This window comes from Xanthomonas sacchari, assembly GCF_040529065.1.
Classification (GTDB): domain Bacteria; phylum Pseudomonadota; class Gammaproteobacteria; order Xanthomonadales; family Xanthomonadaceae; genus Xanthomonas_A; species Xanthomonas_A sacchari.
Genome location: NZ_CP132343.1, coordinates 1,022,910 through 1,078,702, shown reverse-complemented (window position 1 = coordinate 1,078,702; position 55,793 = coordinate 1,022,910). Strand labels below are relative to the sequence as shown.

The window sequence follows — 55,793 nt, the reverse complement described above, 5'->3', positions numbered from 1 at the left end:
CTGCAACAGATGCTGCAGATGGAGCGCAACCGGCTGGAGGTCGCTCCGGCCCAGGTGAAGGACTCGATCCAGGTCCATCTGGCCGATCTGCAACACCACATCGCCCAGATCGAGCAGGCCATCGATGACCATATCGACCAGGATCCGACCTTGCGTGGGCAGCGCGAGCTGCTGGTGAGCATCCAGGGCATTGCCGACACCAGCGCGGCCTTGATGCTGGCCGAGCTTGGCGATGTGAGGCGCTTCGCCGATGCCTCGGCGGTTACCGCCTTCGCGGGCCTGAATCCGTGCCTGCAGGAGTCGGGCGAGCGCAAAGGCCACGTCTGCATCTCGCGCACCGGCTCGCCCCGCCTGCGCGCGGGCCTGTTCATGCCGGCCCTGGTGGCCATGACCCACAACCCGATCATCCGGACGCTGAAACAGCGGCTGAGCGAACGCGGCAAAGCCGGCAAGCAGATCGTGTGCGCCGCTATGCGCAAGCTCCTGCACCTGGCCTACGGGGTTCTCAAATCGGGCACCGCGTTCGATCCGAAAAGGGGCCTTGCCTGCTAGGGGGTAAGACGGTATCTACGACGACAGCGCACCATCGGGCTGTTGCGAATCCCCAATCCCCGCCCTTCCACCGCCACCGCCAGCGCGCTAGCGTAACGGGCATGTCCCCCGCCCCTTCCCTGAGCCTGCGCAGCTACGGCCGCGACGGCGCCGCCCATCAGCACGACCACGTGCAGTTGGTGCTGCCGTTGCACGGCTCGATGGAACTGGAGGTGGACGGCCGCGGCGGCTATCTGGACCGTTTCCGCGCCGCGGTGGTCGCGCCGCAGACCCGGCATGCGCAGTGCGCGCTGGACGCCAACCGCTTCCTGGTCGTCGATTGCACAACCGATACCTTTGGCGACTATGCGCTGGAGCGCCTGCGGCGACAGCCATTCCTCGACCTGCCCCCTCCCCTGCAGGATCTGCTCGCCGCCCAGGCGCCGCATCCTCACCTCGCCATCGCCCATGCCGATGCCGGCGCCGCCGTGCTGGCCTGGCTGCAGGCGGGCACCGCGCCGCGCGGCTGGCAGCGGCTGCAGGCACTGTGCCGGCGCATCGAGGCCGCGCCCGGCCAGGACTGGCCGGTGCGGCGCATGGCGCAGCTGGCGCACCTGAGCCCGAGCCGCCTGCACGCCTTGTTTCGCGCTGCATTCGGGCGCACGCCGCAGGACTGGGTGGCGGCACGGCGGCTGGACTGGGTGCGCCGACAGCTGGCACATGGCAACCGGCCGATCGCCGACCTGGCCCAGGACAGCGGCTATGCCGACCAGAGCGCGCTGACCCGCGCGCTCAAGCGCAGCACCGGGCAGACCCCGGCCGCCTACCGCCGCCGTCATCGCCCCGCGTCAGGACAGGAGTCTGGGACAAGCCGGCCGCTGCCGGCGCCGGCATGCTGAGCCGTCACGGCTGACACGGCCGATACGGAAACGAACCGCATGCGCGAACGTCTATGGGCAGGGGTCGGCAGCGGCATGGTCGCGGGCGCGCTGTGGGGCCTGGTGTTCCTGGCGCCGCAACTGCTGAGCGCCTTCTCGCCGCTGCAATTGGCCATCTCGCGCTACCTGGCCTATGGCGCCATCGCCGCCGTGGTGCTGCTGCCGCGCTGGCGCGCCGCCACCGCGCCGCTGGGCGCGGCCGAATGGTGGGCGCTGCTGCGCCTGAGCCTGCTCGGCAACATCGTCTACTATGTGCTGCTGGGCAGCGCGGTGCAGTGGGCCGGCGGCGCCGCCACCGCGCTGATCATCGGCCTGTTGCCGGCGGCGGTCACCGTCATCGGCTCGCGCGCGGCCGGCGCGGTCCGTCTGCGCCGGCTCGCCGCGCCCTGCGCGCTGTGCGTGCTCGGGGTGGCGCTGGTCGCGGTGCAGACCCTGGCCGTCGCGCGGCCGCACATTCCGGCCAGCCGCGGCCTGCGTGCGGCGGGACTGGCCTGCGCGGTCGGCGCGCTGGCGTGCTGGACCGCCTATTCGATCAAGAACGCGCGCTGGCTGCGGCGGCGCCAGGACCTGTCCGGCCGCGACTGGTCGCTGCTGACCGGCGTGGTCACCGGCGCGCTGGCCCTGGGCCTGGCGCTGCCGGCGTTCGCGCTGGCCGGCACGTCGCACGCCGGCCCCGAGTGGATGCGCTTCTGGGGCATGGCGCTGGTGCTGGCGCTGTTCGCCTCGGTGATCGGCAACGCCTGCTGGAACCACGCCAGCCGGCTGCTGCCGCTGACCCTGGTCGGGCAGATGATCGTGTTCGAGACCGTGTTCGCGCTGCTGTACGGCTTCCTGTGGGAGCAGCGCTGGCCGACCGCGCTGGAACTGCTGGCGATCGCCTGCCTGCTCGGCGGCGTGCTGTGGTGCACCCTGGTGCATGCGCGGCCGCAACCCGCCGTGCGCGAAGCCAAGCCCGGTTAAGCGGCGCTGCCTAGACTTGCGCAGGTCCTCCCACGGGAATCGCGCCATGCACACCGTCCTGCGCCGTTGCTGCCCCGCTTTCGTCCTGGCCGCCGCACTGGCTGGCTGCCACGCCTCCAACGCGCCATCCGGCGCGGCGCCGAGCCCGGCCGCCAACGCCAGCGCACCGGCGGCAACCGGCAAGTGCGACGCCGTCCCCGACCACGCCTACGACCTGCCGGCCGGGCGCTTCGATGAGGTCGCGCAGCAACTGGCCCACGCCACCGGCTGCATGGTCGTGTACCGCGATCCCGGCCTCGCATCGTTGCCGGTCAACGCGGTGAAGGGACAGATCAGCATCCGCCAGGCGCTGCACCAGGCACTGGACGGCACAGCGTTGCGGATCGCGCAGGAGAACGCGGACACGATGACGGTCGTGCGCCGCTGAGCCGGCGGCGGCGCAGGGGTTGCTACCATGGCCGCACTCCACCGCACGGAAGGTCGCCATGTCCCGCCATTTCGCGTCGATGCTGTGTTCCCTGTGCCTGCTCGCCGGCATGCTGCTGTCCAGCGCCTGCGCGCGCAGCGAAACCGCCAAGCCGGCGGTGCCGGCGCCGGCGCAAGCGGCATCCGCACCGGGCCTGCCGATCAAGGTCGACACCAGCTGCCGCACCGATGCCGACTGCACGATCAAGAACGTCGGCAACTGCTGCGGCGCGATGCCGGCCTGCGTCAACCGCGACAGCCCTACCGATCCGCAGGGCGTGATGGCGCAGTGCCAGGCCAGCGGGCGCATGAGCGTGTGCGGCTCGCCCGCGATCGCCGGCTGCTCGTGCGTGGCCGGGCAATGCAGCGCGCGCCCCGCGCAAGCCGATACACTGCGCGCCCCCCAGCCTGCCGAACCCGTCCGCTGATGCTCTACGCGCAAGTCCACCTCACCCTGCCCGCCTGGATCCACGACGCGGTCGATCCGCAGGCCGTCTACGCCAGCGACGCCGACAAGGTCGCGCTGGCGGTGGAACTGTCGCGGCTGAACGTGGACGCCGGCAGCGGCGGCCCATTCGGCGCGGCGGTGTTCGGCCCGGACCACCGCATCATCGCCGTCGGCGTGAACCGTGTGGTGCCGCAGACCACATCGCTGGCGCATGCCGAGAACATGGCCTACATGCTGGCCCAGCAGCGCCTGCAGACCCCACGGCTGAACGCGGTGCTGTCGCCGGTGACCCTCGCGACTTCCTCGCAGCCATGCTGCCAGTGCTACGGCGCCACCATCTGGGCCGGCATCGACCGCCTGCTGATCGGCGCCAGCGCCGAGGACGTGATGGCGCTGACCCCGTTCGACGAAGGCCCGCTGCCGGCGGACTGGGTGGGCGAACTGCAGCGCCGCGGCATCGAGGTGGTGCGCGGCCTGCACCGCGACGCCGCCTGCGCGGTGCTGCGCCGCTACGGCGAACTCGACAGCCCCCGCTACTGACGCCGCCGGCGAAGGCTTGCCCATGTCCTCCGAGAACGGCCCGCTGGTCCATGGCCTGCTGTGCTACTGCCGGCCCGGCTTCGAACCCGAACTGGCCGCCGAGCTCAACGCCCGCGCCGGCGAGGCCGGGCTGGCCGCCTACGCCCGCACCGAGCGCAACAGCGGCTATGCGCTGCTGCTCAGCGACACCGCGGTGCCGGCGCAGGCGCTGCCCTGGCGCGGGCTGATCTTCGCCCGGCAGAAGCTGCAGTTGCTGGCCGACCTGCGCGAGTTGCCGGCCAGCGACCGCATCGCGCCGATCCTGCAGGCGCTGGCCGGACAGCCCCGCTTCGGCGACCTGTGGGTCGAACATCCGGACTCGGACGCCGGCAAGCCGCTGTCGGGCCTGGCGCGCAGTTTCGGCAACGCGCTGCGCCCGGCGCTGCGCAAGGCCGGCCTGCTGAGCGACAAGCCGCAGCCGCGGCTGCCGCGCCTGCACGTGTGCTTCGTGACCGGCACGCACGCCCTGCTGGCGGTGGCCGACAGCGAGGACAGCGCGCCGTGGCCGCTGGGCATCCCGCGCCTCAAGCTGCTGCCGGAGGCGCCTTCGCGCTCGGCGCTGAAACTGGAGGAAGCGCTGCTGGCGCTGCTGACCCCGCACGAGCGCGAGACGCTGCTGCGCCCGGGCATGCGCGCGGCCGACCTCGGCGCCGCTCCAGGCGGCTGGACCTGGGTGCTGACCCGCCAGCACCTGCACGTGACCAGCGTGGACAACGGCCCGCTGCGCCAGCATGTGCTCGACAGCGGCCTGGTCGACCACCTGCGCGCCGACGGCTTCCACTGGAAACCGCCGCAACCGCTGGACTGGATGGTCTGCGACATGGTCGAGCAACCGCGCCGCGTCGCCGAGCGCATGGCCACCTGGTTCCGCGAGGGATGGTGCCGGCACGCGATCTTCAACCTGAAACTGCCGATGAAGAAGCGCTGGGACGAGACCCGGCTGTGCCTGGACCTGTTCGCCGAGCGCGCCGAGCGTCCGCTGCAATTGCGTGCCAAGCAGCTCTACCACGACCGCGAAGAGATCACGGTGCTGGCGATCCCGCGCTGAGCGGCCGCGAGCATCCGACCCGTTTCTTCGTATTGGCTCCGCCCACCGCTACAACACGATCCGCGCCCCGTCCTCCCGCGCCGAGCGCTGGATGGCATCGACGATGCGCATATCGCGCAAGCCTTCCTCGCCAGGCACGCGCAGCGGTGTGCCCTGCAGGATCGCCAGCGCGTCCTCGTCCATCTGTAGCGCCTGCTGGTGGCGCACCCGCGCGTCGAACAGGCGGCCATCGCTGGCCCGGCCGCGCACGCCGTCGTAGGCCTGGAACGGCGCCAGTTCGTACCAGCCATTCGCGCACTCGGCGCGCAGCAGGTTCATGGTGCGGCCGAAGCTGGCCGCGCAGCTGGCGGTCACCTCGTGCGGGAACTCCAGGGTGAAGTGCATGTGCTCGTCGACCTCGTCGAACAGCGCCGGCCGATCGGTGGAACGCCGCGCGCTCACCGCCAGCGGCTCGGAGCCGATCGTGTAGCGCGCGGCGTTGAGCGGATACACGCCCATGTCGTACATCGCACCGCCGCCGTACTGCGCGCGCAGCCGCCACGGCCGCTGCGCCGGGTCGGTGTCGCCATAGCCGGCGTAGCCCGCCTCGGCGCGCACGCTGCGCATCGCCCCGAACGGGCGTTCGCCGGCCAGGGCGATGAGGCGCCGGGTGTTGGGCTCGTGCTGCATGCGGTAGCCGATGCTCAGCCGCACCTTGTTGCGCGCGCAGGCCTCGATCATCGCCTGCGCCTGCGCGGCATGCAGCGCCATCGGCTTCTCGCACCACACGTGCTTGCCGGCGGCCGCGGCGCGGATGCTCAGCGGCGCATGCAGATGGGTGGGCGTGACCACGTAGACCACGTCGATATCCGGGTTGTCGGCGATGCGCTCCAGCTCGTCGTAGCTGTAGACGTTGCGATCGGGGATGCGGTAGCGCGCCTGCCACTGCGGGATCTTCTGCGGCGAGCCGGTGACGATGCCGGCCAGGCGGCAGTGCTTGGTCAGGGTGAGCCCTGGAGCCAGGCGGCTGCTGGCGTACTCGCCGAGCCCGACCAGGGCCACGCCCAGCGGCTTGCGGCGACGCGCCGGCGTGGCCGCCCATGCGGACGCTCCGAGCATGCCTGCGGCGGTGGCGGAGAGGCCGGCCAGCAACAGGCGGCGGCGATTCGGCGAGGACGGCTCCATGCGCAACTCCGACCGGAAGGATGCTCCACCCTAACCGCTCGTGCGGCATCGGCACTGTGAGCGCTATCGCGCGATGCGCCGGGGCCTCTGGCACACTGCCGCCTCCCCCGCCGTCCGGACACCCGATGCGCTGCCGCCCATTGCTCGCCGCCCTCGCCCTGCTACTGGCTGTCCCGGCCGGGGCGCAGGAGCCCCTGTTCCACGCCCGCGACCTGGTCGGCGATGGCGTGTTCACCGACAAGATCGAAGGTCCTGCGACCGGCCCCGATGGTGCGCTGTACGTGGTCAACTTCGCCCACGACGGCAGCATCGGCCGGGTCCAGCGCGATGCCGACGGCCGCGGGCAGGCCACTCTGTTCGTCGATCTTCCTGAGGGCAGCATCGGCAACGGCATCCGCTTCGACCGCCGCGGGCGCATGTACGTGGCCGACTACGGCAAGCACCGCATCCTGCGCATCGCCCTGCCGAACAAGCGCATCGAGGTCTATGCCACGCTGCCGGGCGCGTTCCAGCCCAACGACATCGCGATGGCGCCGGACGGCACCCTGTACGCCAGCGACCCGGACTGGAAGCACGACGGCGGCCAGCTGTGGCGCATCGACCGCGACCGCAGCGCGCATCTGATCGAGACCGGCATGGGCACCACCAACGGCATCGAGGTCAGCCCCGACGGCAAACGCCTGTACGTCAACGAGAGCGTGCAGCGGCGGATCTGGGTCTACGACCGTGCGGCCGACGGCAGCGTCTCGAACAAGCGGCTGTTCGCCAGCTTCGCCGACGCCGGCCTGGACGGCATGCGCTGCGACGTCGACGGCAACCTGTACGTGGCCCGCTACGACGCCGGCAAGGTGATCGTGCTGGCGCCCGACGGCACGCTGCTGCACGAGGTCGCGACCAAGGGCCGCAAGCCCACCAACCTGGCCTTCGGCGGCGCCGACGGGCGCGATGTCGACGTGACCCTGCAGGACCGTGGCGCGATCGAGACCTTCCGCAGCGACCGCCCCGGGCGCGAGCACGGACGTTGATGGGATGCGTATCGCAGCGGTGTCTCAGCCCGCGCAATGGCTGCCTGGCATCCTGGCTGCACTGACTGGAGGGCCGCGCACATGCAGCCGATCGAACTGAACAACCCGGCCGGCTTCGCCGACGAATTCCTGCGCCTGACCCTGTTGCAGGGCTTCCAGTCGCTGACCAAGCGCGACCTGGAACTGCTGATCTTCGTGTTGCTGGAACGCGACGGCGCGATCTCGCGCAGCGATTCCAACAACGCGGTGGCGATGCGCCTGCGAGTGACCCCGGCAAAGGTCAAGGGCCTGCGCCGCGACGGCTATGCGCGCTGGCGCGCGCTGGTGCCCGAGGACAACGAGGCGGCGCTGCAGCGCATCGTCGCCACGGTGCTCACCGAGGACAACCTGCGCGCCGGGGCCAAGCACGTCAGCGAGCGCAGCAAGAAGGACGGCTTCCTGGCGATCCGCATCGAACACCCCGACGACCAGCAGCGCTTCGAACAGGCCATCGTCGACGTCGGCGCCATGCCCGTGTACGAGCGCAACCGCGACGTGATGGCGGTGCGCTTCGACACGCTGCTGAAGATCGCCGAGCGCTGGGGCTATCTGCAGCCGGAGCCGGAGAAGGTGACGCAGGAACTGCAGAAGCTGGCGCCCACCGCCGAGGAGGTCGCCGACCTGTTGAAGAAGGACGTGAGCAAGCTACGCTGGGAGGACGTGCGCCGCGCCCTCAACAGCCTCGGCGCCAAGGCCGTCGCCAGCACTGCCGAGGGCGGGCTGAAGGGCCTGTTGAAGCTCGCGTTTCCGTTCATCCCCGGCTGAGCGCCGGGGCCGCCATCCATCGCCATACCGGAGTTCGTCGTGTCCATGTCCTGCCGTTCCCTCGTCCTGCTCTGCTGCCTGTGCGCCTGTGCCGCGCCGGCCGCGGCGCAGAATCTCAACAGCACCTCCAGCGCCACTACCGAACCGCTGCGGGATGCGCCGGTCAACGTGCGCGCGCAGCCGCTCAGCAACGGTGTGGTCACCCACCAGGTGCAGTTGCCGGCCACGCCCGGCGAAGCGCAGGTGACCGTGCGCAGCATCCAGCCGGACCGCGTCGCCGGCAGCTACCGCATCGATTTCGAAGCGCTGGACACCGACCACGACGGCTACATCAGCCGCAGCGAAGCGCAGGCCAATCCGTCGCTGGCCGACGAGTTCGACGCACTCGACACCACCCACAGCGGCCGCCTCAGCCGCGCGCAACTGGCCGGTTGGCTGTAACCGCAGCGACATGCGTCCCGGCGCCGCCATGAAGGACGCCGGGACCCATTCGATCGCAGTCCAGGACACATTGGAAACGCTTGCTAAACGGCGCCGGCGCACACGTGCGAAGGCCCGATTTTTTTAGCGTCGATTAATTCGGCCAGGCCTATGTTCTTGACTCCTTCCCAGCAACAGGAGTCGTGCCATGAACCGCATCGTTCCTCGTCTCGTCCCGTTCGCGTTTGCGCTGCTTGCCGCGCCGGCGCTGGCCATGGCGCAGTCGGCGCCGGACGAAGTGACCCTGCACCAGAACGGCCAGATCATCAATGTCACCTCGGTCGAACCGAACTCGATCGTCGGCGACTACCACATCGATTTCGCCAAGCTCGACCGCAACCATGACGGCTACATCAGCCGCGCCGAAGCCAAGGCCGACCCGACGCTGTACGCCGAGTTCGACGCCGTCGACGTGCATCACCACGGCCGCCTGAGCAAGGCCGACCTGGAAGGCTGGATGTCGACGTGACGCGACACACGCGTCGATCGGTTCGCGTCCTTCCCACCACACGCGCCGCCTGCGGCCTCCCCGCCGCATGCGGCGCGATTGTTTTCCGAAGCGGCAACACCGCGGACAGCAATGACGCCCAGAGCGTCGCTCGACCGCTTCAGCGCAACTGCCGCAAGCGCATCGATCGCCTCGCCCACCGCGCTGCCGAGCGCTACAGCATGCCTTCCTGCAGCGGCGCATCCTGCGTTCCGCCCCAGGGATCGTCCAGCAGATAACGCGCCGCCACCGGCTGCGTCGCCGGCACCAGGGTGAGCCGGTAATACACCTCGTCGTCGCCTTCGCAGACTTCGTAGTACAGCGCGTAGTCGCCAGGCTGCAGCGCCAGTGTCACATCGAAGGCCTCGGCAGCGGACGCCACCTGCACCCGCGCGTCCGGATGCACCCGGAACGGCACCTGCATGCGCCGCTGCGCACGCGGATCGGGCGCGAACGCCTCGGCCAGCACCAGGTGCACCTGCGCGCCGAACGCGTCCTCGGGCAACGGATCGAACACCACGTAGTCGCGATGCAGGATCGCGCCCTGCTCCAGGTTGCGCGGCCCCCAGCGGCAGGCGGCCTCGTCGAAGGCGCGGGCGCGCAACTGCACCTGGCTGTGGGAAATCAGCAGATCCACGGTCTGCGTCTGTGTCGCGTCTTGCATCGTCGTCCTCCATGGCAGGGACGCGGCCTGCGTGCTGCGCTTCGCGCCCTACCCTCACCCCAACCCCTCTCCCGAAGGGAGAGGGGCTCAAGCAAACCAGCCGAAGCTGGCGCTTCCTTCTCCCTCCGGGAGAAGGTGCCCCGAAGGGGCGGATGAGGGTACGGGCGCCGCTCGACGCGGGTGGTCGAATCTGCAGCCGCCGCGTCCGGCCGGAGCGTGCGGTCACACGCCGGAAGCGCGCTTCCAGAAACCGTGCATCAACAAGGGCAGCTTGCCGGCCAGGCCCAGCAGCGGACCGCGCAGCAGGGTCAGGTGCAGCTCATCGTTGGAGAACAGGCGGTTGATCGCATCGAAGCCGTAGGCGGCCACGGTGTTGTCGCTGCGGCGGCCGCGCGCCCAGCGTGCCAACCGCTGCGGCGCCGCCCAGTCGACCCGCTGCGCCTGCGCCTGCCGCACCAGCGTCGCCAGCGCGGCGACGTCGCGCAGGCCCAGGTTGACGCCCTGCCCGGCCAGCGGATGTACCACGTGCGCGGCGTCGCCCAGCACCAGCAGGCGGCCGCGCTGGTAGGCCTCCACCAGTTGCCGGCGCAGCGGGAACGCCAGGCGCGGCGACAGCGCGCGCACCGCGCCCAGGCGGGCGCCGAAGGCCTGGGTCAGCTCGGCGCCGAAGGCCGCATCGTCCAGCGCCAGCACCCGCGCCGCCTCGGCCTCGGGCAAGGTCCACACGATCGAGCTGCGGCCGTCGGCGAACGGCAGGAACGCCAGCGGCCCGCCCGGCAGGAAGCGCTGCCAGGCAGTGTCCTGGTGCGGTTGTTCGGTCTGTACGAAGGCGACCACGCCGCGCTGGCCGTAGTCGTGCGCCGGCGCGTCCAGCCCGGCCAGCCCGCGCAGGGTGGAATCGGCACCGTCGGCGGCGATCGCCAGGCGCGCGTCGAGGCGGCTGCCGTCGTCCAGGCGCAGGCGCGCGCGTTCGGTCGAGGGCTCCAGCGCCTCCACTCGCGCCGGGCAGTGCACCTGCACGCCGGCGGCCGGCAGCGCCGCCCACAGTTGTTCGACCAGCAGGCTGTGTTCGACGATCCAGCCGAGTTGGTCGCGCCCCAGGGTGTCGGCGTCGAAGGCCAGTTCGCCACCGCCGCCGGCATCCCACACGCGCATGCGCCGGTACGCGCTGGCGCGTTGCGCCAGCACCTGCGGCCACACGCCCAGGCCCTGCAGCAGCGCCGCGTTGTCCGGGGCGAAGGCGTAGACCCGCAGGTCCGGCGTGTCCGCCGACCAGCGTGGCGGTTCGCGGCCCTCGACCAGCGCCACCGCCAGGCCTTCGCCGGCCAGGGCCAGCGCACAGGCCGCGCCGACCACGCCGCCGCCGACCACCACCACATCCAGCACGCCGCGCCGGCTCATGCGCGCGTCTCCCGGCACAACTGCGGCACATCGCCGCGGAAGCCCATCGCGCCACCGACCAGGAACGACTGCAACGGCGCGGCCTGCGCCGCCGCCAGCAGGCCCAGGCTGCGCAGCGGGCGCAGCAGCGTGGCCGGGTTGGCGGTCAGCCGCGCCAGCCCGCCGGAGAACGCCACCGTACGTTGGCGATCCTGCTCGCGACGCTGCGCGTACTGCTGCAGCAGCGCCGGCGCGCCCGGGTCGGTGCCGTCGCGCTCGATCAGTTCGGCCAGGGTCAGCGCATCGCGCAAGCCCAGGTTGAAGCCCTGCGCGCCCAGCGGGTGCAAGGTCTGCGCGGCATTGCCCAGCAGCACCGCGCGCGCGTCGGTCAGCCGCTCGGCCAGCACCTGCACGATCGGGTAGGCACTGCGCTCGCCACTGCCGAGCAGGCGGCCGACGCGCCAGCCCAGCGCGTCCTGCAGCCGCTGCAGCCAGGCGCCTTCGTCCAGCGCCGCCACCGCATCCGCGTCCTCGGCGGCGACCGCGTGGATCGCGCCGTAATGGCGGTCGCCGCGCGGCAACAAGGCGGTCGGACCGTCGTCGCGGAAGCGCTCGTAGGCGGTGCCGTCGGGCTGGCGGCTGCCGCGCACCCGCGCCACGAACAGGGTCTGCTGGAAATCATGGCGCGCCGCGGCGATACCCAAGGCCTCGCGCACCGCGCTGGCGCTGCCGTCGGCGCCGACCAGCAGACGCGTGTGCAGGACCTGCTCGCTGCCATCGCGCGCGATGCGCAGGCGGCGCTCGCCCTCCTCGGTGCCGGCCTCCAGCGCCACGAACTCCGCCGGGCGATAGCGGGTCAGCCGCGTGGTCGCCGCCAGGCTGGCCTCCAGCGCCTCGCCGAAGTCACGCGCGACCACCACCTGGCCGAAGGCCTCTCGCCCGTAGTCGGCCGCCTCCAGCCGCACCCGGCCGAAATCGCCGGCGCGACTGACGTGGATGCGGCGGATCGGGCCGGTCGGCGCGCGCAGCCGCTGCATCACCCCGAGCGCGCTCAGCGCGTTGACCGTGGCGGCGGCGAAGCTGAGGTTGCGCTGGTCGAACACCGGCGGCAACGCGCCCGGCGGCGCGGCCTCGACCAGGCCCACGTCCACACCCAGCCGGTCCAGGGCGATGGCCAGGCTGGCGCCGACCAGGCCGCCGCCGACGATCACTACGTCATGTCGTTTGCTCATCCGGCCATGATACGACCGGCACCCGTCTGGCCGGTGAGCGCCACCGCCCAGCTTGCGCACCGTGGCGGCAGCGGCGCACGGCGCTCGCGCGCGCCGCGCTTCCAGTAGAATCCGGGGTCTTACGTGCCCCGGTGCCCGCCGCCATGACGCCTTCCGCCCACCGCCTCCCCGCCCTGCTGCTGTTGACCGCGCTGCTGGCCGCGACCCGCATCAACCACTTCGGGGCGATCCCGGACGCGTCGTGGGCGGTGTTCTTCGTCGGCGGTTTCTACCTGCGCAGCTGGACCCGCTGGGCGTTCCCGCTGCTGATGGCGCTGGCGGTGCTGGTCGACTACCTGGTCATCCGCAGCCAGGGCCTGGATTTCTGGCAGCACTACTGCGTGTCGCCGGCCTACTGGTGCCTGATCCCGGCCTACTTCGTGCTGTGGGCCGGCGGCGCCTGGCTGGCGCAGCGCTACCGCGGCGCCGACTGGCGCGCCCTGGGCCTGGCCGCCGGCAGCCTGCTGGTGGCGGTGGCGTTGTGCCACCTGCTGGCGCAGGGCAGCTTCTACTGGGTCAGCCGCAGCGTGCCGAACCCGACCCTGGCCGGCTGGTGGCAGAACTACAGCGACTGGCTGCTGCCCTACCTGGGCAGCGCCAGCCTGTACGTGGCGCTGGCCGCCGCGGTCCAGGTCGGCGTCGAGCAACTGGCGCGGCTGGGCCAGCGCGGCCAGCCGGTCGGTCACTGACCGGGATGGGCAACCGCCTCTCCAAGATCTACACCCGCACCGGCGACGACGGCAGCACCGGCCTGGGCGACGGCAACCGGGTCGGCAAGGACTCGGCGCGGGTCGCCGCCTACGGCACCGTGGACGAGGCCAACTCGGCGATCGGCGTGGTCCTGGCCTGCCCACTGGCCGAGGACGTGCGGCAGCTGCTGACCGCGATCCAGCACCAGTTGTTCGACCTCGGCGGGGAGCTGTGCATCCCCGGCCACGCCGCGATCCATGCCGCCGACATCGACGCGCTGGAACGGCACCTGGACCGCTACAACGACACCCTGCCGCCACTGCAGGACTTCATCCTGCCCGCCGGCGGCGAAGCCGCGGCGCGCTGCCACCTGGCTCGCACCATCGTGCGCCGCGCCGAGCGCGAGACGGTGGCGCTGTCGCGGCAGGACGCGGTGCGCCCGGAAGCGGTGCGCTACCTCAACCGCCTGTCCGACCTGCTGTTCGTGCTGGCGCGGGTGCTGGCGCGGGCCGACGGCCACGGCGAGGTGCTGTGGCGCCACGACCGGCGCCAGGCCTGATCAACGCCCGGGCCGCGGCCGCGCATGCTGATCTACACCCATCCTGCCTGCCTTGGCCACGCGCCCGGACCGGAACACCCGGAACGTCCGCAGCGCCTGGAGGCGGTGACCACCGCGCTGCGCGAGGCGTTTCCTGCGTTGGAATGGCGCGAGGCCCCGCTGGCCAAGCTCGGCGACCTGGCCCGGGTCCATGAGCGCGACCTGATCGACCGCGTCCTGGCCGATCTCGACGGCCCGCAGATGCTCGACGTGGACACGGTACTCTCGCCCGGCTCGCGCGCCGCCGCCCTGCGTGCCGCCGGCGCCGGCGTGGCCGCGGTGGACGCGGTCATGCACGGCGTCAGCGACACCGCGTTCTGTGCGGTGCGCCCGCCCGGCCACCACGCCACCGCCGACACCGCGATGGGCTTCTGCCTGTTCAACAACGTCGCCGTGGCCGCCGCGCATGCCCGCGACGCGCACGGCCTGGAGCGGATCGCCATCGTCGATTTCGACGTGCATCACGGCAACGGCACCCAGGCGATCTTCGAGCGCGAGCCGAAGGTGCAGTACCTCAGCACCCACCAGTCCGGGCTGTTCCCGCATACCGGCGGGGTCCACGACCGCGGCGTCGGCAACCTGCACAATGCGCTGCTGCCGCCAGGCAGCGGCGGCTTCCGCTTCCGCAACACCTGGGCCGACCAGATGCTGCCGCTGCTGGATACGTTCAAGCCGCAGTTGCTGCTGATCTCGGCCGGCTTCGACGCGCACATGCGCGATCCGCTGGCCGACCTGATGCTGGACACCGAGGACTTCGCCTGGATCACCGCCGAGCTGCGCGCGGTGGCACAGCGGCACGCGCGCGGCCGGGTGGTGTCCCTGCTGGAGGGCGGCTACGACCTGCAGGCCCTGCGCGAGGGCAGCGTCGCCCACGTCGACGCGCTGCGCTGAGCGCCCCGCAGGCCCGATGAACCCCGTCCCCTGCCCCGGGGACGCCTTCATTGCCCCTATGCACAGGATGGGGCAAGCTAGCGACCGTTTTCGCCCGATACCTGACGCGCGTGCGCCGAACCCTTCGCCTGCTCCCTCTTCCGTTCAGTATCGCCCTGTGCCTGCCGGCAGTGGCGGCTGAAAAGCCGCCGAACTGGGGCCTGTGCCCGACTCCGGACGTGCTGCCCAAGTTCGACGACGCGCAGCAGCCGGATCCCAAGCTCGCGCAGAACCGCGACCAGCAGCCGACCAATATCGAAGGCGACCAGCTGTCGGGCACCACCACCATCCCCAACTACACCGGCAACGTCGCGCTCAAGCGCGGCGACCAGTTCATGGGCACCGACAGCCTGCGGGTGGACACCGAGACCGGCAACTACATCGCCGAGGGCCACGTGCGTTACCAGGATTCGTCGATCCGCATGATCGCCGACCGCGCCGAGGGCAATCAGGACACCGATACCCACAAGATCACCAACATCCGCTACCAGCTGCTGGCGCGCCGCGGCAACGGCAAGGCCGACTCGGTCGACCTGCAGGGCGCGCTGGGGCAGATGCACCGCTCCACCTACACCACCTGCGACCCCTCGCAGCGGGTGTGGGAACTGCATGCGCCGGAAATCGACGTCGACAACGACGAGGGCTTCGGCACCGCGCGCAACGCGATCCTCAAGGTCTACAACGTCCCGATCCTGTACGCGCCCTGGTTCAAGTTCCCGATCGACGATCGCCGCAGCAGCGGCTTCCTGTTCCCGGCGATCGGCATGTCCAGCCGCAACGGCTTCGACTACACCCAGCCGTACTACCTGAATCTGGCACCGAACTACGACGCCACCCTGTATCCGCGCTTCATGGCCCGCCGCGGCCTGATGCTGGGCAGCGAATTCCGCTATCTCTATGATGGCGGCAAGGGTGAACTGCAGGCCGCCTACCTGCCCGACGACAAGCTGCGCGACAAGGATCGCGGCCGGTTCGGCTACCAGGGCTACCACAACATCAATTCGCAGTGGCAGGCGCGCGCCTCGCTGGCCTGGGTCAGCGACGAGCGCTACACGGAAGATTTCTCCAACCGCCTGCTCGGCAATGCGGTGTCCAACATTCAGAGCCAGATCGGCGTCTACGGCACGGGCGACACCTGGACCGCGGGCGTGATGGCCGACCGCTGGCAGCTGACCGACTACACCCTGACCGAGGACGCGCTGCCGTACAACCGCCAGCCGCGCGCCTTCTTCAACTGGGACCAGTCGTTCGGCAACTATTTCGAAGCCGGCCTGTACAGCGAGGCGGTGCGGTTCGTGCACGACGACATCCATGCCAAGGACGCGCTGTACGAGCGCACCGGCGTGGTCACGCCGCGCCCGGGCGGCAGCCGCTTGGACCTCAAGCCCTACATCTCGATGCCGCTGGCCGGCGCCGCCTGGTTCCTCAAGCCGACCCTGGCCTGGCGCTACACCGCCTATCAACTCGACAAGGATCTGGCGGCCACGCTGGGCGGCGATACCACGCCCTCGCGCAGCCTGCCGATCGCCACCGTCGATGCAGGCGTTTACTTCGACCGCGATACCAAGATCGGCAACACCAACTATCTGCAGACCCTGGAACCGCGGCTGTTCTACCTGTACACCCCGTACCGCGACCAGAACGACCTGCCGATCTTCGATACCCGCGAGTTCACCTTCAGCTGGGGCCAGTTGTTCCGCGATTCGCGCTACACCGGCGCCGACCGCCAGAACGACGCCAACCAGCTGACCATGGCGTTGAGCTCGCGCCTGCTGCGCCAGGACGACGGCAAGGAAAAGCTGTCGGTCAGCCTCGGCCAGATCCTGTATTTCAGCGATTCGCGGGTCAGCCTGCCCAACAGCGACACCACCATCGAGCAGGGCAAGTCGGCCTGGGTGGCCGATGCCAACTACATGATCAACGACCGCTGGAACCTGGGCGCCACCTACCAGTGGGATCCCAAGTACCGGCGCAAGGACCTGGCCAGCTTCCGCGCGCGCTATCTGATGCCGGGCGACGGCATCGTCAACATCGCCTACCGCTATCGCCGCGACCTGCTGGAGCAGGCCGATGTGTCGTTCCTGTACCCGATCAATCCGACCTGGAGCGTGGTGGGCCGGCATTACTACTCGCTGATGGACAAGAAGCCGCTGGAAAGCATCCTCGGCGTGCAGTGGGACAGCTGCTGCCTGGCGGTGCGGGCGCTGGCGCGGCGCTACGTGCGCAACCGCACCGGCGCGCTGGATACCGCGTTCCAGGTCGAGTTCGTGCTCAAGGGCCTGTCGTCCCTGGGCCAGGACACGGACCGCGTTCTGCGCCGTGCTATTCTCGGCTACAACCGCGACGACCTGTACTTGGTCCCGCCCAGCAACACCACGACCGATCCGGACGCTTACGATCCGAACCAGATTCCATGACCAAGACCCTTTCTGTATTTCTCGCCGCTCTGATGGCGGTCGCCGGCGTGTCCGCTCCGGCCGCCGCGCAACAAACCCAACCGCTGGACCGCATCGCCGCGGTGGTCGACGAGGATGTCGTGCTGCAGAGCGAACTGGATCGTGCCGTGCGCAACGTGAAGGCGCAGTATGCCGGCCGCGAGGCGCAGCTGCCGCCGGATAACGTGCTGCAGCGGCAGGTGCTGGAGCGCCTGGTCCTGGTCAAGCTGCAGGTCGCGCGCGCCAACAGCACCGGCATCCGCGTCGGCGACGACGAACTGAACCGCGCCATCGCCAGCATCGCCCAGCAGAACGGCACCGACGTGGACGGCCTGCGCAAGAAGCTGGCCGCCGACGGCATGTCCTACACCGACTTCCGCAACTCGGTGCGCGACGAAATCACCGTGCAGCGCCTGCGCCAGAGCTTCGCGCAGAGCCGCATCAACGTCAGCGAGGCCGAAGTCGACGCAGCGCTGGCGCAGCAGGCCACCACCGGTGCGCAGTACCACCTGGCGCACATCCTGGTCGGCCTGCCGGAAGGCGCCACCGCCGAGCAGATCAAGACCGCCCAGGGCAAGATCGACGGGGTCAAGAACCTGATCGACAAGGGCGAGATCGACTTCAACGCCGCCGCGGTGCGCTACTCCGACAGCCCCAATGCGCTGGAAGGCGGCGACCTGGGCTGGCGCAGCCTGGATGAAATCCCCAACGCGTTCGCGCAGCTGATCCGCGACATGAAGCCGGGCCAGGTGGTCGGCCCACTGCGTGGCCCCAGCGGCTTCCAGCTGCTGAAGCTGGTCGAGGTGCGCGACGCCTCGGCCAATCCGGAAAAGAAGACCGTCACCGAGTACCACGCCCGCCACATCCTGATCCGGGTCAACGATGCGCAACCCGATGCGGCCGCCAAGGCCAAGATCGAGACCCTGCGTGCGCGCATCGCCGGCGGCGCCGACTTCCAGGCCGTGGCCAAGGAAGCGTCGGAAGACACCAACAGCCGCAGCCAGGGCGGCGACCTGGGCTGGTTCCCGGCCGACGCGTTCGGCCCGGACTTCGGCCACCAGGTCGCGAGCCTGCAGGACGGCCAGGTATCGCAGCCGTTCCGCACCGAGGCCGGCTGGCACATCGTGCAGCGCGTCGGCGAGCGTCAGACCGACGTGACCAGCGATACCCAGCGCGCCCAGGTCCGCGAGACCATCGGCCGCCGCAAGCTGGAAGAGGAATACAACCGCTTCCTGCAGGAAATGCGCGGCGAAGCCTATGTCGACCTTCGCGTGGGCAACACCGACGCCGCCACTGCGCCGGCGGCCACGCCCGCGCCGGCGCCCGCCGCCAAGCCCTGACCCATGCGCCCCTCGCTCGCGCTGGTGCCGGGCGAGCCGGGCGGGATCGGCCCGGAGCTGTGCGTGCGGCTGGCGCAACAGCCGCGCCACGACTGCCAGCTCCTGGCCTTCGCCGATCCCGACACCTTGCGCGCCGCCGCGGCGGCGCTGGCGCTGCCGCTGCAGCTGCTCCCCGAATCCAGCCCCGCCCTCGCCCCTGGCGACCTGCGCCTGCGCACGGTCGCCAATGCCGTGCCCAGCCGCTTCGGTGCGACCGAACCGGCCAATGCCGCGGCGGTCATCGGCGCCCTGACCCAGGCCGCCGATGCCTGCCTGCGCGGCGAACTGGCCGGCATGGTCACTGGCCCGGTGCACAAGGCTGCGATCAACGCCGGCGGCATCGCCTACACCGGCACCACCGAACTACTGGCCCAGCACGCCGGCCGCGAGGTGGTGATGATGCTGGCCAACGCCATCGTGCGCGTGGCCCTGGTCACCACCCATCTGCCGCTGCGCGCCGTCGCCGATGCGCTCACGCCGGCCCTGCTGGAACGCAGCCTGCGCATCACCGAGGCCGCCTTGCGCCGCGAGTTCGGCATCGCCGCGCCGACCATTGCGGTGCTGGGGCTGAACCCGCATGCCGGCGAGGACGGCCACCTGGGCCTTGAGGAAATCCAAGTGATGCAGCCGGTGCTGGACGCCTTGCGCGCGGAAGGCATGCGCCTGCTCGGCCCGCTGCCGGCCGATACCGCGTTCCTGCCGCAGAAGCTGGCGAGCGTGGACGCGGTGCTGGCGATGTACCACGACCAGGGCCTGCCGGTGCTCAAGTACAGCGGCTTTGAACAGGCGGTGAACCTGACCCTGGGCCTGCCCTACCCACGCGTGGCGGTCGACCACGGCACCGCGCTGGAGCTGGCCGGCCGCGGCGTGGCCGACCCGTCCAGCCTGTTCGCCGCCACTGTGCTTTGCGCGCAACTGGCCGCGCGCAGAGGGACTGCGTAGGAGCGGCTTCAGCCGCGACCGGGCGTTTCCGATCGCGCCCTGTCGCGGCCGTAGCCGTTTCTACACGTACAGCGCGCGCCATCGCGGCGCATGCCGATAAAATGCCCGCCATGACTTCCTCCTCCGGCTTCGGCGCCCCGGCCAAGAAATCCCTCGGCCAGCACTTCCTCAGCGACCGCCACTACATCGACAGCATCGTCCGCGCGGTCGATCCCAAGCCGGGCGATCGCCTGGTGGAGATCGGTCCCGGCCAGGGCGCGATCACCTTCCCGCTGCTGCGCCGCCACGGCCGGCTGACCGTGATCGAGTTCGACCGCGACCTGATCGCGCCGCTGACCGCGGCGGCGGCCGACGTCGGCGAACTCACGATCATCAACCGCGACGTGCTGTCGGTGGATTTCGCCGCCCTGGCCGAGGGCACGCCCATCCGCCTGGTCGGCAACCTGCCCTACAACATTTCCTCGCCGATCCTGTTCCATGCGCTGGACCACGCCGCGGCGATCGCCGACATGCACTTCATGCTGCAGAAGGAAGTGGTCGACCGCATGGCCGCCGATCCGGGCAGCAAGGTCTACGGTCGGCTCAGCGTCATGCTGCAGGCGTATTGCGAGGTGACCTCGCTGTTCGTGGTGCCGCCGGGCGCGTTCCGGCCGCCGCCGAAGGTGGACTCGGCGGTGGTGCGGCTGGTGCCGCGGCCGCCGCAGACGGTGGGCATCGCCGATCCCAAGCGCTTCGCCGACGTGGTCCGCGCCGCGTTCGGGCAGCGCCGCAAGACCTTGCGCAACGCCTTGAACGGCGTCTGCGATGCCGCCCAGTTCGAGGCCGCAGGCGTGCGCCCGGACGCGCGCGCCGAGCAACTCGAGGTCGCCGACTTCGTGCGCCTGGCCAACATCGCGCAAGCCTGAGCGGACGTCGCGCGCGGCGCGCGCATGCATGCGTGGTGCGAACCTCTGCGCGCGCGTTGCTCCGCTCCTTGCATGCCGGCGCAGGCGTCGCCGACCTGCACCGTAGACATGGTGATGACGGCACCGCCTCGACACCGCAGCGTGGCAAGCCGCACAACACAGACCGCCACCGCGAACGACGGCCCTCCTGCACACTGCCCGCGGCAACAACAGGCCCGCACGGGCGGCTCGCGCAGGCGGCAGCCAGGGCCACTGCCACGCGTCAGCCGCCTGGTAGTGACAACCGTTGACGCATCTCGCCTCAAACGGCAAAACACGCTCTAAACTGTGGGGATGAACGATGACGCCCCCTATCGGATCGAGGTCGAAGTGTCGCCCCGATTCCTCGACGACCAATCGGCGCCGGAGGACGGACGCTACACGTTCGCCTACACGATCCGCATCCACAACCGCGGCCGCGTCGCCGCGCGGCTGATCGCCCGGCACTGGGAGATCACCGACGGCAACGGCCGCATCGAACGCGTAGACGGCGACGGCGTGGTCGGCGAGCAGCCGCGGCTGCGCCCGGGCGAGGATTTCCGCTACACCTCCGGGCTGGTGCTGGAGACCGAACACGGCACGATGCGCGGCCACTACGACATGGAGGCCGACGACGGCACCCACTTCATCGCCGCGATCGCCCCGTTCGTGCTGTCCGTCCCACGGACCCTGCACTGATGGCGGTCTGGGCGATCGGCGACCTGCAGGGTTGCTACGACATCACCCAGCAACTGCTGGAGAAGATCCGCTTCGATCCGGCGGTGGACCGGCTGTGGTTCTGCGGCGACCTGGTCAACCGCGGCGGGCAGTCGCTGGAGACCCTGCGCCTGGTGCACTCGCTGCGCGAACACAGCGTGGTGGTACTGGGCAACCACGACCTGTCGCTGCTGGCGATCGGCGAGCGCAGCCCGGACGAGCAGCGCAAGGTCAACCCGGACCTGCAGCGCATCGTGCTGGCCGAGGACCGCGACGAACTGCTGACCTGGCTACGCATGCAGAAGCTGCTGCACGCCGACCGCCAACTCGGCTGGATGATGATCCACGCCGGCCTGGCGCCGAAGTGGACCACCGCGCTGGCCGAGAAGCACGCGCGCGAAGTCGAGCAGCAACTGCACGGCAACGGCTACCGCAAGCTGTTCCGCAACATGTACGGCGACCGCCCGGCGTGGTCGCCGGGCCTGACCGGCTACGACCGCTCGCGCGCGATCATCAACCTGTTCACCCGCGCCCGCTACTGCACCCCCCGCGGGCGCATCGCGATCGAGGAAAAGGGCACGCCCGGCACCCAGGCACAGGGCCTGTACCCGTGGTTCGAGGTGCCGGGTCGGGTCGAGCGCGACCTGAAGATCGTCTGCGGACACTGGTCGACGCTGGGCCTGACCATCACCCAGGGCGTGCACGCGATCGACACCGGCGCGGTCTGGGGCGGCAAGCTCACCGCCCTGCGCCTGGACAGCGAGGACCTGCAGGTCGTGCAGGTCCCCGGCCGCCCGGTGCAGGGACCGCCGCCAGCGGCGCGCAGTGGCACCCCACGGCGGCGCAGCGCGCCGCACCGTGGACAGGCGCCGGCTGCGTGTGCGCCCGAGCAGGAATAGGTCTAACGCGAGACGTTGCGGTTTTGCAGGAGCGGCTTCAGCCGCGACAGGCGTTCCCGGGAATGCGCGTCGCGGCTGAAGCCGCTCCTACGACAATCCCGGCATGCACGCCGGTATCCGCCAGCCGCTGCTTACACCGCGCCAGCCTGGCGCCGGTAATCCACGAACTCGAAGGCCAGCGCATGCCGCGCATCGACCGGATGCGCCTGCCGCGCCACCACGTCCCACTGCGCCGGATCGAACGCGGGAAAATGCGCATCGGCACCGTCGACCACGGTGTCGACATGGGTCAAGTACAGCGCCTCGGCCAACGGCAGGGCCAGGGCGAAGATGTCGCCGCCGCCGATCACCGCCAGTTCCGTGGCGCCGGCTTCGCGCGCCGCGTCGATCGCCGCCTGCAGCGACGCCACCGCCTGCATGTCCGCGAACGGCACCTGCCCCGAACGGGTCATCACCAGGTTCAAGCGCCCGGGCAACGCGCGCCCCAGCGACTGCGCGGTCTTGCGTCCCATCAACACCGGCTTGCCCAGGGTCAGCGCCTTGAAGCGCTTGAGATCGTCCGGCAGGCGCCACGGCAGATCGTTGTCGCGACCGATCGCATTGGCCCGATCCAGCGCCGCAATCAGGCTCAACTGCAGCGAGGGGCGCGTAGACCGCTCCAAATCCGTCCCCGCCGCCACTGCCGCCTTTTCCGATTCCCCATTCTCCATTCCCCACTCCCCGCCACTCACACCGCCACCGGCGCCTTGATCGCCGGATGCGGGTCGTAGCCCTCGATGGCGATGTCGTCATAGGTGAAGGCGAACAGATCGGTCACCGCCGGATTCAGCCGGAGGCGCGGCAACGGCTGCGGCGTGCGCGCCAATTGCTCGCGCGCCTGTTCGAAGTGGTTGGAGTACAGGTGCGCATCGCCCAGCGTATGCACGAAATCGCCCACACCCAGGCCGGTGGCCTGCGCCACCATGTGGGTCAGCAGCGCGTAGCTAGCGATGTTGAACGGCACGCCGAGGAAGATATCGCCGCTGCGCTGGTACAGCTGGCAACTGAGCTTGCCGTCGACCACGTAGAACTGGAACAGGCTGTGGCACGGCATCAGCGCCATCTGCGGCAACTCGGCCACGTTCCAGGCGCTGATCACCAGCCGCCGCGAATCCGGATTGCGCTTGATCTCGTCCACCAGCCACTGCATCTGGTCGATCTCGCGGCCATCGGCGCCGGTCCAGCGCCGCCACTGCTTGCCGTACACCGGACCGAGTTCGCCCTGCGCATCGGCCCACTCGTCCCAGATGCTGACCTTGTTGTCCTTGAGATAGGCGATGTTGGTCTCGCCCTTCAGGAACCACAGCAGCTCGTGCACGATCGAGCGCAGGTGCAGCTTCTTGGTGGTGACCAGCGGGAAGCCGTCGTTGAGGTCGAAGCGCATCTGCCAGCCGAACACGCTGCGCGTGCCGGTGCCGGTGCGGTCGGCTTTCTCCGCGCCGTGCTCCAGCACGTGCTGCAGCAGGTCCAGGTATTGCTTCACTTGGTCACCTCCGGCGGCGGCACCGGCTGCAGCACCGGCGCGCTGCGCGAGCGCCACAGCAGGAACACGCCCAGCAGGATCAGCGGAATGCTCAGTTGCTGGCCGCGCGTCAGCCAATGGAACGCCAGGTAGCCCAACTGCGCATCCGGCACCCGCACGAACTCCACGGCGAAACGGAACACGCCGTACAGCAGCGCGAACAGGCCGGACACCGCATAGCGCGCGCGCGGCTTCATCGAGAACGTCCACAGCACCACGAACATCACCAGGCCTTCCAGTGCCGCTTCGTACAGCTGCGACGGATGGCGGGCATAGCGATCGAGCATGCCGGCGGCGTATTGCTGCTGCAATTGCGCGCTGCTCATCAAGCTCTCCAGCGCTGGCGCGTTGGCCACCCCGTCGGTCGCCGGCGCGTGCGGGAAGATCACGCCCCAGCCGGCGTGGGTCAACTTGCCCCACAACTCGCCGCCGACGAAATTGCCGATGCGACCGAAGCCCAGGCCCAGCGGCACCAGCGGCGCGATGAAGTCGACGGTGTCGAAGAAATGCAGGCGCGCCTTGCGCGTCCACCACAGGCAGGCCGCCAGCACGCCCAGCAGGCCACCGTGGAAGCTCATGCCGCCGTCCCACACCTTGAAAATCAGCAGCGGGTCGGCGAGGAAATCGGACAGCGCGTAGAACAGCATGTAGCCGATGCGCCCGCCCAGCACCACGCCGAGCATCGCGTAGAACAGCAGGTCGGAGAAACCATCCTCGTTCACCCCGGGCAGGCGCCCGGCACGGATGCGGCGGCGGCCCAGCCACCAGGCCGAGATGAAGCCGGCCAAGTACATCAGCCCGTACCAATGCACCTTCACCGGCCCGAGCGAGAAGGCGATGGGGTCGATCTGGTGGAGATAGGTCATGCGCAGGCGTCGGCCGGGGGGCAAAGAGCGCCTATTCTGCCACCGACTCCGCTCCTTGCCGCGATTGCGGATGGCGCAGCGGGGTGGCGCTTCATCTGCCGGCAGGCGCAAGCGTCTGCCACCGACTCCGCTCCTTGCCGCGATTGCGGACGGCACAGCGGGGTGGCGCTTCATCTGCTGGCAGGCGCACGCGTCTGCCACGGACTCCACCGCCGACTCTGCGCATGACCGATGTACAGCCGGATGCGATGCGCATTCCCGTAGGAGCGGCTTCAGCCGCGACCGGGCTTTACCAGGGAACGCCCGTCGCGGCTGAAGCCGCTCCTACGGCGGGAGGCGTCGGTGGCGAAGGTCGCTGCAAAAATCCCAGCCAAGTAGATGGCTCGGATCGGCAGCAGGTGGGCAGCGCATTCTGATTCCCCCTGCATGCTTGCGGAAGCCAAGCCCCTGAAATCCACCACATCGGCGCCACAACGCCGCGTGTCATCTACCGGCAGGACACGCCCGAACTCCAGGCGCGCTCAATCCAGCACCCGCGGCAGATTCGGCAATTCGTTCTCGCCCTGCTGACCCGGCTGCGCCGGGAAGTGCGCGGCCAACAACGCGGAGACTGCGCCGACGCCGGCGATCACCGCCTGCTCGGGCTGGCCGGCGCGCATGTCGCGCTCGATCAGTGCGCAGACCTGGCGCCACTGCGCCGCGTCGACCCGCCCGCGCAGGCCGCGGTCGGCGACGATCTCAATGTGGTGATCGGCCAGCAGCAGATAGATCAGCACGCCGTTGTTGGCCTCGGTATCCCAGGTGCGCAGCTGCGCGAACGCATGCTCGGCGCGCAGCCGCGGGGCCATGCCACGCAGCACCTGCGCCGGTGCCAGCCCCGATTCCACCGCGAACATCACCTGCCCGCTGTGCAGGCGCTCGCCCTCGGCTATCGCCGCGCCGATGCGTTCCAGGCTGGCCGCCGGGAACAGCCGCTGTGCCGAGGGCGCGAACAGGTGCCGGAACAGGCGCATCACCAGCTCCCCGAGGCGCCGCCGCCTCCGGAACTGCCGCCCCCACCGCCCCAGCCGCCTCCACCGAAGCCGCCTCCGCCGCCACCCCAACCACCGCCACCGCCGCCCCAGCCACCGCCGAAGCCGCCACCACCCCAGCCGCCCCAACCGCCACCGCCAGCCGAGCGGCCAGGCGCGATGCCGACGAACAGGCCCAGCAGCAGGCCGATCGCGCCGGTCAGCGCACCGACGAACAGAGACAGGCTCAGCAGCAGGCCGACGCCGCCGCCGACCACGCCGCTCAGTACGCCGCGCACAGGGCGCGACAGCCGCGCGAACAGCACCTGCGCGACCAGCGCCGCGAACAGGCCGGCGAAGAACCCGAATCCCAAGCCGCCGCCACGCGACGCCGAGGCGTGCGCACTGACCGGCGCAGGCAGCGCTTCGCCGTCGATCAGCTTGACCAGCATCGCGGTCGCTTCGGCAATCCCGCCGCTGTAGTCGCCGGCGCGGAAGCGCGGCACCAGGTACTCCTGGATGATGCGGTTGGCGGTGGCGTCGGGAATCGCGCCTTCCAGCCCGTAGCCGGGCTGGATGCGCACGCGCCGGTCGTCCTTGGCCACCACCAGCAACACGCCGTCGTCCACGCCCTTGCGGCCGAGCTTCCATTGGTCGAACACACGCTGGGTGTATTGCTCGATGCTCTCCGGGGCGGTGCTGGGCACCACCAGCACCTGCAGTTGGCTGCCCTTGCGTTGCTGCAGTTGCACCGCCTGCCGGTCCAGTTCCAGGCGCTGGTTCGGCGTCAGCGTGCCGGTGGTGTCGACCACCGGCGCATCCAGCGGCGGGATCGGCGCCTCGGTCTGCGCCCAGGCCAGCCACGGCAACAGCGCCAGCAGCAGCACCAGCCAGACGCAGACGTGCCGACGGCCGGCTGCAGGGCGGGTGCCACCGCACCACGCCGTCGCTGCGGCGGCGCGCTCAGCCTCGGAGATGAAACGCACGGTCGGGCCGGCCTGTAGCGACGCTTAGTGCGCCGGTGCCGGCTGCTGCGGCTGCTGCGGCTGCTGCGGCGCGGACGCCGGCTGGCCGCCGAAGTTCACCGCCGGCGCCTCGGAGATCTGCGCCTCGTTCTCCACCGAGAAGTTGGGCTTCTCCTTGTAGCCGAACATCTTGGCGGTGAGCACCTGCGGGAACGACAGGATGTAGGTGTTGTAGTCCTGCACCGCCTGGATGTAGCGGCCGCGCGCCACGGTGATGCGGTTTTCGGTGCCTTCCAGCTGCGCCTGCAGGTCGCGGAACGCCTGGTCGGATTTCAGGTTCGGGTAGTTCTCGCTGACCACCAGCAGCCGCGACAGCGCGCTGGACAGCTGGCCCTGTGCCTGCTGGAACTGCTGCAACGAGGCGGCGTCGTCGGCGTTGACCTGCACCTGGCCGACGCGGGCGCGGGCGTTGGTCACATCGGTCAGCACCTGCCGCTCTTGGTCGGCATAGCCCTTGACCGTGTTGACCAGGTTCGGCACCAGGTCGGCACGGCGCTTGTACTGGTTCAGCACTTGCGACCAGCCGGCCTTGACCGCCTGGTCCTTCTGTTGGATCGCGTTGTAGCCGCAGCCGGACAGCAACACCGCCAGCGCGGCCAGGAACAGGGAGCGGGACAACAGGCGCATGCGAGGACTCCGGCAGATGACTGCGCGCAGCTTGCCACGCCGCCGGTGAAAACGCAGCCGACCTCAGCGGTGGCTCACCACTTGCCGGCGCCGGGCACCTGGTGCGCGGCGGCGCGCCGGCGCATCAGCAGGTTCAGCCACTCCACCAGCACCGAGAAGCCCATCGCCGCGTAGATGTAGGGCTTGGGTACGTGCACGTCCAGGCCATCCAGGATCAGCACCACGCCGATCATCAGGATGAAGGCCAGCGCCAGCATCTTCACCGTCGGGTTGGCGTCGATGAAGCGGCCCAGCGGGTTGGCCGCCAGCAGCATCACCGCCACCGCCAGCAGCACCGCGGCGATCATCACCGGGATGTGCTGGGCCATGCCCACCGCGGTGATCACCGAGTCCAGCGAGAACACGATGTCGATCACCGCGATCTGCGCGATCACCATCCAGAACACGCCCGAGGCCTTGCTGGTGGTGGGGTCTTCGTCCTCGCCGCCGGTGATCAGCTCGCGGATCTCCATCGTGCCCTTCACCAGCAGGAACAGGCCGCCGACGATCAGGACCAGGTCGCGGATCGAGATGCCCATGCCGGCGACGCTGAACAGTTCGCCCTGCATCCGCGCCAGGAACGCCAGCGACACCAGCAGCGCGATGCGGGTCAGGCAGGCCACCGCGATGCCGAACTTGCGTGCGGCCGGGCGTTGCGCTTCCGGCAGCTTGCCCACGGCGATGGAGATGAACACCAGGTTGTCGATGCCCAGCACGATCTCCAACGCACTCAGCGTCAACAGCGTCAGCCAGGTGTTGGGATCGGCGAGAAATTCGAGGGCCATGGTGTCGGGTCCTTTAACGGAAGAAGAAACGGGCGGCGATCACAGCAGGCGCGGCAGCAGGATCAGGCCCCAGCACAGCACCACGTTGGCCAGCATCACGAACACCGCGGCCGAGCCCATGTCCTTGGCGCGGCCGGCCAGCTCGTGATGCTCGGGACCATAGCGCTCGATCACCGCCTCGATCGCCGAATTGAGCAGTTCCACGGCCAGCACCAGCAGCAGCGAGCCGATCATCAGCACCTGCTGCACCGGCCCCTGCCCCAGCCACAGCGCCAGCGGCGCCAGGATCAGGAACAGACACACCTCCAGGCGGAACGAGGATTCGTGCAGCCAGGCGGCGCGCAAGCCCTGCCAGGACCAACGCGCCGCCATCAGCATGCGCCGTGGCCCGCGCGGCAGATGCCCGAACTGGTCGGCCACGGCTCAGCCCCGCCCCGGGCAACGGGGACGCGACGACGACGGCCGGAAGGAATCGGTCATGGGCAAGGGCGCAGCGGGATAGGCCGCAATTTTGCCACAAGCCCCGCGGCGGCGCCGGCATCGCCGCGGATTTGCCTGCATGTCGCGCCTGCGGCACCATCGCCGATCCCCTTGCTTCGAGGAGGCGTCATGCCCCGTTCGCCGCTGCGCGCACCGCTGCTCGCCCTGAGTCTGTTCAGTCTGTCCCTGCTGGGCCTGTCGCCGGCGCTGGCGCTCACCCCACCCCCGCCGCCCAGCGTGCCCGACCAGGTCTCCAATGCCGCCTGGGAAGAGGACATGGCGCGTTTCGCCAAGGACGATGCCGCGCATCCGGTCAAACCCGGCGGCGTGCTGTTCGTCGGCAGTTCCTCGATCCGCTTCTGGACCTCGCTGGCCACCGATTTCCCCGGTGTGCAGACCCTCAACCGCGGCTTCGGCGGCTCGGAGATCCGTGACAGCACCTGGTACGCCGACCGCATCGTGGTGCCGTACAAGCCGCGCCTGATCGTGTTCTACGCCGGCGACAACGACCTCAACAGCGGCCGCAGCCCGCAGCAGGTGCGCGACGATTTCGTGGCCTTCGTGACCCGCGTGCGCCGCGACCTGCCCAAGACCCGCATCGTCTATCTGTCGATCAAGCCCAGCCCGTCGCGTGCGGCGCTGATGCCGAAGATGGCCGAGGCCAACGCGCTGATCCGCAAGGCCGCTGCCGGCCTGAAGCAGGTCCAGTTCGTCGACGTGTACACGCCGATGCTGGGCGCCGACGGGCAGCCGCGCGCCGAGCTGTTCGGCCCGGACAAGCTGCACATGAACGCAGCCGGCTACGCGCTGTGGCGCGACACCGTGCGTCCGTACCTGAGCCCCTGACACGACGATGAGCGGCCTTGCGCGCCAGCATGTAGGCCGGGGGCGTGCCGGCGCGGCCTGGACGCGCCGGCAGTCGCGCTTCGCCGTCTCCGGCCTGGAGTAAGCCAGGATGCCCAGGGCCCTGGTCATCGAAGACGATGAAGTAACCGCCCGCGACATCGTCGCGGAACTCGGCGCGCACGGCTTCAGTGCCGACTGGATCGCCGACGGACGCGACGGCCTGCAGCGCGCGCTGGCCGATGGCTACGACATCATCACCCTCGACCGCATGCTGCCCGGCATGGACGGCATCGACGTGGTCTCCGAACTGCGCAAGCACGCGGTGCAGACGCCGGTGCTGATGATCAGCGCACTCTCCGAGGTGGATGAGCGCGTGCGCGGCCTGCGCGCGGGCGGCGACGATTACCTGACCAAGCCGTTCTCGCCCGACGAACTGGTCGCGCGTGCCGAAGTGCTGGTGCGCCGCCACCGCAGCGCGACCGCGCCGGAAACCCGCCTGCGCGTGGCGGACCTGGAGCTCGACCTGGTCCGACACAACGCCTTGCGCAACGGCCAGCCGCTGACCCTGCTGCCCACCGAGTTCCGCCTGCTCGAATTCCTGATGCGCAACGCCGGCCAGGTGGTGACGCGACAGATGATCTTCGAGCATGTCTGGGGCTTCCATTTCGATCCGGGCACCAACGTGATCGACGTCCACATCGGCCGCCTTCGCCGCAAGATCGACGGCAACGGCCAGCCGCCGCTCATCCGCACAATGCGCGGCTCGGGGTATGTCCTTGGTCCCGCTGAGTGACGCCTGGCGGTCGGCCACCTCTCGGCTGATCCTGATCTACGGGTCGCTGTTCGCGATCTGGTGCATCGTGCTGCTGGGCATCGTGCAGTGGGAGTCCACCCGCTATCTCTCGCACGTGATAGACCAGATGCTGGTCGCGCGCATCCATTACCTGGAACACACCGACCCTAGGCGCCTGGCCGACACGGTGGGCCAGGCCAACGCTATCGACATCCAGGGCTTCATGTGGGTCGGCCTGTTCGACCCGCAGGGACGCCGCATCGCCGGCAACATCGCCGAGGTACCCAGGGACATGGCCGCCGATGGCAGCGTCGGCGTGGTCAACGCCACGCTGATCGGCAGCGGGCACAGCGGCCAGACCCGGGCGCGCGGCATCGCCCGGCAACTCCCGGACGGCCGTCGCCTGGTCGTGGCGAAGGCCAGTACCGTGATCGACGGACTGACCGCGATCATCTACCGCGGATTACTGTGGGGCCTGTCGTTGACCCTGCTGCCCGGCGTGCTCGGCGGCCTGCTCATCGCGCGTGGCCCGGCCCGACGGATCCGCGCCATCCAGCAGGCCATGCAACCCATCCACCGTGGCGATCTCAGCGTGCGCCTGCCGGTGTCCCGGCGCGGCGACGAGGTGGATCTGCTGGCAGCCACGGTGAACAGGACGCTGGGCGAGGTCGAGCGCCTGCTCGGCGAGGTGAAGGGCGTCACCGACAACATCGCCCACGACTTGCGCACCCCGCTGACGCGCATGCGCACGCGCCTGCACCGGCTGCAGCAGCAGTTCGCCAGCCGTCCAGAAGGCGCGCAACTGGACGAATGCGTGGGCGAGATCGACACCGTGCTGACCCGTTTCCGCGCGCTGCTGCGCGTGTCGGAACTGGAAGACCGCCAGCGCAGCGCCTGCTTCTCGACGATCGACCTCGCGCCTCTGCTGCACGAGGTCCACGCGTTCTACGCACCCTTGGCCGAGGACCGCGGCCAGACCTTCGACCTCGCCCTGGAGCCGCTGCCGGCCGTGCACGGCGATCGGCACCTGCTGTTCGAGGCGCTGGCGAACCTGGTCAGCAATGCCATCAAGTTCACGCCCGACGGCGGGACGATCCGCCTGCGCGCAGGCACCGACAAGGACGGCAACGCCCGTCTCGAGATCGCCGACAGCGGGCCGGGCATCGCTCCCGACGAGCGCCAGACGATCTTCCGCCGGTTCTACCGCGTCGACCAGACGCGCGCCAAGCCCGGATGCGGGCTGGGCTTGGCGATCGTTAGCGCCATCGTGCGCCTGCACGGCTATACGCTGCAGGTGGGCGGCGACGCGCGCGGTGCCGTGTTCTCGCTGCTCTGCCCGCCCGCCGCGGCCGCGCCGTCCGCGGGCTGCGCGCCCCGCCCTGCCTGAAACGGGGGCACACCCGGTCCGCGGTCGTACGCCTCTCTCCGCGTGCCGCCGCGCGCGGCTTGGCGGCGCCGGCCACGCGGTTTGCAGTACACGCCCCGACCTGCGCACAAGTCGTTGAGCCATCAAGCGTTTGTGGCCCCGGAATGGATGTCTAAATAAATCTTAATGCGGCCAGCAAGCGCGCCGCAGGCAGAATTCGCCGCGACGCAACATTCGCGCACGGAACCACTCCTTCATGATTGGCCTTGTCCGGATCGCACTGACGCGACCGTATACCTTCGTCGTCCTGGCCCTGCTGATCCTGATCGTGGGTCCACTCGCCGCATTGCGCACGCCTACCGACATCTTCCCGGATATCAAGATCCCGGTGATCGCCGTGGTCTGGCAGTACAACGGCCTGCCACCCGACCAGATGGCCGGCCGCGTCAGCTCGCCGTTCGAACGCGTGCTCACCACCACCGTGAACGATGTCGAGCACACCGAGGCCACGTCGATCCAGGGCTTCGGCATCATCAAGATCTTCTTCCAGCCCAACGTCGACATCCGCACCGCCAACGCGCAGGTCACAGCCGTCGCGCAGACCATGCTGCGGCAGCTGCCGCAAGGCACCACGCCGCCGCTGATCCTCAACTACAACGCCTCCACGGTGCCGATCATCCAGTTGGCGCTGTCCGGCAAAGGGCTCACCGAGCAGAACCTGGCCGACCTCGGCCTCAACATCATCCGTCCGCAGCTCACGTCGGTGGCCGGCGCGGCGATCCCGTATCCGTTCGGCGGCAAGACCCGCCAGGTGCAGATCGACATCGATCCGCCGGCGCTGCAGGCGCGCGGCCTCTCGGCGCAGGACGTGGCCAACGCGCTGGCGACGCAGAACCTCATCACCCCGGTGGGCACGCAGAAGATCGGCAAGTACGAATACACGCTGCAACTCAACAACGCGCCGTCGGACATCCAGGAACTGGGCAACCTGCCGGTGAAGACGGTCGACGGCGCCACGGTGTTCATCCGCGACGTGGCGCATGTGCGCGACGGCGCGCCGCCGCAGACCAACATCGTGCACGTCAATGGCGACCGTTCGGTGCTGATGACGGTGATGAAGAACGGCTCGGCCTCGACGCTGGCCATCATCGCCGGCATCAAGGACCGGGTCGCGGCGATGAAGGAGGCGCTGCCGCCGGACCTGCGCATCGTTCCCATCGGCGACCAGTCACTGTTCGTGAGCGGCGCGATCGAGGGCGTGGCACGCGAAGGCGTGATCGCCGCGGCGCTGACCAGCCTGATGATCCTGCTGTTCCTAGGCAGCTGGCGTTCGACGCTGATCATCGCCATCTCGATCCCGCTGGCGATCCTCGGCTCGATCGCCGCGCTGTCGGCGATCGGCGAGACACTGAACATCATGACCCTGGGCGGCCTGGCGCTCGCCGTGGGCATCCTGGTGGACGACGCCACGGTGACCATCGAGAACATCAACTGGCACCTGGAGCAGGGCAAGTCGGTAGAGACGGCGATCCTGGACGGCGCCTCGCAGATCGTGACGCCCGCCTTCGTCTCGCTGCTGTGCATCTGCATCGTGTTCGTGCCGATGTTCTTCCTGGAAGGCGTGGCGCGCTTCCTGTTCGTGCCGATGGCCGAAGCGGTGATGTTCGCGATGATCGCGTCCTTCATCCTGTCGCGCACGCTGGTGCCGACCATGGCCAAGTACCTGTTGCGTCCCCATGCGCCGCATACCGACATGCACGGCGACGGCCATGGCCAGCCGCTGTCGCGCAATCCGCTGGTGCGCTTCCAGCGCGGTTTCGAAAAGCGCTTCGAGCGGCTGCGCGCCGGCTACTACGCGCTGCTCGAGACCGCGCTGCTGCGCCGCAGAATGTTCGTGCCCGGCTTCATGCTGTGCGTGGCGCTGTCGTTCCTGCTGCTGCCGATGCTCGGCCGCAACTTCTTCCCGTCGGTGGACTCGGGCCAGATCCTGATGCACGTGCGCGCGCCGGTCGGCACCCGCGTCGAGGAGACCGCACACCTGTTCGCCGACGTGACCGGCGCCGTACGCAGGCTCATTCCGCCGCACGACCTAGCCGGCATCGTCGACAACATCGGCCTGTCGTCCTCGGGCATCAACAACGCCTACAACAACACCGGCACCATCGGCTCGCAGGACGGCGACATCCAGATCGCGCTGAGCGAAGGCCACGCGCCCACCGCCGACTACGTGCGCACGCTGCGCCAGACCTTGCCGCGGCAGTTCCCGTCGGTGGTGTTCTCGTTTCCGCCGGCCGACATCATCAGCCAGATCCTGAACTTCGGCGCGCCGGCGCCGGTGGACCTGCAGATCCGCGGCCCGAACCTCGCCGCCAACTTCGCCTATGCCAACCGCCTGCTGCGCGAGATCCGCCGCGTCCCGGGCGTGGCGGACGCGCGCATCCAGCAGTCGCAGTCCAGCCCCGGCTTCGCGGTGAACGTGGACCGCAGCCTCGCGCAACAGGTGGGCATCACGGAGCGCGACGTCACCAGCAGCCTGGGCGTGAACCTTGCCGGCTCCAGCCAGATCGCGCCGACGTTCTGGCTGAACCCGCAGAACGGCGTGTCGTATCCGATCGTGATGCAGACGCCGCAGTACAGCCTGGACAGCCTGCCCGACCTGCAGAACGTGCCGATCAGCCCCAGCGCGGGCCAGGGCGGCGCGCAGAGCCTGGGCGGACTGGCGACGCTGTCGCGGACCGCGACCAATGCGGTGGTCAGCCAGTACAACATCAATGCGACCGTGGACATCTTCGCCTCCCCGCAGGACCGCGACCTGGGCGCGGTCGCGGCCGACATCCAGAAGATCCTCGATGCCGACCAGAAGTTCCTGCCCAAGGGGTCCAGCACGGTGCTGCTCGGCCAGGTGCAGACCATGAACAAGGCATTCGCGGGCCTGATCTTCGGCCTGCTTGGCGCGATCGTACTGATCTACCTGTTGATCGTGGTCAACTTCCAGTCGTGGAGCGATCCGTTCGTGATCGTGACCGCGTTGCCCGCGGCGATCGCCGGCATCGTCTGGATGCTGTTCGCCACGCACACCACCTTGTCGGTCCCCGCGCTCACCGGCGCCATCATGTGCATGGGCGTGGCCACGGCCAACTCGATCCTGGTGATCAGCTTCTGCCGCGAGCGCCTCGCCGAGCACGGCGACGCGGCGAAGGCGGCGCTGGAAGGCGGCTTCGTGCGCTTCCGCCCGGTGCTGATGACCGCGCTGGCGATGATCATCGGCATGGCGCCGATGGCACTGGGCCTGGGCGAAGGTGGCGAGCAGAACGCGCCGCTGGGCCGGGCCGTCATCGGCGGCCTGATCTTCGCCACCGTCAGCACGCTGTTCTTCGTGCCGATCGTCTTCAGCCTCATCCACCGCCGTGGTTCCCAACCGTCCTCGCCGACGGCACACGCCTCCGGAGCGTCCCCGCATGTCGCCTGATCTGCCGCCCCCCGTTTCGCCGCGCCGTCTCCGCCTGGCCGGCGTCATCGCCTTGATCGTGGTCCTGGCCATCGTCGTCGCCGGCATCGCCACGCGCGCCGGCGACGCGCACCGGCTGCGCGAATGGACCGACGACCAGGCGGTGCCGACGGTCACCGTGGTGGCTCCGGACACCGAGCAGGGCGCCGGCGTGCTCAACCTCCCCGGCCGCCTGGAAGCGTATGCCCGCGCGCCGATCTTCGCCCGGACCAGCGGCTACTTGAAATGGTGGAAGGCCGACATCGGCACCAAGGTGAAGGCCGGCGACGTGCTCGCCGAGATCGAAACGCCCGATCTGGACCAGCAGCTGCTTCAGGCCAAGGCCGACCTGGCCAATGCCCGGGTCAACGCCGCCCTGGCCCAGACCACCGCCAAGCGCTGGCAGACCATGGGCCAGACCGAGGTGGTGTCGAAGCAGGCGGTGGACGAGAAGAACGGCGACTACGACGCCAAGCGCGCCCTTGCCCAGTCCGCACAGGCCAACCTAGAACGCCTCGAAGCGCTGAAGGGCTTCGCCAGGCTGGTGGCGCCGTTCGACGGTACCGTCACCGCGCGCGAGACCGATGTCGGCGCGCTGATCAACGCCGGCGGCGGCGGCCAGGAACTGTTCGTCGTGTCGGACACGCACAAGCTGCGCATGTACGTGAACGTGCCGCAGAGCGATGCGCCGTCGGTGCGCGCCGGCAGCAAGGTGACGCTGACCGTGCCGGAGTACCCGGGGCAGACCTTCAGCGGCGTCGTCGACAGCGCGTCGGGGGCTGTCAACGCCGCCTCGGGCACCACCCTGGTCCAGGTCGCCGTGGACAATCAGGACGGCAGCCTGATGCCGGGCGGCTACGCCAGCGTGCGTTTCGATCTGCCGGCCGACGCCGCGCTGGTGCGGGTCCCGGCCAGCGCGCTGGTGTTCGACGACAAGGGCCTGCGCGTGGCGGTGGTCGACGCGCACGACACGGTCGCCTTCAAGCCGGTGACCATCGCCCGCGACTTCGGCAAGACCGTGCAACTCGGCTCGGGCATCACCGCCGGCGACCGCCTGATCGAAAGCCCGCCGGACGGCCTGACCGACGGCGACAAGGTGCGCATCAGCGCGCCGAAGGCGGACGGCGGATACACCAAGGCGTGAACACGACCGGCCGGTATTCTCCTTAAAGAACACCGGCCATTGCGGTGCATTAGCCGGCACAGGCCAGTGCCAGGGCGCCGGCCTGCGCCGACACGAACCTGCCGGCGTCAAGTCGCCGGGCCGAACCGCACCGTCGCGAGTATGCCCCCGCCCTCGGCGTTTTCCAGGGCCACCTGCCAGCCGAAGCGGTCGCATAGCCGGCGCACGATCGACAGGCCCAGCCCGGTGCCCTGCGGACGTTCCGGCTCGGCGCGGAAGAACGGCTCGAAGGCGTGCCGCAACGCCTCCTCGGACATGCCGATGCCGGTATCGCGGATACGGATGCGGTCGGCCTCGACCTCGACCTCCACGCGTCCGGCATCGGTGTAGCTGCAGGCGTTGCGCAGCAGGTTGCTGACCACCACGTGCAGCACCCGTGGCGGCGCGTGCAGCGTGGCCGGGGCCAGCACGCGCACGCTAAGGGTCACCGGCTTGTCCGCCAGCAGCTCACGGGCGTTTTCGGCCTCGTATTCCACCAGCTCGGCGACGTCGATGGTCTCGCTCTGCGGCACCACGTCCGCTTCCCGCGCCAGGATCAAGAACGCGTCGATCACCGCTTCCATGTCGCGACCCGCACGCTGGATCCGCTGCAGGCTGCGGTTCAGGCGCGGCGGCAGTTCCTGCTCGGTCATCGCGATGTCGGTGGCGACGCGGATCACCGTCAGCGGGGTGCGCAGTTCGTGGCTGGCATCGCGGGTGAAGTTGCGTTCGCGGGCGACGTGGTCGGTGACGCGCTGGGCCAATGCATGCAGCGCGGCGGCCAACTGCCGCGCCTCGCCCTGCACGTCGGCCGGCAGGTTTTCCGGGGCCAGATCGGCGGCGGCCGGGTGCCGCGGATCCCAGCGCGAGACCCGCCGCGCCAGCCAGTTCATCGGCGACAGCAAGCGTCGCGATACCCGCCACGTCAACCAGGCCACCACGATCACCGCGATCAGGGTCAGCAGGGTCGGCACCACGCCGAACCAGAATGCCAGCCGCTGCGCCGGCGCGCGTAGGAAGACCAGGTACAGGCGACCGGAAGGATTCTGGTCGACCAGCACGATCTCGCCGCCGGGGCGGTCCTCGTGCAGGCCGGGCGCCAGCCCCCGCAGGTCGACGGGCACGGCGGCATCGGATTGGCCGGGCGCCACCAGGTAGCCGCGCAGGCTGTGGGTGTTGGGCGGAAGCTGCTGCGGCTGCTGCGCATGCACGCGCCAGTAATAGCGCGCTTCCTGCTGCAGGATCGAGCCGACCAGCGAGTGCTGCACGATCGCCACCACCAGATAACTGGCAAGCGTGACCACGCAGCCCGCAAACACGATGCGGGCGATCAGGGCGAGGCGAAGTTTGCGCGGCAACCCGTGCGGCATACGGCATCCGTGATCGTTGCCGCGATTATAGGAAGGCCGATCGTGAGCCTTTCGTGCAAGCGGCCCCGTTCACCGGGGCCGCTGCGGGGTCCACGATCGGGCGTTGCCTCAGCTCATCGGCTGGGCGATGTCGGCGATGCGGTAGCCGGCGCTCTGCACGGTGTGCAGCAGCGGGCGGTCGAACGGCTTGTCGATGATCTTGCGCAGGTTGTACAGGTGGCTGCGCAGGGTGTCCGAATCCGGCAGGCCGTTGCCCCAGATCTCGCGCTCGATTTCCTGGCGGGTGACCACGCGCGGCGATTCGCGCATCAGGATGGTCAGCAGGCGCAGGCCGATCGGCGACAGCTGCAGCTCGGTGCCGGCGCGGGTGGCACGCATGCTCACCGGGTCCAGCACTAGGTCGGCCACCTTCAGCACTTCCGAGCCGACCTGGCGGCGCTCGCGGCGGATCAGCGCGCGTAGGCGCGCTTCCAGTTCCTGGATCGCGAACGGCTTGGTCAGGTAGTCGTCGGCGCCGAAGCCCAGGCCGGTAAGCTTGTCGTCGAGCGTGTCGCGCGCGGTCAGCATCAGCACCGGGGTGGACTTGCGCGCGTCGTTGCGCAGGCGGCGGCACACTTCGATGCCGTCCAGACGCGGCAGCATCAGGTCCAGCACCACGACGTCGTAACTGTTCTCCGCCGCCAGGCGGTAGCCGTCCAGGCCATCGCAGGCGTAATCCACTTCGAATCCGCGGCCCTCTAGATACTCGCCGATCATCTCGGAAATATTGCGGTTGTCTTCCACGACCAGCACGAGCCCGGATGTTTCCTTGGTCTGACGCATAACGCTTCCTCAGTCTTCAGCTTTGTGAAACATGCCGGATGTGCGGTGGTGGCGGCGTGAAGGTCGCTTCATCTGCCTGAGCCGCAAAAAAACTACTTCATGATCAATGGCTTGAGCTGCGGCCACACGTTGTCCAGCACCTTGGGCTGGGCCGCGGCGGTGGGGTGCAGACCGTCGCCCTGCATCAGCGCCGGGTTCAGCGCCACGCCCTCCAGCAGGAATGGCAACAGGCCGGTCTGGTACTGCTTCGCCAGGTCCGCGTAGACCGCGCGCAGGCGCTGGCGGTAGCCCGGGCCGTAGTTCGGCGGCACGTCGATTCCCAGCAACAGCACCTTCGCACCCGCGTCACGGCTGAGCACGATCATCTTCTCCAGGTTGCCGCGCAGTTCGGCCGGGCTCAGCCCGCGCAACGCGTCGTTGCCGCCCAGTTCGATCACCACCACCGACGGCCGGTGCTTCTGCAGCAGCGCCGGCAGCCGGGTCAGCGCGCCGGAGGAGGTCTCGCCGCTGATGCTGGCATTGACCACGGCCGGCGGCGCCCGCATCTGTTGCTGCAGGCGCTTGTCCAGCAAGGCCACCCAGCCGGACTGCACCGGAATGTTGTGCGCCGCGCTGAGGCTGTCGCCGAGCACCAGCACCGGACCCGTCGCACCTTTGGCACAGGCGATGACGGGCAGCAGCACCCACCATGCCAGCAGCAGCCAGGCGCGGCGCGTCCAGGCCCGCTTGCTTCTCGTCTCATCACCACGCATCGGAGATTCCCTCATCGACAGTCAGGCCCCCACGCTTCGCGCCGGCATCGCCATCGACGTGCGCGATGTCGGCAAATCCGTCAGCGGACCGGAGGGTACGGTCCACATTCTCGACAAGGTCGGATTGACCATCGGTGAAGGCGACAGCGTCGCCATCGTCGGTGCCTCCGGCTCCGGCAAGACCACCCTTCTCGGTTTGTTGGCCGGCCTCGACCTGCCGACGCGCGGCGAGATCGTGCTGGCCGGGCAGTCGCTCAATGCGCTGGACGAGGAAGCGCGCGCTGCGCTGCGCGCGCGCGAGGTCGGCTTCGTGTTCCAGAGTTTCCACCTGCTGCCGTCGCTGACCGCGGCCGAGAACATCGCCCTGCCGCTGGAACTGGCCGGCCGCGAGGATCCGGCGCGGGTGCGCGAGGTGCTGGAGGCGGTGGGGCTGAGCGCGCGGGCACGGCACTATCCGCGGCAATTGTCCGGCGGCGAGCAGCAGCGCGTGGCCTTGGCGCGCGCGTTCGTGGCGCGGCCGCGCATCCTGTTCGCCGACGAGCCCACCGGCAGCCTCGACCAGGCCACCGGGCAGCAGATCAGCGACCTGCTGTTCGCGCTCAACGCCGGCAGCGACACCACCCTGGTGCTGGTCACCCACGACATGCGCCTGGCGCAGCGCTGCGAGCACCGCTACCGCCTCGACGGCGGCCGCCTGCGCGCCGCCGACGCGGCGGATGCCGCATGAACGTGCTGCGCCACGCCGCGCGCGCACTGCGCCGCGAATTGTTCGCCGGCGACCTGCTGACCGTGTTCGCCGCGCTGGTGCTGGGCGTGGCGGTGATGACCGCGGTGGGCACCCTGGTCGACCGGGTAACCCTGGCGCTGACCGGCAGCGCCGCCGAGGTGATCGGCGGCGATCTCGGCGTCAGCGGACGCCAGGACATCCCCGCCGCCTTCGCCGAGGAAGCGCAGCGGCGCGGGCTGCGCAGTACGCGCATGGTCAGTTTCCCGAGCGTGCTGTTCCATGGCGACGCCAGCCAGATGGCCAACATCAAGGCGGTGAGCACTGGTTATCCGCTGCGCGGCGAGTTGCTGGTCGCGCGCGACACCGTCGGTGCCGGCAGCGAACGCGCCGGGCCGCCGCCACGCGGCGAGGCCTATGCCGATCCACGCCTGCTCGAGGCCCTGGGCCTGAAGCTCGGCGACGCGCTGGAGTTCGGCGCCGGCACGCTGCGCGTAACACGGGTGCTGCGCGCCGAACCGGATGCGTCCGGCGAACTGATGCAGTTGTCGCCGCCGCTGCTGGTCAACCGCGCCGACGTCGATGCCGCCGGCCTGCTCGGGCCCGGCAGCCGCGCGTCCTACCGGTTGATGTTCGCCGGCGCGCCGGGCGAGATCGCCGCCCTGCGCGCATGGCTGGCGCCGCGCGCCAAGGCGTTCCGCCTGGTCGGCATCGAGGACACCCAGCGCGGCGTGCGCGGCGCGTTCGACCGCGCCGGGCGTTTCCTGGCGCTGGCCGCGTTGCTGGCGGTGCTGCTGGCCGGCGTCGCCACCGCACTGGCCGCCAACCGCTTCGCGTTGCGCCGCATCGACAACGTGGCCGTGCTGCGCTGCCTGGGCGCGCGCCAACGCGACATCCTCGGCGCGCTGGCCCTGCAGTTGCTGCTGCTGGCGATTCCCGCCTGCGCGCTCGGCGTGGGCCTGGGCATGCTGGCCCAGGTCGGCCTGGTCGAAGCGCTGGGCAGCCTGATTCCCAACCGCCTGCCGTTGCCGCAGGCGACGCCGGCGCTGGCCGGCGCCGGCATCGGCCTGTTGTTGTTGCTCGGCTTCGGCCTGCCGCCGCTGCTGCGCCTGCGCGACGTGCCGCCGATGCGCGTGCTCAACCGCAGCTTCGCCGCGCTGCCGCCGACCTCGCTGCTGGTCTATGCCGCGGCGCTGGTCGCCACCGTGGTGCTCGCGGTCTACGCCACCGGCGACGGCGTGCTGGCGGCCTGGGTGCTGGGTGGCCTGACCCTGCTGGCGGCGCTGGCCGGGGCGGTCGGCAGCGTGCTGCTGGCGGTGCTGCGGAGGCTGCAGGGACGCCTGCGCGGGCCATGGAAACTGGGCCTGGCGGCGCTGACCCGGCGCCGCGCGCTGAGCGTGGTGCAACTCGTGGGATTGTCGCTGTCGCTGTGCGCGCTGTTGTTGCTGGCGGTGATCGGCCCCGGCCTGCTCGGGCAGTGGCGCGACCGGCTGCCGGCGGACACGCCCAACTACTTCCTGATGAACATCCAGCCCGACCAGGCCGAGCAGGTGCTGGGCACCCTGCGCACGCTCGGCGTGGCCGACGCGGCGGTGGAACCGTTCAGCACCGGCAAGCTGGTGGCGATCAACGGCAAGCCGCCGCAGCGCCGCGAGCAGGGTCCGGACGACGACGGCGACGGCAGCGACCGGCCGATCAACTTCTCCTGGCGGCACGAATTCCCCGCGGCCAACCGGCTGCTGTCCGGACGCTTCTGGGCTGCCGACAGCACCGCCGCCGAAGCCTCGGTGGAGGAAGGCTGGGCGCAGCGCTACGGGCTCAAGCTCGGCGACCGCATCACCCTGCTGCTCGGCGACCAGCAGCGCAGCTTCACCGTGACCAGCCTGCGCAAGGCCGACTGGGATTCGTTCCGGGTCAACTTCTTCCTGCTGCTCAACGCCGGCGCAGTGCAGGATGCGCCGTACAACCTGATCTCCGCGTTCCACCTGCCGCACGCCTCGGCGGCGCAGCTGAGCGGACTCAGCCGCGCCTATCCGAACGTGTCACTGCTGGACATCGACGCGATCCTGCAGCGGGTGCGCGAGGTCATCGACCGCGTCGCCCAGGCCGTGCAACTTGTGATGGGCTTCAGCCTGCTGGCCGGCGCGCTGGTGTTACTCGCCGCCCTGCAGGCCACCGCCGGCGAGCGCCGCTACGACAGCGCGGTGCTGCGCACGCTGGGCGCTCGCCGTGGGCAGTTGCGCGGTGCGGTACTGGTGGAATTCGGCGCACTCGGCCTGCTCGCCGCGATCCTCGCAGTCGGCGCGGCAGCGATCATCGGCGTGGTGGTGGCCAGGCAGGCCTTCGACCTCGCGCTGTCACCGCCGTGGCCGGCGCTGCTGCTCGGCGGCCTGGGCGGCGTGGCGCTGAGCCTGCTCGCCGGCTGGTCCGGCACTCGTCGTATCCTGCGTACACCGCCGGCGCTGGCCTTGCGCGAGAACTGAGCACACGGCGGCCCGGCACACCGGGCCGCTGCAAAACGCGGGCTTCGCTCACGCGTGCTTGAAACGATCGGCGGCGCGCAACGCCGCCAGGGATCTACAGACCACTACGAATCCCGAATCCCCAATCCCGGCACCACACATATGCCGGTTGCGTATAAGCACCATCCGAATCGTTGCTTCGGCGCGCGCCGGACGCGGCCTAGAGTGGGCATGGACGCCGCATGCCGGAGCCGCGGCGTCGCATCCTTCGCAGACGAGGCCGCCGCATGGCACGCGCATCCATCGCAACACGGCCGGCCGCCGCCGCGCCGACGGTCCGCATCGAACCGTTCGCCGCGCCGCTGGGCGCGCAGGTGCTGGGGCTGGACCTGACCCAGCCGCTGGACGCCAGCACGTTCGCACTGCTGCATCGCGCACACCTGCACTACCACGTGCTGGTGTTCCGCGACCAGCGCATCACCCCGGCGCAACAAGTCGCCTTCAGCCGCCGCTTCGGGCCGCTGCAGATCCATGTGCTGCGCCAGTTCCAGCTGCGCGATCACCCCGAAGTGCTGGTGGTGTCCAACATCAAGGAGCATGGCCAGCCGATCGGGCTGGGCGATGCCGGCCACTACTGGCATTCGGACCTGTCGTACAAGCCGACCCCGAGCCTGGGCTCGATGCTGCTGGCGCAGGAGTTGCCGGCCGAGGGCGGCGACACCTTGTTCGCCAACCAGCACCTGGCCTGGGACACGCTGCCGCTTGAGCTGCAACGCGCGGTCGACGGACGCCTGGCCGAGCACAGCTACCTGGCCAAGTACGAGGACCTGCGCAAGCGCAATCCGTGGCGGCCGCCGCTGACCCAGGCGCAGATCGACGAGGTACCGCCGGTGCGCCATCCGATCGTGCGCACCCATCCGGAGACCGGGCGCCGCGCGCTGTTCGTCAGCGAACACTTCACCACCCGCATCGTCGGCCTGCCGCAGGACGAAAGCGATGCGCTGCTGCAGGCGCTGTTCGCGCACAGCAGCGCCGATGCGCTGGTCTATCGGCACCGATGGCAGCCGCACGACATGGTGTTCTGGGACAACCGCTCGGTCACCCACCTGGCCGGCGGCACGCCGGATCACCTGCGCCGACGCCTGCACCGCACCACCATCGAGGGCGACGTGCCGTTCTGAGCCACGCCCCTCCACGCGGCGCATCCGCCGCTTTCCGACCGCGAAGTCCCCTCCCCCACTGGAACGACGCATGACAGCTTCCGATTCGCCCGCCCTCCCGTCCACCGCGCCGCCCGCCGCCGCCCCGCGGCGACTGCGCTGGTTCGCCGCCGCACTGCTCGCCGTCGCGCTGCTGCACACCCAGCCTGCGCAGGCCGAAGGCCGGCTGCGCATCGCCAAGCAGTACGGCATCGTCTACCTGCTGCTGGACGTGGCGCAGGAGCAGAAGCTGATCGAGAAGCACGGCAAGGCCGCCGGCATCGACATCGCGGTGGAGACCGTGCAGTTGTCCGGCGGCGCGGCCGCCAACGATGCGCTGCTGTCCGGGTCGATCGACGTGGCCGGCGCGGGCGTCGGCCCGCTGTTCACCCTGTGGGACCGCACGCGCGGCCGCCAGAACGTGCGCGGCGTGGCCTCGCTGGGCAATTTCCCGTACTACCTGATCAGCAACGATCCGCGGATCAAGACCCTGGACGATTTCAGCCCGCGCGACCGCATCGCGGTGCCGGCGGTCGGCGTGTCGGTGCAGTCGCGCTTGCTGCAGCACGCCTCGGCGCAGCGCTGGGGCGAGCGCGCCTACAACCGGCTGGACGCGCAGCAGGTGGCCTTGCCGCATCCCGACGCGGCCGCGGCGATCATCCGCGGCGGCACCGAGATCACCGCGCACTTCGCCAGCCCGCCGTTCCAGGAGCAGGAACTGGCGCGCAATCCGAAGGCGCACATCGTGCTCGATTCGTACGCGATCGAAGGCGGCCCGACCTCGGCCACGGTGCTGTACGCCACCGAGAAATTCCGTCGCGACAATCCCAAGACCTACCAGGCCTTTGTCGCCGCGCTGGCCGAGGCGGCGATCTTCGTGCAGCGCCAGCCGGAACAGGCGGCGGACCTGTTCGTGCGCCGCAATGGCGGCAAGATCGATCGCACGCTGGTGCTGCGCATCCTCAAGGACCCCAAGGTGCAGTTCAAGACCGCGCCGCAGAACACGCTCAAGCTCGGCCAGTTCCTGTCCCGGATCGGCGCGATCAAGCAGGCGCCGACCTCGGTCAAGGACTATTTCTTCGACAGCGCGCAAGTCGCCGGAGGCAGCTGAGATGAACCCCTTCGCCTTGACGCCGGCGCCGTTGCTGCAGCTCGAGCGGGTCAGCCTGGACTACGCCAGCGGATCGCGCGTGGTCCGCGCCACGCATCAGGTCAGCTTCGACGTGTACGCCGCCGACCGCATGGTGCTGCTCGGTCCGTCGGGCTGCGGCAAGTCGACCCTGCTCAAGGCCATCGCCGGTTTCGTCGCGCCCAGCGAAGGACAGATCCGCCTGGATGGACAGGTGCTGCGCGCGCCGGGACCGGACCGGGTGGTGGTGTTCCAGGAATTCGACCAGCTCGCGCCGTGGAAGACGGTGCGCCAGAACGTCGCCTTCGGCCTGCGTGCGGCGCGCAAGCTGGGGCGGCGCGAAGCGGCCGAGCGCGCCGACCATTTCCTGCACAAGGTCGGCTTGTCCGCGTTCGCCGATGCCTATCCACACACCTTGTCCGGCGGCATGAAGCAGCGCGTGGCGATCGCGCGGGCGCTGGCGATGCAGCCGCGCGTGCTGCTGATGGACGAGCCGTTCGCCGCGCTCGACGCCCTGACCCGCCAGCGCATGCAGGCGGAGGTACTGGAGTTGTGGGAAGAGGCCCGCTTCACCCTGGTGTTCGTGACCCACTCGATCGAGGAGGCCTTGCTGGTCGGCAGCCGCATCGTGCTGCTGTCGGCGCATCCGGGCCAGGTGCGCGCCGAACTCAACAGCCACGGCTTCGGGCCCGGCAGCATCGGCAGCCCGGCATTCCAGCACGCCGCACAGCGCATCCATCGGTTGCTGTTCGATGCGCCGGGCGACGCCGACGTCGGTGACGACACCGAAGGGACAGCGACGGCCGCCAGCAACGTGGCGCCGTTGCGCCGGCGCGCCGGCGTGCGCGAGGCCGCGCCATGAGCGCCGCCGCTCCGCTGCGGCCGCCGATCCGCGCCGAATACGAAAACCCGGTCGTGCCCTACACCGCGACCGTGCCGGCGGCCGTGACCCGACGACGGCAGGTCCCGGACTGGCTACGCCAGGCGCTGGTGCTGGTCGCGCTGGCGGCATTGTGGGAAGCGGCGGCGCGCTGGCTCGACGACGACCTGTTGCTGCCGAGCTTCCTGCAGACCGCGCGCGCCTTCGCCGATGGAATATGGACGGGCGAATTGCTGGGCCGGGTCGGCGCGTCGTTGCGCATGCTCGCGCAGGGTTATGCGCTTGGCGTGGCATTGGCCTTCGGCCTGACCGCGCTGGCGGTCTCGACCCGGATCGGCCGCGACCTGCTGGGCACGCTGACGGCGATGTTCAATCCGTTGCCGGCGATCGCCCTGCTGCCGCTGGCCCTGCTGTGGTTCGGCCTGGGCAACGGCAGCCTGGTGTTCGTGCTGGTGCACGCGGTGCTGTGGCCGCTGGCGCTGAACACCTACGCCGGTTTCCAGGGCGTGCCGGAGACGCTGCGCATGGCCGCGCGCAACTATGGGCTGCACGGCCTGCGCTACGTGGCCGCGATCCTGGTGCCGGCGGCGCTGCCAGCGATCCTGTCCGGCCTGAAGATCGCCTGGGCCTTCGCCTGGCGCACGCTGATCGCCGCCGAACTGGTGTTCGGTGCCACCTCCGGCCAGGGCGGCCTGGGTTGGTACATCTTCCAGAATCGCAACGAGCTCTACACCGACCGCGTCTTTGCCGGACTGGCGATGGTGATCCTGCTCGGCCTGGTGGTGGAAGGCGCCGGCTTCCGCGTGCTGGAACGGCTCACCGTGCGCCGCTGGGGCATGCAGCGCTGAGCGATTCGGGCGTCATCCTCCTCGGCGGGTCGCCAACGGGTACGGACGCCCGCGCATCGGTCACAACGCAAAAAAAGGGAAGGCGCCATCCCGGCCGCCTTCCCCACCCTGGCTGTGGCGCCGGCGCTGGCCTCAGCGCGCGGCCGCTGCCGGCGCCGTCCATTCCGCGAACACCGCATCGAGTTGCGCATCGCTGACCGGCTTGCCCTGTTGCACCGCTTCGGCCTGGCCGAACAGCGGCACGATGATCGCCATGCCGTCGACCTTGGTCTTCAGGTGCACGCCCGGCGGCTTGCCGAGCAGGCCGTCCCAGCGCGCGCGTACCCTGGCCCAGTAGCCCTGGGTGGCCTTCCAGTAGGCGTAGGCCGGGGCGAAATCCACGGTCGTGGTCTTGACGTAGTCGTTGAAGCCGAACTCGCGGGCGATGGCCTGCTGGCTGCCGTCGGGCTTGCGCAGCACCTTGGTGTTGAACTGTTCGTGGGTCCAGCCGGCCGGGGTCAGCGTGTGCCGGTTGATCACCGCCAGTGCGTTGTAGTCGCTGCGCTTGGTGTACTCGCGGCGCGGCAACGGTCGCCAGCTCAGGTCGCTGGTCCAGGTCGGATGGCCATCGGCGTAGTCCCAGCGCCCGGTGCCGCAGTAGCGCGGCGCATCGCTGACCTCGTACACGCACTGGGTCCAGGCGCCGCGGGTGGTGGCGGCATCGAGCGGGCGCACCTGCCAGGTCTGGTCGGCGCTGAACTCGAAACGCTGCGGCGCCTCGTAGATCCAGTCCTGGCGCCAGTGCTTGGTCACGTGGCCGCTCTTGGGCTCCACCAGCAGATGCTGCAGCACGACCTTGCGCGGGCTGTCCTCGACCACGATCACCACTTCGTCGCCGCCGCTGCGCATTGGCGCGGCGCGCGTGTAGCCGGGTTGCAGCAGCACGGTCTCGTCGAAGGCGAACGCCACCCTGTACTCGCCCTGCATCGCGAGGATGCTGGCGCGGTCGCGGGCCGGATCGGCCTCCGCGGCGTGGACGGGAAGACTGCCGGCAAGCAGCAGGGCGCAGAACAGAGGCGGAGCTTTCATCATCGAGAGGTGTGTAGTCGTTGTGGATGGGAAACGGGGAACGCGATCGGCCACTCACAATCGCAGCAGCGGCCACGGCCGCTCGGGATCGGGACGCGGCGCAGTGCGACCGGCGCGGGCGCAACAGCAGTCGTCGACCAGCACGTCGCCCTCGGCCGCCTCCAGGCGCGCGATGCGCCTGGCGATGCTGGCGCCGAGCGGCGACACGCCGGCCACACTGGCCGCCAGCACGCCATCGGCCGCGTGCAGGCGCAGCGCCCGCGCGTGCCAGCCGTCGCCGCGCAGGCGGCCGGCCACGCGCCGCCATAGCCGTTCGGCAACACCGCCGTCGGCGGCGTCCTGTGCCGCGGGCAACGCCGACAACAGCGTGTCCCAGGCGACGAAATCGCTGTCCGGCAGCAGGTACAGGCGCCAGCAGCACTGCTGCTGGCGGTCGTAGAAGCGCAGGCTCTCCAGCACGCCGTCGCTGTCCACGTCCAGGTGCGCGGCCACGCTGCGGGCGTGGCGCCAGCCGATCAGTTCGGCGCCGGTGCGGGCGCGGTACAGGCATAGCACGGTGCCCAGCGCGGCCAGTTGCGCCGGACGCGGCAGCGGCGCAAACGCGGCCATCCGCTCCTGCTCCGTCCGCGCTGGCGACACCGTGCGCACGCGCCGCTACCAATCCAGCGCCAAACTGACCGAGACGTTGCGCCCTGCACCGGTATAGCGGTCGAGCACGGCGCTGCTGGCCAGGGTCGCACCGGGCAGCATGTTCCAGTCGATGTAGCGCCGGTCGGCCAGGTTGAACACGCCGACGTCGAGCCGCGCGCCTTCGGTGAAATGCCAGTGCGCGAGCAGGTCCAGCGTCGCGTAGCCGGCCGGGGTGTAGTAGGTCGGCAGCTCCGGCCGGCGCTTCTTCGCCACCGAGGTGGCGACCAGTTGCGTGCCCCAGGTGCTGCGCTCGTAGCCCAGGCCGAGCACGCCACGCAGCGGATCCACCGAATTGAGCGGGGTGCCGTCGGTGCGGTTGTCGCCGCGCGCATAGGCCGCGCTGGCCTGCAGCGACCAGCCGGCCCAGCGCGCATCGAGTGCGCCGAAGTCGATGCCGGCCTTGGCCTCGACGCCGCGGATGGTCACCCGGTCGACGTTGCGCGATTGATACAGCATCAGGCCGTCGGCGTTGAAGCCGACGAAGCGGTAGGACTCGATGAAGTCGCGATAGGCGTTGCGGTAGGCGCTCAGGCCGGCGTAGACGGCCGGACCGGCGTAGCGCACGCCCAACTCCGCGCCGCGGCTGGTCTCCGGCTTCAGGTCGGGATTGGCGATCGCGGTGTAACCGATCAGCAGGTTGGTGAAGCCGATATTGACGTCGTTGTAGGGCGGCGCGCGGAAGCCGTGCGCATAGTTGGCGTACAGCGACCAGGCATCGTCCAGGCGCCAGATCGCGCCGAGCTTGGGCGAGACGTTGCGGTCGCTGATCTTCTTCGCCGCCACGCCGGGATTGTCGGTGGCGAAGATCGCATCGACCTGCGGCGACAGCCGGTAGTAGTCGGCACGCAGCGCCGGAATCAGGCTGAAGCGGCCGTCGGCCAGCGCGATCTCGTCCTGCAGGTAGGCACCGGCCTTGATCGTTTCGGTGATCGGGAAGTCGCGAACCGGAAAGGTTTCCATGCCCACGGTCTTGCTGATCGCGCCGGTGCGCAGGTTCAGCGTGTGGCCGTCGCGCTTCTCGTGGGTGTCGGTGTGCGACAGGTCGATGCCGTAGCTGATGTCGTGCACGACGCGGCCCTGGTCCACCCGCTTGTGCAGATTGGCCTGCAGTCCGTACAGGCGCTGGTCGAAGTCGTGCTCCATGTGCCGCAGCGTGGCGTTGCTGCGGCGCTCGTCGGTGCGTTGCAGGCTCTGGCTGTCCTGGCGGTACAGCTGCCACTGCAGGTCGTCGGCAAGCCACGTGTCGAGCTGGTCCACCTCGTGCCCCAGCGACACGCGGGCGCGGGTCTGATGGTCGCGCCCGCCCTGCGACAGGATGCTGGCGGTGACGTTGCTCAGCGCATCGATGCGCGAATAGTCCTCGTTGCCTTCGACAGTCAGCTTGAAGCGCTGGTTGGCGCTGGGCGCGTAGACCAGCTTGCTGAGCAGGCTGCGGCCATCGCTGCTAAGCGGATTGGGCGCGGTGCGGGCGGCGCCGATGCTGCGGTTGTCGCCCTGGGTCTCGCTTTCCTGGCCCTGGCGATGGCTGAGCGCGGCCATGCCGCTCCAGCGGTCCCCGCCGAAGGCGACCAGCGCGCCGGCGAACAAGCCCTTCCACTCGCCTTCGTAGCCGAACTTCAGGCCGACGTAGCTGTCCTTGCCCGGCGCCAGATAGTCGGCCGGATCCTTGGTGACGTAGGCGACCACGCCGCCAAGCGCATCCGAACCGTATAGCGCGCTGGCCGGGCCGCGTACGATCTCCACGCGCTTGAGCGTGTCCATGTCGACGAAATTGCGGTTGGCGTTGAGGTAGCTGCCGAAGCTGAAGGTGTCCGAGACCGGGATGCCGTCGGTCTGGATCAGCACCCGATTGCCGTCCAGGCCACGGATGCGGATGCCGGAGATGCCGCTGAAGCGGCCGCTGTTGCCGGTGGCGGACACGCCTGGCGTGTAGCGCAGCAGATCCTTCAGGTCGTGGACCAGCGCGCGGTCCATCTGTTCGCGGTCGATCACATCGACGCTGCCGGGCACGTCGACGATGGCGCGCTGGGTACGCGTGGCGGTGACCTGCAGGCGATCGAAATCGCGGACGGCGGACGCCGCACTGGCGTCGGCGTCGGCGTCGGCGTTGGAGGAAGAAACGGGAGCGGCATGCGCGCCGGCAGCCAGGGCCAGCCACAGCGCGCCGGTGAGCGGGGCGGTACGGAACATGGGGAGCATCGGTGGTCGCGGAAGACCCTCGACCGGCACGGCGCGGGGTCCGCGCCTGGCCGAGGGGGAGAGAAGGATCGCGACTGCGAGGCGGCCGCGGCCGACGCGCAGAGGCGGCGGCCAGGTGGCGGCAGGTCGAGCGGGGAGCCGGCCGCGCGCGGCGGCCGGACGGCGTTACTTGGTCAGGATCAGCTTGTCGTTGCTGGTGTGGCGCAGGCGATAGACGCGGTCGCCGTGCTGGATCAGCACTTCGCGGCGGCCCTTGAGCAGCGCCTGGCTGCTGATGGTTTCTTCGGCCGGCACGGCGCGCGGCACGGTGCGCTCGCGCAGGCTCAGGGTCTCGGGGTGACGCAACAGCACGGGTTGAGCGGTCATGGTCGAACTCCATCCACGGGGTGCATCGAGATGATAATGATTCTCAATACTTAATCAAGACCCATTCTCGCCCGATTCGATTCGCAGTCCTGATCGAAACTGCGCCCACGAAAGATTCCGAAGATCGCAACGCCCGCGCCGCCGCTGCATCGCGGCGGCGCACGCACATCCCGTCAGCGCACTGCGGCTTCGACCCGCTCCCACCACGCCGCGTCGTCGCGTGCGGCCAGGTCCAGCGCGGCCAGGTTCTCCAGCAACTGCGCGACCCGGCTGGCGCCGAGGATCACCGTGGACACGTGCGGGTTGCGCAGGCACCAGGCGATCGCCAGCGCCGCCGGCGCCACGCCTTCGGCCGCGGCCAGCGCGGTGAAGGCGCGCGCGCGCTCGGTGCGACGCTGCGCCGGCGGCCCGATCACCTCCTGCTGCAGCCAGGCATTGCGTTCCTGGCCCAGCCGCGAGGCCGGATCGATGCCGTCGTTGTACTTGCCGGTGAGCAGGCCCGAGGCCAGCGGCGACCAGATGGTGGTGCCCAGGCCGAGTTCGGCGTACAGCGGCGCGTACTCCTGCTCCACGCGCTCGCGATGCAGCAGGTTGTACTGCGGTTGCTCCATCGACGGCCCGTGCAGGCCCAGTGCGCGCGCCACCTGCGCCGCCTCGCGGATGCGCTCGGCCGGCCACTCGGAGGTGCCCCAGTACAGCACCTTGCCCTGGCGGATCAGCGCGTCCATCGCGCGCACGGTTTCCTCCACCGGCGTGTCCGGATCGGGGCGATGGCAGTAGTACAGATCCAGATACTCCACCCGCAGCCGCTTGAGCGCGGCATGGCAGGCATCGGTGACGTGCTTGCGCGAGAGCCCGCGCTGGGTCGGGCGCGGCGACTCGACGGCGCCGAAGTAGACCTTGCTGGACACGCAGAACCCGTCGCGCGGCAGCCGCAGGTCGGCGATCACGTCGCCCATCACCTGCTCGGCGCGGCCGTGCGCATAGACCTCGGCGTTGTCGAAGAAGTTGATGCCGTGGTCCCAGGCGGCGGCGATCAGGTTGCGCGCTTCGTCGCGGCCGGTCTGCCCGCCGAAGTTGATCCAGGCGCCGAACGACAGCGCCGACAGTTGCAGCCCGGTGGCACCGAGGCGACGGTAATGCATGGCAACTCCTCCTGCTGAACAAACCCGCGGCACGGCCGGGGCGGCCGCACAGTGTAGCGGCGGCGCCCCACATCGCCTCGCCGATAGCAGGGCCCCCTCGCTCTTGCGAATCCCTAATCCCGAATCCCCAATCCCCCGACTGAACACCGCTCGCCTTGCCGGCCGTCACCCCCTGCACTAGGCTTCCCGTCTTTGGTCGGGGACCGGGGACGCAGATGGTCGAGGGATTGGGAAGGATCGGCTTCGGCCTGTTCGGGTTGGCGGTGTTGATCGGGATCACCTGGCTGTTCTCCAACAACCGCCGCGCGGTGGACTGGAAGCTGGTCGCGACCGGCCTGGTCCTGCAGATCGGCTTCGCCTCGCTGGTGCTGCTGGTCCCGGGCGGGCGCGAAGTGTTCGACTGGCTCGGCCAGGTGTTCGTGAAGGTGCTGAGCTTCGTCAACGAAGGCTCCAGCTTCATCTTCGGCAGCCTGCTCGACACCAAGACCTACGGCTTCATCTTCGCCTTCCAGGTGCTGCCGACCATCATCTTCTTCTCCGCGCTGATGGGCGTGCTGTACCACCTGGGGGTGATGCAGGCGGTGGTGCGGGTGATGGCCTGGGCGATCACCAAAGTGATGCGCGTGTCCGGCGCCGAGACCACCAGCGTCTGCGCCAGCGTGTTCATCGGCCAGACCGAAGCGCCGCTGACGGTACGCCCGTACATCCCGCGCATGACCGAGTCCGAACTGCTGACGATGATGATCGGCGGCATGGCGCACATCGCCGGCGGCGTGCTGGCGGCCTACGTGGGCATGCTCGGCGGCGGCGACCCGGCGCAGCAGGCGTTCTACGCCAAGCATCTGCTGGCGGCCAGCATCATGGCCGCGCCGGCGACGCTGGTGGTGGCCAAGCTGCTGATTCCGGAAACCGGCACGCCGCTGACCCGCGGCACGGTCAAGATGGAAGTGGAGAAGACCACCAGCAACGTGATCGACGCCGCTGCCGCCGGCGCCGGCGACGGCCTGCGCCTGGCGCTGAACATCGGCGCGATGTTGCTGGCGTTCATCGCGCTGATCGCGCTGGTCAACGCGCCACTGACCTGGATCGGCGACGTCACCGGCCTGGCCGGCGTCATCGGCCGCCCGACCAACCTGTCCACCATCTTCGGCTATGTGCTGGCGCCGGTGGCCTGGGTGATCGGCACGCCGTGGCCGGATGCGACCACGGTCGGTTCGCTGATCGGCCAGAAGGTGGTCATCAACGAGTTCGTCGCGTATACCGAGCTGTCGCGTATCGTCCAGGGCCAGGTGCCGGGCGTGAGCCTGAGCGCGGAGGGCCGGCTGGTCGCCACCTATGCGCTGTGCGGCTTCGCCAACTTCAGTTCGATCGCGATCCAGATCGGCGGCATCGGCGGCCTGGCCCCCGAACGCCGCCACGACCTGGCCCGCTTCGGCCTGCGTGCGGTGCTGGGCGGCTCGATCGCCACCTTCATGACCGCGACCATCGCCGGGGTGCTGTCGCACTTCGCCTGATCCGGCCGCAGCACCCGCTCCACCGTTTTTCCTTTTTCAGTTCCAGTCGAGAAGCAGTACATGCCTATGAGTTCGGTCATCGTCGTCGGTTCGTTCAATGTCGACCATGTGTGGCGTTGCGAGAATCTGCCCGCACCGGGGGCGACCATCGCCGGCCGCTACAGCACCGGCCCCGGCGGCAAGGGCTTCAACCAGGCGGTGGCGGCGGCGCGTGCCGGCGCGCGCACCAGCTTCGTCTGCGCGCTCGGCGACGATGCCGGCGGCGCGATGGCACGCGGCCTGGCCGCGCAGGACGGCATCACCCTGGTCGCCGAGGCCAGCAGCGAGCCGACCGGCACCGGCGGCATCTATGTCGACGGCCATGGCCGCAACACCATCGTCATCGGCGCCGGCGCCAACGCCGCGCTGAGCCTGGACTTCGTGCAGGCGCAGCGCCCGCTGCTGGGCTCGGCGCGGGTGCTGCTGGCGCAGCTGGAATCGCCGATCGAGACCATCGAAGGCACTCTGGCGCTGGCCCGCGAGGCCGGCCTGACCACCGTGCTCAACGCCGCCCCGGCCAATGCACAGACCAGCATCGGCCTGCTCAAGCTGGCCGACGTGCTGACCCCCAACGAAACCGAGTTCGCCGCCCTGCTGGCGCGCCATGTCGGCGTGCGCGTGGACGCCGACGACGTCGCCGCCACCGATGGCGGCAGCCTGCACGCGCTGTGCCGCAAGCTGCTGCCCGGCGGCACCGTGGTGGTGACGCTGGGCGCGGTGGGCGCGTTCATCTCGCACCCCGAGGAGCGCCTGCTCGGCGACACCCAGCCCTACTACCGGATCGGCGCCGAAGCCGCGCACACCGTGGACACCACCGGCGCCGGCGATGCCTTCAACGGCGCCCTGGTGGCGTCGCTGGCGCAGTCGCCGAACGCCGCGTTCGCCACCCACGTGCGCTTCGCCAACCACTATGCGGCGCGCTCCACCGAAGCCGAAGGCGCGGCGGCGTCGATGCCGCGGCTGACGCCCGAGGCCGGCTGAGCGATCGGCGCGACGGTACCGGCAGTCGCCGTTGCCTGCCATCACAAACCAGCGCCGGCGCTGCGCCGGCCACGCATCCGACAAGGAGTTGCCGATGCCCCGCCGTTCCGTCACCCCGTTCGCCGCGCTGTGTGCACTGCTGCTCCCGCTGTCCGTCGCCGCGGCACCACGCTGCGACTGGAACAGCCTGGCCGCCGATGCCGACCGCGCCGCGGTGACCGTCTCCGCCAAGCGGCTGCAGCAGGTGATCGCGGCGCAGTACGACGATGCCGAGCAGGAACAGGGCGCGGCGCTGGCGCGGACCCTGCTGCAGCGCGCGCAGACGCCGCAGCAGCCCGGCACATTGGAGGGCCGCTGGAAGGTGCGCTCGATCCAGGTCGATCCGCACTTCGCCTACGCCTATCCCTACTTCAAGGCCGAGATCCGCCGCGATCCCTGCGGCTACCACTTGAGCAAGACCAGCGGCTCGCAGCGGCGCAGCGGCACGCTGTACCCGCTGTCCGCCGGCAGCCGCGAACTGGCCTTCCTCGGCGCCAGCACGGTCAACGACGAGCCGGAAGCGGCCTATGCGCCCGGTCATGTTTCCGACGGCACGCATGGCAACAGCGTCGGCCGCCTGGTCGCGCTGGGCCCGAACGAACTGCTGCTGATCCTGGACGGCAAGAACAACGGCTTCGAGCTGTACCAACTGATGCGCTGACGGCCGCGCGGGACCGCGCGGCGCCACCCGGCCCGCCAGCGCATGCGCCCCGCTACACTACGCGCATGCGCATCGGCCCCTACACGATCGAACCGAAGGTGATCCTGGCACCGATGGCCGGGGTCACCGACAAGCCGTTCCGGCTGCTGTGCAAGCGCCTGGGCGCCGGGCTGGCGGTGTCGGAAATGACCATTTCCGATCCACGCTTCTGGCAGACCCGCAAGTCGCTGCAACGCATGGACCATGCCGGCGAGCCGGACCCGGTGAGCGTGCAGATCGCCGGCACCGAACCGCAGCAACTGGCCGAGGCCGCGCGCTACAACGCCGACCACGGCGCGCAGCTGATCGACATCAACATGGGCTGCCCGGCGAAGAAGGTCTGCAACGCCTGGGCCGGCTCGGCGCTGATGCGCGACGAGGCGCTGGTGGCGCGCATTCTCACTGCGGTGGTGAAGGCCTCGCCGGTGCCGGTGACGCTGAAGATCCGTACCGGCTGGGACTGCGACCACCGCAACGGCCCGGTCATCGCGCGCATCGCCGAGGACTGCGGCATCGCCGCGCTGGCGGTGCACGGGCGCACCCGCGACCAGCACTACAGCGGCCAGGCCGAATACGCCACCATCGCCCAGATCAAGGCGATGCTGCACATCCCGGTGATCGCCAACGGCGACATCGACTCCCCGCAGAAAGCGGCGCAGGTGCTGGCCGCGACCGGCGCCGATGCGGTGATGGTGGGGCGCGCGGCGCAGGGCCGGCCGTGGATCTTCGGCGAGATCGCGCACTATCTGGCCACCGGCGAACTCCTGCCGGCGCCGTCGCTGGCGTTCGTCCGCGACACCCTGCTCGGCCACCTGCAGGCCCTGCATGATTTCTACGGCGAGGCGCAGGGCGTGCGTATCGCCCGCAAGCACCTGGGCTGGTATGCCAAGGATCGGCCGGAGAACGCCGCGTTCCGCGCCGTGGTCAACCGCGCCGAGAGCGCGCAGGCGCAACTCGCGCTGACCGCCGGCTACTTCGACGCGCTGATCGCCGGCGTGCCACCGGCCTTGTCCGCCGCCGCCTGACGTTTTCTCCCTGGAGCACCGCCATGCGCTCGTCTCC

At 69.9% G+C, this 55,793-nt stretch carries 56 protein-coding genes (2 of these 56 cut by a window edge); 36 read left to right on the top strand and 20 right to left on the bottom strand.

Going from position 1 to position 55,793, the window contains the following annotated elements; translation table 11 throughout:
• The 7 genes from RAB71_RS04655 to rlmM all read left to right on the top strand — a co-directional run.
• On the top strand, positions 1–552 hold the 3' portion of the coding sequence (locus RAB71_RS04655) for an IS110 family transposase (protein WP_043094910.1). The gene continues 420 nt to the left of window position 1, outside the view; only the last 552 of its 972 coding nucleotides appear in the window; the start codon falls outside the window, past its left edge; the stop codon is at positions 550–552.
• Positions 553–653: 101 nt separating this feature from the next.
• Positions 654–1,430, top strand: coding sequence for an AraC family transcriptional regulator (locus tag RAB71_RS04650; protein WP_010340021.1), 777 nt, complete (start codon positions 654–656; stop codon positions 1,428–1,430).
• 39 nt (positions 1,431–1,469) lie between these two features.
• The gene (locus RAB71_RS04645) at positions 1,470–2,429 is read left to right on the top strand and encodes a DMT family transporter (protein WP_010340020.1); all 960 of its coding nucleotides are present in this window, start codon (positions 1,470–1,472) and stop codon (positions 2,427–2,429) included.
• Between the two features lie 46 nt (positions 2,430–2,475).
• Positions 2,476–2,856, top strand: coding sequence for an STN domain-containing protein (locus RAB71_RS04640; RefSeq protein WP_010340019.1), 381 nt, complete (start codon positions 2,476–2,478; stop codon positions 2,854–2,856).
• Between the two features lie 58 nt (positions 2,857–2,914).
• Positions 2,915–3,322, top strand: coding sequence for a hypothetical protein (locus RAB71_RS04635; RefSeq protein ID WP_010340018.1), 408 nt, complete (start codon positions 2,915–2,917; stop codon positions 3,320–3,322).
• Positions 3,322–3,882 (top strand): nucleoside deaminase, encoded by a 561-nt coding sequence (locus RAB71_RS04630; protein WP_010340017.1) that lies wholly within the window; start codon positions 3,322–3,324, stop codon positions 3,880–3,882. The genes RAB71_RS04635 and RAB71_RS04630 overlap by 1 nt, the downstream gene beginning before the upstream one ends.
• Before the next feature lie 22 nt (positions 3,883–3,904).
• Positions 3,905–4,969, top strand: a complete 1,065-nt coding sequence (gene rlmM / locus RAB71_RS04625) for a 23S rRNA (cytidine(2498)-2'-O)-methyltransferase RlmM (RefSeq protein WP_010340016.1) — start codon at positions 3,905–3,907, stop codon at positions 4,967–4,969.
• A gap of 48 nt (positions 4,970–5,017) precedes the next feature.
• On the opposite strand, the gene RAB71_RS04620 is transcribed toward rlmM, so the two are convergent.
• A complete protein-coding gene (locus RAB71_RS04620) occupies positions 5,018–6,067 on the bottom strand; it encodes a Gfo/Idh/MocA family protein (protein ID WP_234006667.1) in 1,050 nt (349 codons plus the stop codon).
• 191 nt (positions 6,068–6,258) lie between these two features.
• Between RAB71_RS04620 and RAB71_RS04615 the strand changes: the two genes are divergently transcribed.
• From RAB71_RS04615 to RAB71_RS04600, 4 genes are all read left to right on the top strand, one after another.
• A complete protein-coding gene (locus tag RAB71_RS04615) occupies positions 6,259–7,158 on the top strand; it encodes an SMP-30/gluconolactonase/LRE family protein (RefSeq protein ID WP_010340014.1) in 900 nt (299 codons plus the stop codon).
• An 81-nt stretch (positions 7,159–7,239) separates the two neighbouring features.
• The gene (locus RAB71_RS04610; protein ID WP_010340013.1) at positions 7,240–7,962 is read left to right on the top strand and encodes a hypothetical protein; all 723 of its coding nucleotides are present in this window, start codon (positions 7,240–7,242) and stop codon (positions 7,960–7,962) included.
• A gap of 45 nt (positions 7,963–8,007) precedes the next feature.
• Complete coding sequence (locus RAB71_RS04605; RefSeq protein ID WP_010340012.1) at positions 8,008–8,403, top strand: hypothetical protein; 396 nt, start codon at positions 8,008–8,010, stop codon at positions 8,401–8,403.
• A gap of 187 nt (positions 8,404–8,590) precedes the next feature.
• Positions 8,591–8,911, top strand: coding sequence for a hypothetical protein (locus tag RAB71_RS04600; RefSeq protein WP_010340011.1), 321 nt, complete (start codon positions 8,591–8,593; stop codon positions 8,909–8,911).
• A gap of 193 nt (positions 8,912–9,104) precedes the next feature.
• Here the strand turns inward: RAB71_RS04600 and comJ are convergent, their stop codons facing one another.
• The 3 genes from comJ to ubiH all read right to left on the bottom strand — a co-directional run bounded on the left by comJ (position 9,105) and on the right by ubiH (position 12,205).
• Positions 9,105–9,593, bottom strand: a complete 489-nt coding sequence (gene comJ / locus RAB71_RS04595; protein WP_010340010.1) for a competence protein ComJ — start codon at positions 9,591–9,593, stop codon at positions 9,105–9,107.
• A gap of 222 nt (positions 9,594–9,815) precedes the next feature.
• Entirely contained in the window at positions 9,816–10,994 is a 1,179-nt protein-coding gene (locus RAB71_RS04590; RefSeq protein WP_010340009.1) for a UbiH/UbiF family hydroxylase, read from the bottom strand.
• Complete coding sequence (gene ubiH, locus RAB71_RS04585) at positions 10,991–12,205, bottom strand: 2-octaprenyl-6-methoxyphenyl hydroxylase (RefSeq protein WP_010340008.1); 1,215 nt, start codon at positions 12,203–12,205, stop codon at positions 10,991–10,993. The genes RAB71_RS04590 and ubiH overlap by 4 nt, the downstream gene beginning before the upstream one ends.
• Positions 12,206–12,348: 143 nt before the next feature.
• Here ubiH and RAB71_RS04580 point away from each other — a divergent pair, with 143 nt between their 5' ends.
• The 9 genes from RAB71_RS04580 (at position 12,349) to RAB71_RS04540 (ending at position 21,757) form a co-directional block, all read left to right on the top strand.
• Entirely contained in the window at positions 12,349–12,933 is a 585-nt protein-coding gene (locus RAB71_RS04580; RefSeq protein ID WP_010340007.1) for a hypothetical protein, read from the top strand.
• 5 nt (positions 12,934–12,938) lie between these two features.
• On the top strand, positions 12,939–13,493 hold the full coding sequence (locus RAB71_RS04575; RefSeq protein WP_010340006.1) for a cob(I)yrinic acid a,c-diamide adenosyltransferase: 555 nt from the start codon (positions 12,939–12,941) through the stop codon (positions 13,491–13,493).
• A gap of 24 nt (positions 13,494–13,517) precedes the next feature.
• Positions 13,518–14,423: a histone deacetylase family protein gene (locus RAB71_RS04570; protein WP_010340005.1), complete on the top strand. Its 906-nt coding sequence runs from the start codon at positions 13,518–13,520 to the stop codon at positions 14,421–14,423.
• A gap of 110 nt (positions 14,424–14,533) precedes the next feature.
• Positions 14,534–16,879 carry an LPS-assembly protein LptD gene (gene lptD, locus RAB71_RS04565; RefSeq protein ID WP_081481854.1) on the top strand — a complete coding sequence of 782 codons (2,346 nt, stop codon included), beginning with the start codon at positions 14,534–14,536 and terminating at the stop codon, positions 16,877–16,879.
• A complete protein-coding gene (locus RAB71_RS04560; RefSeq protein WP_029561668.1) occupies positions 16,876–18,237 on the top strand; it encodes a peptidylprolyl isomerase in 1,362 nt (453 codons plus the stop codon). Before lptD ends, RAB71_RS04560 begins: the two co-directional genes overlap by 4 nt.
• A gap of 3 nt (positions 18,238–18,240) precedes the next feature.
• The gene (gene pdxA / locus RAB71_RS04555) at positions 18,241–19,218 is read left to right on the top strand and encodes a 4-hydroxythreonine-4-phosphate dehydrogenase PdxA (protein WP_010340002.1); all 978 of its coding nucleotides are present in this window, start codon (positions 18,241–18,243) and stop codon (positions 19,216–19,218) included.
• 110 nt (positions 19,219–19,328) lie between these two features.
• A complete protein-coding gene (gene rsmA, locus RAB71_RS04550; RefSeq protein WP_010340001.1) occupies positions 19,329–20,123 on the top strand; it encodes a 16S rRNA (adenine(1518)-N(6)/adenine(1519)-N(6))-dimethyltransferase RsmA in 795 nt (264 codons plus the stop codon).
• 333 nt (positions 20,124–20,456) lie between these two features.
• Entirely contained in the window at positions 20,457–20,840 is a 384-nt protein-coding gene (apaG, locus tag RAB71_RS04545) for a Co2+/Mg2+ efflux protein ApaG (protein WP_010340000.1), read from the top strand.
• On the top strand, positions 20,840–21,757 hold the full coding sequence (locus tag RAB71_RS04540) for a symmetrical bis(5'-nucleosyl)-tetraphosphatase (protein WP_010339999.1): 918 nt from the start codon (positions 20,840–20,842) through the stop codon (positions 21,755–21,757). Before apaG ends, RAB71_RS04540 begins: the two co-directional genes overlap by 1 nt.
• 131 nt (positions 21,758–21,888) lie before the next feature.
• On the opposite strand, the gene RAB71_RS04535 is transcribed toward RAB71_RS04540, so the two are convergent.
• From RAB71_RS04535 to RAB71_RS04500, 8 genes are all read right to left on the bottom strand, one after another.
• The gene (locus tag RAB71_RS04535; RefSeq protein ID WP_029561667.1) at positions 21,889–22,395 is read right to left on the bottom strand and encodes a dihydrofolate reductase; all 507 of its coding nucleotides are present in this window, start codon (positions 22,393–22,395) and stop codon (positions 21,889–21,891) included.
• 89 nt (positions 22,396–22,484) lie between these two features.
• Entirely contained in the window at positions 22,485–23,279 is a 795-nt protein-coding gene (locus RAB71_RS04530; protein ID WP_010339997.1) for a thymidylate synthase, read from the bottom strand.
• The gene (gene lgt, locus RAB71_RS04525; RefSeq protein WP_010339996.1) at positions 23,276–24,184 is read right to left on the bottom strand and encodes a prolipoprotein diacylglyceryl transferase; all 909 of its coding nucleotides are present in this window, start codon (positions 24,182–24,184) and stop codon (positions 23,276–23,278) included. The genes RAB71_RS04530 and lgt overlap by 4 nt, the downstream gene beginning before the upstream one ends.
• A 521-nt stretch (positions 24,185–24,705) precedes the next feature.
• Positions 24,706–25,197 carry a TPM domain-containing protein gene (locus tag RAB71_RS04520; protein ID WP_010339995.1) on the bottom strand — a complete coding sequence of 164 codons (492 nt, stop codon included), beginning with the start codon at positions 25,195–25,197 and terminating at the stop codon, positions 24,706–24,708.
• The gene (locus RAB71_RS04515) at positions 25,197–26,084 is read right to left on the bottom strand and encodes a YgcG family protein (protein ID WP_234006668.1); all 888 of its coding nucleotides are present in this window, start codon (positions 26,082–26,084) and stop codon (positions 25,197–25,199) included. Before RAB71_RS04515 ends, RAB71_RS04520 begins: the two co-directional genes overlap by 1 nt.
• Positions 26,085–26,204: 120 nt before the next feature.
• Positions 26,205–26,846: a LemA family protein gene (locus tag RAB71_RS04510; protein WP_010342214.1), complete on the bottom strand. Its 642-nt coding sequence runs from the start codon at positions 26,844–26,846 to the stop codon at positions 26,205–26,207.
• 74 nt (positions 26,847–26,920) lie between these two features.
• A complete protein-coding gene (locus RAB71_RS04505; protein WP_010342213.1) occupies positions 26,921–27,670 on the bottom strand; it encodes a TerC family protein in 750 nt (249 codons plus the stop codon).
• A gap of 39 nt (positions 27,671–27,709) precedes the next feature.
• Positions 27,710–28,090, bottom strand: coding sequence for a diacylglycerol kinase (locus tag RAB71_RS04500; protein ID WP_010342212.1), 381 nt, complete (start codon positions 28,088–28,090; stop codon positions 27,710–27,712).
• A 189-nt stretch (positions 28,091–28,279) separates the two neighbouring features.
• Between RAB71_RS04500 and RAB71_RS04495 the strand changes: the two genes are divergently transcribed.
• From RAB71_RS04495 to RAB71_RS04475, 5 genes are all read left to right on the top strand, one after another.
• On the top strand, positions 28,280–28,996 hold the full coding sequence (locus RAB71_RS04495; RefSeq protein ID WP_010342211.1) for an SGNH/GDSL hydrolase family protein: 717 nt from the start codon (positions 28,280–28,282) through the stop codon (positions 28,994–28,996).
• 109 nt (positions 28,997–29,105) lie between these two features.
• A complete protein-coding gene (locus RAB71_RS04490) occupies positions 29,106–29,789 on the top strand; it encodes a response regulator transcription factor (RefSeq protein ID WP_010342210.1) in 684 nt (227 codons plus the stop codon).
• Positions 29,767–31,176: a HAMP domain-containing sensor histidine kinase gene (locus tag RAB71_RS04485; RefSeq protein WP_010342209.1), complete on the top strand. Its 1,410-nt coding sequence runs from the start codon at positions 29,767–29,769 to the stop codon at positions 31,174–31,176. The genes RAB71_RS04490 and RAB71_RS04485 overlap by 23 nt, the downstream gene beginning before the upstream one ends.
• 235 nt (positions 31,177–31,411) lie before the next feature.
• Positions 31,412–34,624, top strand: a complete 3,213-nt coding sequence (locus RAB71_RS04480) for an efflux RND transporter permease subunit (RefSeq protein WP_010342208.1) — start codon at positions 31,412–31,414, stop codon at positions 34,622–34,624.
• Positions 34,614–35,786, top strand: a complete 1,173-nt coding sequence (locus RAB71_RS04475; RefSeq protein WP_010342207.1) for an efflux RND transporter periplasmic adaptor subunit — start codon at positions 34,614–34,616, stop codon at positions 35,784–35,786. The genes RAB71_RS04480 and RAB71_RS04475 overlap by 11 nt, the downstream gene beginning before the upstream one ends.
• Before the next feature lie 107 nt (positions 35,787–35,893).
• Here RAB71_RS04475 and RAB71_RS04470 read toward each other — a convergent pair whose 3' ends face one another.
• From RAB71_RS04470 to RAB71_RS04460, 3 genes are all read right to left on the bottom strand, one after another.
• On the bottom strand, positions 35,894–37,174 hold the full coding sequence (locus RAB71_RS04470) for a HAMP domain-containing sensor histidine kinase (RefSeq protein ID WP_010342206.1): 1,281 nt from the start codon (positions 37,172–37,174) through the stop codon (positions 35,894–35,896).
• Between the two features lie 108 nt (positions 37,175–37,282).
• On the bottom strand, positions 37,283–37,996 hold the full coding sequence (locus RAB71_RS04465; RefSeq protein WP_003481607.1) for a response regulator transcription factor: 714 nt from the start codon (positions 37,994–37,996) through the stop codon (positions 37,283–37,285).
• A gap of 92 nt (positions 37,997–38,088) precedes the next feature.
• Complete coding sequence (locus RAB71_RS04460) at positions 38,089–38,748, bottom strand: arylesterase (protein ID WP_010342204.1); 660 nt, start codon at positions 38,746–38,748, stop codon at positions 38,089–38,091.
• Between the two features lie 124 nt (positions 38,749–38,872).
• Here RAB71_RS04460 and RAB71_RS04455 point away from each other — a divergent pair, with 124 nt between their 5' ends.
• From RAB71_RS04455 to RAB71_RS04430, 6 genes are all read left to right on the top strand, one after another.
• Positions 38,873–39,475, top strand: a complete 603-nt coding sequence (locus RAB71_RS04455; protein ID WP_010342203.1) for an ABC transporter ATP-binding protein — start codon at positions 38,873–38,875, stop codon at positions 39,473–39,475.
• The gene (locus RAB71_RS04450; protein WP_010342202.1) at positions 39,472–41,955 is read left to right on the top strand and encodes an ABC transporter permease; all 2,484 of its coding nucleotides are present in this window, start codon (positions 39,472–39,474) and stop codon (positions 41,953–41,955) included. Before RAB71_RS04455 ends, RAB71_RS04450 begins: the two co-directional genes overlap by 4 nt.
• 266 nt (positions 41,956–42,221) lie before the next feature.
• Positions 42,222–43,115: a TauD/TfdA family dioxygenase gene (locus RAB71_RS04445; protein ID WP_010342201.1), complete on the top strand. Its 894-nt coding sequence runs from the start codon at positions 42,222–42,224 to the stop codon at positions 43,113–43,115.
• Positions 43,116–43,185: 70 nt separating this feature from the next.
• Positions 43,186–44,244 (top strand): ABC transporter substrate-binding protein, encoded by a 1,059-nt coding sequence (locus tag RAB71_RS04440; protein WP_010342200.1) that lies wholly within the window; start codon positions 43,186–43,188, stop codon positions 44,242–44,244.
• 1 nt (position 44,245) lies between these two features.
• Complete coding sequence (locus tag RAB71_RS04435) at positions 44,246–45,124, top strand: ABC transporter ATP-binding protein (protein ID WP_010342199.1); 879 nt, start codon at positions 44,246–44,248, stop codon at positions 45,122–45,124.
• On the top strand, positions 45,121–45,990 hold the full coding sequence (locus tag RAB71_RS04430) for an ABC transporter permease (protein ID WP_010342198.1): 870 nt from the start codon (positions 45,121–45,123) through the stop codon (positions 45,988–45,990). The genes RAB71_RS04435 and RAB71_RS04430 overlap by 4 nt, the downstream gene beginning before the upstream one ends.
• 132 nt (positions 45,991–46,122) lie before the next feature.
• Here RAB71_RS04430 and RAB71_RS04425 read toward each other — a convergent pair whose 3' ends face one another.
• The 5 genes from RAB71_RS04425 to RAB71_RS04405 all read right to left on the bottom strand — a co-directional run bounded on the left by RAB71_RS04425 (position 46,123) and on the right by RAB71_RS04405 (position 51,458).
• Positions 46,123–47,061: a DUF6607 family protein gene (locus tag RAB71_RS04425; RefSeq protein ID WP_010342197.1), complete on the bottom strand. Its 939-nt coding sequence runs from the start codon at positions 47,059–47,061 to the stop codon at positions 46,123–46,125.
• Positions 47,062–47,112: 51 nt separating this feature from the next.
• Positions 47,113–47,667 carry a hypothetical protein gene (locus RAB71_RS04420; protein ID WP_010342196.1) on the bottom strand — a complete coding sequence of 185 codons (555 nt, stop codon included), beginning with the start codon at positions 47,665–47,667 and terminating at the stop codon, positions 47,113–47,115.
• Positions 47,668–47,712: 45 nt separating this feature from the next.
• Positions 47,713–49,938: a TonB-dependent hemoglobin/transferrin/lactoferrin family receptor gene (locus RAB71_RS04415; protein ID WP_010342195.1), complete on the bottom strand. Its 2,226-nt coding sequence runs from the start codon at positions 49,936–49,938 to the stop codon at positions 47,713–47,715.
• Between the two features lie 174 nt (positions 49,939–50,112).
• Positions 50,113–50,313, bottom strand: a complete 201-nt coding sequence (locus tag RAB71_RS04410; RefSeq protein WP_017907561.1) for a hemin uptake protein HemP — start codon at positions 50,311–50,313, stop codon at positions 50,113–50,115.
• 173 nt (positions 50,314–50,486) lie between these two features.
• On the bottom strand, positions 50,487–51,458 hold the full coding sequence (locus RAB71_RS04405; protein WP_010342193.1) for an aldo/keto reductase: 972 nt from the start codon (positions 51,456–51,458) through the stop codon (positions 50,487–50,489).
• 215 nt (positions 51,459–51,673) lie between these two features.
• On the opposite strand from RAB71_RS04405, the gene RAB71_RS04400 reads away from it, so the two are divergent.
• From RAB71_RS04400 to RAB71_RS04380, 5 genes are all read left to right on the top strand, one after another.
• On the top strand, positions 51,674–52,972 hold the full coding sequence (locus RAB71_RS04400; protein ID WP_010342192.1) for a NupC/NupG family nucleoside CNT transporter: 1,299 nt from the start codon (positions 51,674–51,676) through the stop codon (positions 52,970–52,972).
• Positions 52,973–53,038: 66 nt separating this feature from the next.
• Entirely contained in the window at positions 53,039–53,992 is a 954-nt protein-coding gene (locus RAB71_RS04395) for a ribokinase (protein ID WP_010342191.1), read from the top strand.
• 94 nt (positions 53,993–54,086) lie between these two features.
• The gene (locus tag RAB71_RS04390) at positions 54,087–54,692 is read left to right on the top strand and encodes a DUF4893 domain-containing protein (RefSeq protein WP_010342190.1); all 606 of its coding nucleotides are present in this window, start codon (positions 54,087–54,089) and stop codon (positions 54,690–54,692) included.
• Positions 54,693–54,757: 65 nt separating this feature from the next.
• A complete protein-coding gene (gene dusB, locus RAB71_RS04385) occupies positions 54,758–55,756 on the top strand; it encodes a tRNA dihydrouridine synthase DusB (RefSeq protein WP_010342189.1) in 999 nt (332 codons plus the stop codon).
• A 23-nt stretch (positions 55,757–55,779) separates the two neighbouring features.
• Positions 55,780–55,793, top strand: partial view of a class I SAM-dependent methyltransferase gene (locus RAB71_RS04380; RefSeq protein ID WP_010342188.1) — the start only. The gene runs 814 nt beyond the window's last position; 14 of the gene's 828 nt are visible here — the first part of the coding sequence; it begins with the start codon at positions 55,780–55,782; its stop codon lies beyond the right edge, outside the window.

Bases quoted from the DNA above. Each gene is read 5' to 3' on its own strand.
- RAB71_RS04650 (WP_010340021.1), top strand. From the start codon at position 654: ATGTCCCCCGCCCCTTCCCTGAGCCTGCGCAGCTACGGCCGCGACGGC.
- RAB71_RS04645 (WP_010340020.1), top strand. From the start codon at position 1,470: ATGCGCGAACGTCTATGGGCAGGGGTCGGCAGCGGCATGGTCGCGGGC.
- RAB71_RS04640 (WP_010340019.1), top strand. From the start codon at position 2,476: ATGCACACCGTCCTGCGCCGTTGCTGCCCCGCTTTCGTCCTGGCCGCC.
- RAB71_RS04635 (WP_010340018.1), top strand. From the start codon at position 2,915: ATGTCCCGCCATTTCGCGTCGATGCTGTGTTCCCTGTGCCTGCTCGCC.
- RAB71_RS04630 (WP_010340017.1), top strand. From the start codon at position 3,322: ATGCTCTACGCGCAAGTCCACCTCACCCTGCCCGCCTGGATCCACGAC.
- rlmM (WP_010340016.1), top strand. From the start codon at position 3,905: ATGTCCTCCGAGAACGGCCCGCTGGTCCATGGCCTGCTGTGCTACTGC.
- RAB71_RS04620 (WP_234006667.1), bottom strand. From the start codon at position 6,067: ATGCTCGGAGCGTCCGCATGGGCGGCCACGCCGGCGCGTCGCCGCAAG.
- RAB71_RS04615 (WP_010340014.1), top strand. From the start codon at position 6,259: ATGCGCTGCCGCCCATTGCTCGCCGCCCTCGCCCTGCTACTGGCTGTC.
- RAB71_RS04610 (WP_010340013.1), top strand. From the start codon at position 7,240: ATGCAGCCGATCGAACTGAACAACCCGGCCGGCTTCGCCGACGAATTC.
- RAB71_RS04605 (WP_010340012.1), top strand. From the start codon at position 8,008: ATGTCCTGCCGTTCCCTCGTCCTGCTCTGCTGCCTGTGCGCCTGTGCC.
- RAB71_RS04600 (WP_010340011.1), top strand. From the start codon at position 8,591: ATGAACCGCATCGTTCCTCGTCTCGTCCCGTTCGCGTTTGCGCTGCTT.
- comJ (WP_010340010.1), bottom strand. From the start codon at position 9,593: ATGCAAGACGCGACACAGACGCAGACCGTGGATCTGCTGATTTCCCAC.
- RAB71_RS04590 (WP_010340009.1), bottom strand. From the start codon at position 10,994: ATGAGCCGGCGCGGCGTGCTGGATGTGGTGGTGGTCGGCGGCGGCGTG.
- ubiH (WP_010340008.1), bottom strand. From the start codon at position 12,205: ATGAGCAAACGACATGACGTAGTGATCGTCGGCGGCGGCCTGGTCGGC.
- RAB71_RS04580 (WP_010340007.1), top strand. From the start codon at position 12,349: ATGACGCCTTCCGCCCACCGCCTCCCCGCCCTGCTGCTGTTGACCGCG.
- RAB71_RS04575 (WP_010340006.1), top strand. From the start codon at position 12,939: ATGGGCAACCGCCTCTCCAAGATCTACACCCGCACCGGCGACGACGGC.
- RAB71_RS04570 (WP_010340005.1), top strand. From the start codon at position 13,518: ATGCTGATCTACACCCATCCTGCCTGCCTTGGCCACGCGCCCGGACCG.
- RAB71_RS04560 (WP_029561668.1), top strand. From the start codon at position 16,876: ATGACCAAGACCCTTTCTGTATTTCTCGCCGCTCTGATGGCGGTCGCC.
- pdxA (WP_010340002.1), top strand. From the start codon at position 18,241: ATGCGCCCCTCGCTCGCGCTGGTGCCGGGCGAGCCGGGCGGGATCGGC.
- rsmA (WP_010340001.1), top strand. From the start codon at position 19,329: ATGACTTCCTCCTCCGGCTTCGGCGCCCCGGCCAAGAAATCCCTCGGC.
- apaG (WP_010340000.1), top strand. From the start codon at position 20,457: ATGAACGATGACGCCCCCTATCGGATCGAGGTCGAAGTGTCGCCCCGA.
- RAB71_RS04540 (WP_010339999.1), top strand. From the start codon at position 20,840: ATGGCGGTCTGGGCGATCGGCGACCTGCAGGGTTGCTACGACATCACC.
- lgt (WP_010339996.1), bottom strand. From the start codon at position 24,184: ATGACCTATCTCCACCAGATCGACCCCATCGCCTTCTCGCTCGGGCCG.
- RAB71_RS04520 (WP_010339995.1), bottom strand. From the start codon at position 25,197: ATGCGCCTGTTCCGGCACCTGTTCGCGCCCTCGGCACAGCGGCTGTTC.
- RAB71_RS04510 (WP_010342214.1), bottom strand. From the start codon at position 26,846: ATGCGCCTGTTGTCCCGCTCCCTGTTCCTGGCCGCGCTGGCGGTGTTG.
- RAB71_RS04505 (WP_010342213.1), bottom strand. From the start codon at position 27,670: ATGGCCCTCGAATTTCTCGCCGATCCCAACACCTGGCTGACGCTGTTG.
- RAB71_RS04495 (WP_010342211.1), top strand. From the start codon at position 28,280: ATGCCCCGTTCGCCGCTGCGCGCACCGCTGCTCGCCCTGAGTCTGTTC.
- RAB71_RS04490 (WP_010342210.1), top strand. From the start codon at position 29,106: ATGCCCAGGGCCCTGGTCATCGAAGACGATGAAGTAACCGCCCGCGAC.
- RAB71_RS04485 (WP_010342209.1), top strand. From the start codon at position 29,767: ATGTCCTTGGTCCCGCTGAGTGACGCCTGGCGGTCGGCCACCTCTCGG.
- RAB71_RS04480 (WP_010342208.1), top strand. From the start codon at position 31,412: ATGATTGGCCTTGTCCGGATCGCACTGACGCGACCGTATACCTTCGTC.
- RAB71_RS04475 (WP_010342207.1), top strand. From the start codon at position 34,614: ATGTCGCCTGATCTGCCGCCCCCCGTTTCGCCGCGCCGTCTCCGCCTG.
- RAB71_RS04470 (WP_010342206.1), bottom strand. From the start codon at position 37,174: ATGCCGCACGGGTTGCCGCGCAAACTTCGCCTCGCCCTGATCGCCCGC.
- RAB71_RS04465 (WP_003481607.1), bottom strand. From the start codon at position 37,996: ATGCGTCAGACCAAGGAAACATCCGGGCTCGTGCTGGTCGTGGAAGAC.
- RAB71_RS04460 (WP_010342204.1), bottom strand. From the start codon at position 38,748: ATGCGTGGTGATGAGACGAGAAGCAAGCGGGCCTGGACGCGCCGCGCC.
- RAB71_RS04450 (WP_010342202.1), top strand. From the start codon at position 39,472: ATGAACGTGCTGCGCCACGCCGCGCGCGCACTGCGCCGCGAATTGTTC.
- RAB71_RS04445 (WP_010342201.1), top strand. From the start codon at position 42,222: ATGGCACGCGCATCCATCGCAACACGGCCGGCCGCCGCCGCGCCGACG.
- RAB71_RS04440 (WP_010342200.1), top strand. From the start codon at position 43,186: ATGACAGCTTCCGATTCGCCCGCCCTCCCGTCCACCGCGCCGCCCGCC.
- RAB71_RS04435 (WP_010342199.1), top strand. From the start codon at position 44,246: ATGAACCCCTTCGCCTTGACGCCGGCGCCGTTGCTGCAGCTCGAGCGG.
- RAB71_RS04430 (WP_010342198.1), top strand. From the start codon at position 45,121: ATGAGCGCCGCCGCTCCGCTGCGGCCGCCGATCCGCGCCGAATACGAA.
- RAB71_RS04425 (WP_010342197.1), bottom strand. From the start codon at position 47,061: ATGATGAAAGCTCCGCCTCTGTTCTGCGCCCTGCTGCTTGCCGGCAGT.
- RAB71_RS04420 (WP_010342196.1), bottom strand. From the start codon at position 47,667: ATGGCCGCGTTTGCGCCGCTGCCGCGTCCGGCGCAACTGGCCGCGCTG.
- RAB71_RS04415 (WP_010342195.1), bottom strand. From the start codon at position 49,938: ATGTTCCGTACCGCCCCGCTCACCGGCGCGCTGTGGCTGGCCCTGGCT.
- RAB71_RS04410 (WP_017907561.1), bottom strand. From the start codon at position 50,313: ATGACCGCTCAACCCGTGCTGTTGCGTCACCCCGAGACCCTGAGCCTG.
- RAB71_RS04405 (WP_010342193.1), bottom strand. From the start codon at position 51,458: ATGCATTACCGTCGCCTCGGTGCCACCGGGCTGCAACTGTCGGCGCTG.
- RAB71_RS04400 (WP_010342192.1), top strand. From the start codon at position 51,674: ATGGTCGAGGGATTGGGAAGGATCGGCTTCGGCCTGTTCGGGTTGGCG.
- RAB71_RS04395 (WP_010342191.1), top strand. From the start codon at position 53,039: ATGAGTTCGGTCATCGTCGTCGGTTCGTTCAATGTCGACCATGTGTGG.
- RAB71_RS04390 (WP_010342190.1), top strand. From the start codon at position 54,087: ATGCCCCGCCGTTCCGTCACCCCGTTCGCCGCGCTGTGTGCACTGCTG.
- dusB (WP_010342189.1), top strand. From the start codon at position 54,758: ATGCGCATCGGCCCCTACACGATCGAACCGAAGGTGATCCTGGCACCG.